This is a genomic window from Flavobacterium sp. AC267, from assembly GCF_979258715.1.
The window spans coordinates 4,725,339-4,783,009 of the sequence record NZ_OZ409875.1 but is presented as its reverse complement, the minus strand read 5'-3'; the positions used below and the strand labels follow the sequence as shown (position 1 = coordinate 4,783,009).

60 protein-coding genes, 3 tRNA genes, 3 rRNA genes and 4 pseudogenes (2 of these 70 cut by a window edge) are annotated in these 57,671 nt (G+C 33.7%); 54 read left to right on the top strand and 16 right to left on the bottom strand.

The genetic code is table 11. From position 1 onward, the window contains the following. From ACZZ95_RS25390 to rrf, 13 genes are all read left to right on the top strand, one after another. On the top strand, positions 1-71 hold the 3' portion of the coding sequence (locus ACZZ95_RS25390; protein ID WP_463471208.1) for a nucleoside hydrolase. 532 nt of this gene lie to the left of the window's left edge; the window shows 71 of its 603 coding nt (coding positions 533-603); the start codon falls outside the window, past its left edge; it ends in the stop codon at positions 69-71. 52 nt (positions 72-123) lie between these two features. Then, complete coding sequence (locus ACZZ95_RS25385) at positions 124-507, top strand: hypothetical protein (RefSeq protein ID WP_463471207.1); 384 nt, start codon at positions 124-126, stop codon at positions 505-507. 13 nt (positions 508-520) lie between these two features. Next, on the top strand, positions 521-1,123 hold the full coding sequence (locus ACZZ95_RS25380; protein WP_463471206.1) for an alpha/beta hydrolase: 603 nt from the start codon (positions 521-523) through the stop codon (positions 1,121-1,123). 4 nt (positions 1,124-1,127) lie between these two features. Further along, positions 1,128-1,409: a hypothetical protein gene (locus tag ACZZ95_RS25375; RefSeq protein WP_463471205.1), complete on the top strand. Its 282-nt coding sequence runs from the start codon at positions 1,128-1,130 to the stop codon at positions 1,407-1,409. Positions 1,410-1,436: 27 nt separating this feature from the next. Then, positions 1,437-2,099 carry a glycoside hydrolase family 3 N-terminal domain-containing protein gene (locus ACZZ95_RS25370; protein ID WP_463471204.1) on the top strand — a complete coding sequence of 221 codons (663 nt, stop codon included), beginning with the start codon at positions 1,437-1,439 and terminating at the stop codon, positions 2,097-2,099. Next, the gene (locus ACZZ95_RS25365; RefSeq protein WP_463471776.1) at positions 2,071-2,679 is read left to right on the top strand and encodes a glycoside hydrolase family 3 N-terminal domain-containing protein; all 609 of its coding nucleotides are present in this window, start codon (positions 2,071-2,073) and stop codon (positions 2,677-2,679) included. Before ACZZ95_RS25370 ends, ACZZ95_RS25365 begins: the two co-directional genes overlap by 29 nt. Further along, positions 2,648-3,082, top strand: a complete 435-nt coding sequence (locus ACZZ95_RS25360; RefSeq protein WP_463471203.1) for a glycoside hydrolase family 3 C-terminal domain-containing protein — start codon at positions 2,648-2,650, stop codon at positions 3,080-3,082. The genes ACZZ95_RS25365 and ACZZ95_RS25360 overlap by 32 nt, the downstream gene beginning before the upstream one ends. Continuing rightward, on the top strand, positions 2,964-3,890 hold the full coding sequence (locus ACZZ95_RS25355) for a glycoside hydrolase family 3 C-terminal domain-containing protein (RefSeq protein ID WP_463471202.1): 927 nt from the start codon (positions 2,964-2,966) through the stop codon (positions 3,888-3,890). Before ACZZ95_RS25360 ends, ACZZ95_RS25355 begins: the two co-directional genes overlap by 119 nt. A gap of 1,181 nt (positions 3,891-5,071) precedes the next feature. After that, positions 5,072-6,585 (top strand): 16S ribosomal RNA (locus ACZZ95_RS25350). Between the two features lie 126 nt (positions 6,586-6,711). Continuing rightward, a tRNA-Ile gene (locus ACZZ95_RS25345) sits at positions 6,712-6,785 on the top strand. 107 nt (positions 6,786-6,892) lie between these two features. Next, positions 6,893-6,966: transfer RNA gene (locus ACZZ95_RS25340), tRNA-Ala, on the top strand. Between the two features lie 200 nt (positions 6,967-7,166). Beyond that, positions 7,167-10,051, top strand: a 23S ribosomal RNA gene (locus ACZZ95_RS25335). A 196-nt stretch (positions 10,052-10,247) separates the two neighbouring features. Continuing rightward, positions 10,248-10,357 (top strand): 5S ribosomal RNA (gene rrf, locus ACZZ95_RS25330). Together the 16S, 23S and 5S rRNA genes with 2 tRNA genes alongside form the textbook arrangement of a ribosomal RNA operon. A gap of 124 nt (positions 10,358-10,481) precedes the next feature. Here the strand turns inward: rrf and ACZZ95_RS25325 are convergent. The 10 genes and pseudogenes from ACZZ95_RS25325 to ACZZ95_RS25280 all read right to left on the bottom strand — a co-directional run. Then, positions 10,482-11,435: an ISAon1 family transposase gene (locus tag ACZZ95_RS25325; RefSeq protein ID WP_463471723.1), complete on the bottom strand. Its 954-nt coding sequence runs from the start codon at positions 11,433-11,435 to the stop codon at positions 10,482-10,484. Between the two features lie 10 nt (positions 11,436-11,445). Continuing rightward, entirely contained in the window at positions 11,446-11,811 is a 366-nt protein-coding gene (locus ACZZ95_RS25320; protein ID WP_463470450.1) for an ISAon1 family transposase N-terminal region protein, read from the bottom strand. A gap of 125 nt (positions 11,812-11,936) precedes the next feature. Continuing rightward, complete coding sequence (locus ACZZ95_RS25315; protein ID WP_463471201.1) at positions 11,937-12,365, bottom strand: 4'-phosphopantetheinyl transferase family protein; 429 nt, start codon at positions 12,363-12,365, stop codon at positions 11,937-11,939. A 101-nt stretch (positions 12,366-12,466) separates the two neighbouring features. After that, the gene (locus ACZZ95_RS25310) at positions 12,467-12,730 is read right to left on the bottom strand and encodes a hypothetical protein (protein ID WP_463471200.1); all 264 of its coding nucleotides are present in this window, start codon (positions 12,728-12,730) and stop codon (positions 12,467-12,469) included. Continuing rightward, entirely contained in the window at positions 12,717-12,965 is a 249-nt protein-coding gene (locus tag ACZZ95_RS25305) for a thioesterase domain-containing protein (protein WP_463471199.1), read from the bottom strand. Before ACZZ95_RS25305 ends, ACZZ95_RS25310 begins: the two co-directional genes overlap by 14 nt. Before the next feature lie 10 nt (positions 12,966-12,975). Then, positions 12,976-16,593 carry a non-ribosomal peptide synthetase gene (locus tag ACZZ95_RS25300; RefSeq protein WP_463471198.1) on the bottom strand — a complete coding sequence of 1,206 codons (3,618 nt, stop codon included), beginning with the start codon at positions 16,591-16,593 and terminating at the stop codon, positions 12,976-12,978. A gap of 213 nt (positions 16,594-16,806) precedes the next feature. After that, positions 16,807-17,952, bottom strand: a complete 1,146-nt coding sequence (locus ACZZ95_RS25295) for an acyl carrier protein (protein ID WP_463471197.1) — start codon at positions 17,950-17,952, stop codon at positions 16,807-16,809. A gap of 16 nt (positions 17,953-17,968) precedes the next feature. Further along, positions 17,969-20,023, bottom strand: coding sequence for a type I polyketide synthase (locus tag ACZZ95_RS25290; protein ID WP_463471196.1), 2,055 nt, complete (start codon positions 20,021-20,023; stop codon positions 17,969-17,971). Next, entirely contained in the window at positions 19,953-20,669 is a 717-nt protein-coding gene (locus tag ACZZ95_RS25285) for a beta-ketoacyl synthase N-terminal-like domain-containing protein (RefSeq protein WP_463471775.1), read from the bottom strand. The genes ACZZ95_RS25290 and ACZZ95_RS25285 overlap by 71 nt, the downstream gene beginning before the upstream one ends. A gap of 402 nt (positions 20,670-21,071) precedes the next feature. After that, positions 21,072-22,072: pseudogene (locus tag ACZZ95_RS25280) on the bottom strand (AMP-binding protein); the annotation flags it as partial. A gap of 1,046 nt (positions 22,073-23,118) precedes the next feature. Here ACZZ95_RS25280 and ACZZ95_RS25275 point away from each other — a divergent pair. The 6 genes from ACZZ95_RS25275 (at position 23,119) to ACZZ95_RS25250 (ending at position 27,483) form a co-directional block, all read left to right on the top strand. After that, positions 23,119-23,544 carry a T9SS type A sorting domain-containing protein gene (locus ACZZ95_RS25275; protein ID WP_463471195.1) on the top strand — a complete coding sequence of 142 codons (426 nt, stop codon included), beginning with the start codon at positions 23,119-23,121 and terminating at the stop codon, positions 23,542-23,544. A gap of 13 nt (positions 23,545-23,557) precedes the next feature. Then, on the top strand, positions 23,558-24,286 hold the full coding sequence (locus tag ACZZ95_RS25270) for a hypothetical protein (RefSeq protein WP_463471194.1): 729 nt from the start codon (positions 23,558-23,560) through the stop codon (positions 24,284-24,286). Next, positions 24,283-25,428: a hypothetical protein gene (locus ACZZ95_RS25265; RefSeq protein WP_463471193.1), complete on the top strand. Its 1,146-nt coding sequence runs from the start codon at positions 24,283-24,285 to the stop codon at positions 25,426-25,428. The genes ACZZ95_RS25270 and ACZZ95_RS25265 overlap by 4 nt, the downstream gene beginning before the upstream one ends. 172 nt (positions 25,429-25,600) lie before the next feature. Continuing rightward, the gene (locus tag ACZZ95_RS25260) at positions 25,601-26,431 is read left to right on the top strand and encodes a hypothetical protein (RefSeq protein ID WP_463471192.1); all 831 of its coding nucleotides are present in this window, start codon (positions 25,601-25,603) and stop codon (positions 26,429-26,431) included. 542 nt (positions 26,432-26,973) lie between these two features. Further along, complete coding sequence (locus ACZZ95_RS25255) at positions 26,974-27,204, top strand: helix-turn-helix transcriptional regulator (protein ID WP_463471191.1); 231 nt, start codon at positions 26,974-26,976, stop codon at positions 27,202-27,204. Between the two features lie 75 nt (positions 27,205-27,279). Continuing rightward, on the top strand, positions 27,280-27,483 hold the full coding sequence (locus ACZZ95_RS25250) for a helix-turn-helix domain-containing protein (protein ID WP_463471190.1): 204 nt from the start codon (positions 27,280-27,282) through the stop codon (positions 27,481-27,483). A gap of 89 nt (positions 27,484-27,572) precedes the next feature. On the opposite strand, the gene ACZZ95_RS25245 is transcribed toward ACZZ95_RS25250, so the two are convergent. Continuing rightward, positions 27,573-27,905 carry a UpxY family transcription antiterminator gene (locus ACZZ95_RS25245; protein WP_463471189.1) on the bottom strand — a complete coding sequence of 111 codons (333 nt, stop codon included), beginning with the start codon at positions 27,903-27,905 and terminating at the stop codon, positions 27,573-27,575. 728 nt (positions 27,906-28,633) lie between these two features. On the opposite strand from ACZZ95_RS25245, the gene ACZZ95_RS25240 reads away from it, so the two are divergent. From ACZZ95_RS25240 to ACZZ95_RS25085, 32 genes and pseudogenes are all read left to right on the top strand, one after another. After that, complete coding sequence (locus ACZZ95_RS25240) at positions 28,634-29,068, top strand: adenylyltransferase/cytidyltransferase family protein (protein ID WP_463471188.1); 435 nt, start codon at positions 28,634-28,636, stop codon at positions 29,066-29,068. Between the two features lie 35 nt (positions 29,069-29,103). Further along, positions 29,104-30,038 (top strand): annotated as a pseudogene (locus ACZZ95_RS25235) (mannose-1-phosphate guanylyltransferase). Between the two features lie 43 nt (positions 30,039-30,081). After that, positions 30,082-31,055, top strand: a pseudogene (locus ACZZ95_RS25230) (GDP-L-fucose synthase family protein). A 90-nt stretch (positions 31,056-31,145) separates the two neighbouring features. Next, positions 31,146-32,270 carry a GDP-mannose 4,6-dehydratase gene (gmd, locus tag ACZZ95_RS25225; protein WP_463471187.1) on the top strand — a complete coding sequence of 375 codons (1,125 nt, stop codon included), beginning with the start codon at positions 31,146-31,148 and terminating at the stop codon, positions 32,268-32,270. 153 nt (positions 32,271-32,423) lie between these two features. After that, a complete protein-coding gene (locus tag ACZZ95_RS25220) occupies positions 32,424-32,882 on the top strand; it encodes a glycosyltransferase family 2 protein (RefSeq protein WP_463471186.1) in 459 nt (152 codons plus the stop codon). A 143-nt stretch (positions 32,883-33,025) separates the two neighbouring features. Beyond that, the gene (locus ACZZ95_RS25215; RefSeq protein ID WP_463471185.1) at positions 33,026-33,304 is read left to right on the top strand and encodes a hypothetical protein; all 279 of its coding nucleotides are present in this window, start codon (positions 33,026-33,028) and stop codon (positions 33,302-33,304) included. Between the two features lie 182 nt (positions 33,305-33,486). Next, complete coding sequence (locus tag ACZZ95_RS25210) at positions 33,487-34,062, top strand: hypothetical protein (RefSeq protein ID WP_463471184.1); 576 nt, start codon at positions 33,487-33,489, stop codon at positions 34,060-34,062. A gap of 383 nt (positions 34,063-34,445) precedes the next feature. Next, a complete protein-coding gene (locus tag ACZZ95_RS25205) occupies positions 34,446-34,778 on the top strand; it encodes a hypothetical protein (RefSeq protein ID WP_463471183.1) in 333 nt (110 codons plus the stop codon). 37 nt (positions 34,779-34,815) lie between these two features. Continuing rightward, positions 34,816-35,559: a CatB-related O-acetyltransferase gene (locus ACZZ95_RS25200; RefSeq protein ID WP_463471182.1), complete on the top strand. Its 744-nt coding sequence runs from the start codon at positions 34,816-34,818 to the stop codon at positions 35,557-35,559. Positions 35,560-35,565: 6 nt separating this feature from the next. Continuing rightward, positions 35,566-36,681, top strand: a complete 1,116-nt coding sequence (locus ACZZ95_RS25195; RefSeq protein WP_463471181.1) for a glycosyltransferase — start codon at positions 35,566-35,568, stop codon at positions 36,679-36,681. Further along, complete coding sequence (locus tag ACZZ95_RS25190) at positions 36,678-37,211, top strand: acyltransferase (protein ID WP_463471180.1); 534 nt, start codon at positions 36,678-36,680, stop codon at positions 37,209-37,211. The genes ACZZ95_RS25195 and ACZZ95_RS25190 overlap by 4 nt, the downstream gene beginning before the upstream one ends. Before the next feature lie 161 nt (positions 37,212-37,372). Then, positions 37,373-37,732 (top strand): hypothetical protein, encoded by a 360-nt coding sequence (locus ACZZ95_RS25185; protein WP_463471179.1) that lies wholly within the window; start codon positions 37,373-37,375, stop codon positions 37,730-37,732. Between the two features lie 10 nt (positions 37,733-37,742). Next, complete coding sequence (locus ACZZ95_RS25180; protein ID WP_463471178.1) at positions 37,743-38,456, top strand: hypothetical protein; 714 nt, start codon at positions 37,743-37,745, stop codon at positions 38,454-38,456. After that, positions 38,453-38,875 (top strand): hypothetical protein, encoded by a 423-nt coding sequence (locus tag ACZZ95_RS25175; RefSeq protein ID WP_463471177.1) that lies wholly within the window; start codon positions 38,453-38,455, stop codon positions 38,873-38,875. The genes ACZZ95_RS25180 and ACZZ95_RS25175 overlap by 4 nt, the downstream gene beginning before the upstream one ends. Next, the gene (locus ACZZ95_RS25170) at positions 38,812-39,624 is read left to right on the top strand and encodes a glycosyltransferase family 4 protein (protein WP_463471176.1); all 813 of its coding nucleotides are present in this window, start codon (positions 38,812-38,814) and stop codon (positions 39,622-39,624) included. Before ACZZ95_RS25175 ends, ACZZ95_RS25170 begins: the two co-directional genes overlap by 64 nt. A gap of 85 nt (positions 39,625-39,709) precedes the next feature. After that, complete coding sequence (locus tag ACZZ95_RS25165) at positions 39,710-41,008, top strand: hypothetical protein (protein WP_463471175.1); 1,299 nt, start codon at positions 39,710-39,712, stop codon at positions 41,006-41,008. After that, a complete protein-coding gene (locus ACZZ95_RS25160) occupies positions 41,009-42,037 on the top strand; it encodes a glycosyltransferase (protein WP_463471174.1) in 1,029 nt (342 codons plus the stop codon). Further along, a complete protein-coding gene (locus tag ACZZ95_RS25155) occupies positions 42,027-42,182 on the top strand; it encodes a hypothetical protein (RefSeq protein WP_463471173.1) in 156 nt (51 codons plus the stop codon). Before ACZZ95_RS25160 ends, ACZZ95_RS25155 begins: the two co-directional genes overlap by 11 nt. Continuing rightward, on the top strand, positions 42,179-42,400 hold the full coding sequence (locus ACZZ95_RS25150) for a hypothetical protein (RefSeq protein WP_463471172.1): 222 nt from the start codon (positions 42,179-42,181) through the stop codon (positions 42,398-42,400). The genes ACZZ95_RS25155 and ACZZ95_RS25150 overlap by 4 nt, the downstream gene beginning before the upstream one ends. After that, positions 42,373-42,738: a glycosyltransferase gene (locus tag ACZZ95_RS25145; protein ID WP_463471774.1), complete on the top strand. Its 366-nt coding sequence runs from the start codon at positions 42,373-42,375 to the stop codon at positions 42,736-42,738. Before ACZZ95_RS25150 ends, ACZZ95_RS25145 begins: the two co-directional genes overlap by 28 nt. Continuing rightward, complete coding sequence (locus ACZZ95_RS25140) at positions 42,735-43,259, top strand: glycosyltransferase (RefSeq protein WP_463471773.1); 525 nt, start codon at positions 42,735-42,737, stop codon at positions 43,257-43,259. The genes ACZZ95_RS25145 and ACZZ95_RS25140 overlap by 4 nt, the downstream gene beginning before the upstream one ends. A 7-nt stretch (positions 43,260-43,266) precedes the next feature. Beyond that, a complete protein-coding gene (locus tag ACZZ95_RS25135; RefSeq protein ID WP_463471171.1) occupies positions 43,267-43,812 on the top strand; it encodes a WcaF family extracellular polysaccharide biosynthesis acetyltransferase in 546 nt (181 codons plus the stop codon). 441 nt (positions 43,813-44,253) lie between these two features. After that, positions 44,254-45,015, top strand: a complete 762-nt coding sequence (locus ACZZ95_RS25130) for a glycosyltransferase family 2 protein (protein WP_463471170.1) — start codon at positions 44,254-44,256, stop codon at positions 45,013-45,015. A 102-nt stretch (positions 45,016-45,117) separates the two neighbouring features. Next, positions 45,118-45,321: a hypothetical protein gene (locus ACZZ95_RS25125; RefSeq protein WP_463471169.1), complete on the top strand. Its 204-nt coding sequence runs from the start codon at positions 45,118-45,120 to the stop codon at positions 45,319-45,321. Positions 45,322-45,361: 40 nt separating this feature from the next. Then, complete coding sequence (locus ACZZ95_RS25120) at positions 45,362-45,886, top strand: polysaccharide biosynthesis/export family protein (RefSeq protein ID WP_463471168.1); 525 nt, start codon at positions 45,362-45,364, stop codon at positions 45,884-45,886. Positions 45,887-46,091: 205 nt separating this feature from the next. Beyond that, positions 46,092-47,378: a GumC domain-containing protein gene (locus tag ACZZ95_RS25115; protein ID WP_463471167.1), complete on the top strand. Its 1,287-nt coding sequence runs from the start codon at positions 46,092-46,094 to the stop codon at positions 47,376-47,378. Then, on the top strand, positions 47,314-48,330 hold the full coding sequence (locus ACZZ95_RS25110) for a polysaccharide biosynthesis tyrosine autokinase (protein ID WP_463471166.1): 1,017 nt from the start codon (positions 47,314-47,316) through the stop codon (positions 48,328-48,330). The genes ACZZ95_RS25115 and ACZZ95_RS25110 overlap by 65 nt, the downstream gene beginning before the upstream one ends. 38 nt (positions 48,331-48,368) lie before the next feature. Beyond that, positions 48,369-48,788 (top strand): VanZ family protein, encoded by a 420-nt coding sequence (locus ACZZ95_RS25105; protein WP_463471165.1) that lies wholly within the window; start codon positions 48,369-48,371, stop codon positions 48,786-48,788. After that, the gene (locus tag ACZZ95_RS25100; RefSeq protein ID WP_141248473.1) at positions 48,772-50,172 is read left to right on the top strand and encodes an exopolysaccharide biosynthesis polyprenyl glycosylphosphotransferase; all 1,401 of its coding nucleotides are present in this window, start codon (positions 48,772-48,774) and stop codon (positions 50,170-50,172) included. Before ACZZ95_RS25105 ends, ACZZ95_RS25100 begins: the two co-directional genes overlap by 17 nt. 56 nt (positions 50,173-50,228) lie before the next feature. Next, positions 50,229-50,432 (top strand): hypothetical protein, encoded by a 204-nt coding sequence (locus ACZZ95_RS25095; protein WP_095954323.1) that lies wholly within the window; start codon positions 50,229-50,231, stop codon positions 50,430-50,432. 542 nt (positions 50,433-50,974) lie between these two features. After that, a complete protein-coding gene (locus ACZZ95_RS25090) occupies positions 50,975-51,427 on the top strand; it encodes a hypothetical protein (protein WP_095954324.1) in 453 nt (150 codons plus the stop codon). 20 nt (positions 51,428-51,447) lie between these two features. Continuing rightward, positions 51,448-51,522, top strand: a tRNA-Lys gene (locus ACZZ95_RS25085). Between the two features lie 57 nt (positions 51,523-51,579). Here ACZZ95_RS25085 and ACZZ95_RS25080 read toward each other — a convergent pair. Both ACZZ95_RS25080 and ACZZ95_RS25075 read right to left on the bottom strand, forming a co-directional pair. After that, a pseudogene (locus ACZZ95_RS25080) lies at positions 51,580-53,701 on the bottom strand (cation:proton antiporter domain-containing protein). Beyond that, a complete protein-coding gene (locus ACZZ95_RS25075) occupies positions 53,692-54,273 on the bottom strand; it encodes a hypothetical protein (protein ID WP_463471164.1) in 582 nt (193 codons plus the stop codon). The pseudogene ACZZ95_RS25080 and the gene ACZZ95_RS25075 overlap by 10 nt, the downstream one beginning before the upstream one ends. A gap of 286 nt (positions 54,274-54,559) precedes the next feature. Here ACZZ95_RS25075 and ACZZ95_RS25070 point away from each other — a divergent pair, with 286 nt between their 5' ends. Then, positions 54,560-55,405 carry a phospholipase A gene (locus tag ACZZ95_RS25070; protein ID WP_463471163.1) on the top strand — a complete coding sequence of 282 codons (846 nt, stop codon included), beginning with the start codon at positions 54,560-54,562 and terminating at the stop codon, positions 55,403-55,405. A 23-nt stretch (positions 55,406-55,428) separates the two neighbouring features. Here ACZZ95_RS25070 and ACZZ95_RS25065 read toward each other — a convergent pair whose 3' ends face one another. Then, the gene (locus ACZZ95_RS25065) at positions 55,429-55,635 is read right to left on the bottom strand and encodes a hypothetical protein (RefSeq protein WP_463471162.1); all 207 of its coding nucleotides are present in this window, start codon (positions 55,633-55,635) and stop codon (positions 55,429-55,431) included. Between the two features lie 40 nt (positions 55,636-55,675). Continuing rightward, complete coding sequence (locus ACZZ95_RS25060; protein WP_095954329.1) at positions 55,676-55,945, bottom strand: hypothetical protein; 270 nt, start codon at positions 55,943-55,945, stop codon at positions 55,676-55,678. Between the two features lie 122 nt (positions 55,946-56,067). Between ACZZ95_RS25060 and ACZZ95_RS25055 the strand changes: the two genes are divergently transcribed. After that, complete coding sequence (locus tag ACZZ95_RS25055; protein WP_463471161.1) at positions 56,068-56,391, top strand: helix-turn-helix domain-containing protein; 324 nt, start codon at positions 56,068-56,070, stop codon at positions 56,389-56,391. Between the two features lie 512 nt (positions 56,392-56,903). Here ACZZ95_RS25055 and ACZZ95_RS25050 read toward each other — a convergent pair. Next, positions 56,904-57,281 (bottom strand): hypothetical protein, encoded by a 378-nt coding sequence (locus tag ACZZ95_RS25050; protein WP_463471160.1) that lies wholly within the window; start codon positions 57,279-57,281, stop codon positions 56,904-56,906. Positions 57,282-57,466: 185 nt separating this feature from the next. On the opposite strand from ACZZ95_RS25050, the gene ACZZ95_RS25045 reads away from it, so the two are divergent. Then, a protein-coding gene (locus ACZZ95_RS25045) for a M15 family metallopeptidase (protein WP_463471159.1) crosses the window boundary here: on the top strand, positions 57,467-57,671 show its 5' portion. Its footprint extends 443 nt past the window's final position; only the first 205 of its 648 coding nucleotides appear in the window; it begins with the start codon at positions 57,467-57,469; its stop codon lies off the right edge, out of view.

The following is a 57,671-nucleotide window of genomic DNA, read 5'->3' as shown; positions in this document are numbered from 1 at the left end:
GTCCTGAATATACTGATTTAGCACGCATGCACGCCAGGCTATACGTCATTAGAATACAATTTAGGAATTGACATTTCGGCTGGACAAGTCATTTTTAATGATTCAAAAATTCCGATCTGGCAAGTGCCGAGAAGTGCTTATCGTCAAACTTTATTGTCTTATTCTGAATTGCTTTTGAAAGTTAAGCCACAAGGAAAAACAGGACTTTATCTGGTAGAAAAAATAGAAGATTTGATGAAGCGCGTACAGCAGTTCAATCTTCATATTGGCGAAACTTACATTATGGGCGACAGTCCTCTGGTGTTACTTACGGCGCCGCAATCTTCTTTTGAAGCAGATCCAAGTTCAAGTCAATATGTTTTGAAACAATCCCCATTGATTAATCATCAGGGGCTTTACGAAGTCAATACAAAAGGGAGAAACATTAGAGTATACAATCAATTAGATACTCGATTGATGTTTGAAGATTTCTTTGCCAAACTTCAATTTTTTAAAACTACTAAATAATAATACCACAATTATGAAAAATAAAGTAATCCCATTAGTCGCATTTTTTATGATGTTTTGCAGTGCAGTACAGGCACAAGAAACTGTAAAATTGTATCAAGGAAAAGCGCCGGGATCTGAAAACTGGACACATATAGAAGCTCAAATGTATTCTGATCTTTTTAAAACAGAGGTTGTTTACAATGTCACAGATCCATCTTTATTAGTTTATCAGGTTCCAAAAGGAGTTAAAAATACAGGAACAGCAATTGTAATCGCTCCAGGCGGAGGATTTCAAAGTTTATCCATCAATAGAGAAGGAAAAGAATTAGCCGAAATTTTGAGCAAAAAAGGAATCACGGCTTTTGTTTTAAAATACCGTTTGAACAAAACGGAAACCAATGATCCCGCTAGAGAAATGATGGACAAATTAAAAGACCGAGCGACTTTTGAAAAAAACTCTTTAGCGACTATCCAACTTGCCGCACATGATGGAAAAACAGCTCTAAATTATGTTAGAAACAATGCTTCAAAATACGGAATCAATGTTAAAAAAGTCGGCATAATTGGATTTTCTGCAGGAAGTACAGTAGCAATGGAAACAGTTTTAGACAATAAAAAAGAAGCGACTTCCTGATTTTGTGGCCAATATTTACGGAGGCCCAAGACCAGAACTTTTGAGTGTTGCGACTCCAAATAAAAAGATTCCAATGTTTGTTTGCGCGACCAGTGACGATCAATTAAAACTGGCTCCAAGAAGTATTCAAATGTATAACAAATGGCTTGAGGCTGGACAAAGTGTTGGATTACATATGTACTCAAAAGGAGGTCACGGCTTTGGCACAGGAAAACAAAATCTGCCAGTTGATTCTTGGGAAACACGATTGGAAGAATGGCTGACATTACAAGGATTTCTAAATTAATAAACAGACAATTTAAATTATCTACATATGAAACATAAAATTATAAAAACAGGAAAACTAACGCTTTTAACCGCGTTGGTACTTTCTAATTTGTCTTGGAATTCTGTTCCAAATGATGAAACAAATCCACCGCTTGTTACTATTAAAGGATTTACTTTTAAGGATTTTAACAGAAACGGAAAATTAGATCCTTGGGAAGACAGCCGTCTTTCAGTTAATGAAAGAATTGATGCGATCATTAAAGAAATGACCAATGCAGAAAAAGTAGAATTATTGATTGGAACCGGAATGCCGGGAATCGAAGTTTTGACAGGTCCAGTTGGAGATTCTAAACAAGGTTTAGTTCCGGGAGTCGCGGGTGGAACTGCGGCTTTTGAAAGATTCGGAATTCCTGCAACGGTTGTAGCCGATGGTCCTGCAGGTTTAAGAATTCAGCCAACAAGAGACAATGATACCAAAACGTATTATGCAACAGCATTTCCAGTTGGAACGGCTTTAGCTTCAACCTGGAATAAAGCGCTCTTGGAAGAAGTGGGAAAAGCAATGGGGAATGAAGTAAAAGAATATGGCGTAGATGTTTTATTAGCACCAGCTTTAAACATCCATAGAAATCCTTTGAACGGAAGAAATATCGAATATTATTCAGAAGATCCATTGATTTCTGGAAAAACAGTCTGCGGCAATAGTTAACGGAATTCAGTCGCAAGGCGTTGGAACTTCAATTAAACATTTTGCTGTAAATAATGAAGAAAGTAACCGTTTAACAATCAATGCACACGTTTCTGAAAGAGCGATTAGAGAATTGTATTTAAAAGGTTTTGAAATCACAGTTAAAGAATCACAGCCTTGGACAGTAATGTCATCCTACAACAAATTAAACGGAATGTATACTTCTGACCGAAAAGATCTTTTAACTCAGGTTTTGAGAGACGAATGGGGTTTTAAAGGAATTGTAATGACCGATTGGTTTGGTGGTTTTCCAGGTTTTGAATCGATTTCAAAAGGTTCAAACTCTGATGTAGTGCGACAAATGATAGCTGGAAACGATTTATTGATGCCAGGAATTCCAGTTCAGAAAAAGGCATTATTAGAAGCTTTAAATTCAGGTAAATTATCTCAGGAAGTTGCCAATACAAATGCGAAAAGGATTTTAGAATATATTTTCCGTACACCAACCTTCGCAAAATACAAATACAGCGACAAACCAAATTTGACTAAAAATGCTGCCGTAACAAGAAATGCGGTACGCAGAAGGAATGGTTTTGCTTAAAAATTTAAACAATGCATTGCCTTTTGCAAACAAACAAAAAGAGGTTTCGGTATTTGGAGTTACGTCTTACGCTTGGATCACAGGCGGAACAGGAAGTGGAAGCGTAAACAATAAACACACCGTTTCTCTTTTAGAAGGATTGACCGCAACAGGTTACAAATTAGACAAAGAATTGGTTGACTTATACAAACCCCATGCTGAAAAAGAAGTAGCGACTGAAATAGAAAATAGAAAAGCCAGAGGAATTTTGGCCTTACCAGAAAGACTTCCTGAACTTAAAATGGATGATGCTTTTATCGCTAAGAAAGCGAGCAAGTTCAGAAATTGCCTTTGTAACTTTGGGAAGAAACTCAGGAGAAGGCGGAGACAGAGTTGTGAACAACGACTTCAACATGGCCGATGAAGAGATCCAAATGCTGGATAAGATTTCAAAAGCTTTTCATGCCAAAGGGAAAAAAGTTGTAGTTATTTTAAATATTGGCGGTGTAATTGAAACAGCTTCATGGAAAGATAAAGTAGACGCTATTTTATTAGCGTGGCGACCAGGTCAGGAAGGCGGACATTCCGTTGCCGATGTGGTTTCAGGAAAAATAAATCCATCTGGAAAACTGACGATGACTTTCCCTGCTAAATATTCTGATACGCCTTCGGCAAAAAACTTCCCTGGATTTCCTGTAGACAATCCAAAAGAAGTTACTTATGAAGAAGGGGTGTATGTTGGATACCGTTATTTCAATACTTTCAACATTAAACCATCTTACGAATTCGGATTTGGAACTTCATACACAACGTTTGATTATTCTGGTATAAAATTAAGTTCTCCATCTTTCAAAGATAAATTGACAGTTTCTGTTACAGTAAAAAATACAGGAAAAGTATCTGGAAAAGAAGTAGTACAACTTTATCTTTCTGCTCCATCAAAATCAATTGATAAACCTAAAGAAGAATTAAAAGCTTTTGGAAAAACGAAAGAATTAAAACCAGGTGAAAGCCAAACATTGACTTTGACTTTATCTCCAAAAGATTTGGCTTCCTTTTTAGAAAATAAAAGCGAATGGATTGCTGAAGCGGGAGAATACAAAGTACTTGTAGGAGCATCTTCTTTAAATATTAAACAAACAGCATCATTTTCTGTGGAAAAAGAAATTACTGTGGAAAAAGTAAAGAAAGCTTTTGAATTAGACTCAAAGTTTACTGAACTTAAACCTTAGTTTTAGTTAGTTATTTGTTGGTAAAACCGTCTCAACCCTGAGGCGGTTTTTTTTATTCTTCAAGTCCTAATATATATAGTATACATTCGCTTTAATAAAAACCATAGAGATACTGTATATAGGAGTAGATTTCATCCTCAGAACCCGACAGGTTTTAAAACCTGTCGGGTTTGCTTTTTTATATACCTATTATATATGTATAAAATTAATTAAAATCCAATTTTCCGTAGAGATGCACAGCAGTGCGTCTTATGCGTAACGCAGGTGTTATTTAAAATCTGATTGGTCAATCAAAATCAAATCATAATTACAGTCATGTCAGGCTGAACAAAGTCGAAGCCTATTTAATGACAAAGGAAGTTTTAGAATTCAAATACCGATTGTCAGGCTGAGCGAAGTCGAAGCCCGCGTCCCATATCCCGCAATCCAAGAAAATTGGAATTTGGATTTTAAAAAATTAGAATTTATTTTTAATTCGGGGTTAGGGCAGTAGTTTTTAAAAGAAGGAAAGGGGGAAATGAGGAGATAAATATCAAAAAAGTGCCTTCAAGAATATAAATTTGACAAAATTGGTATTGCAAACAGTATTAAAAATGCAGGAAAGATAGTATAACTAAGAAAAAACCTACGATATAATGAAAAAATTAATTTTGTAAATGAGCAGTTATCAGAGTGTTAAGAAAAAGGTGTAAAAAAGAACAAAAAAACTCAGTAAAAAAGCTTGCGCAACAGAATAAAGGTGGTACTTTTGCACCCGCAACAACGACAAACGTTCACTGAAACACTGACAGGCATTGAATTTTAAACTGAAAAGTTTTTTCAAAAAAAGATTCAAAAAAGCTTGTGGGATTTGAAAACGGATGTTACATTTGCACCCCGCAAAACACGGAAAGTTCATTGAAAGATTGGTAAGGTTTAGAAGGAAAAAAGGAAAAGAAATTTTCTAAAAAAAACTTCAAAAAACATTTGCCGGTTTAAAATAAGTTTTCTACTTTTGCACCCGCTTTGCAACACAAGCGAAACAAAAAAAGAAACACGTTCGTAGACATATTGAATTGACAGCCGTCTCGTCGCAGGATGAGACAAAAGAATAAGAGTAATAGAATCGAGAGATTCGATAGGAACCGATAGAGAAAACATCGCATAATAATTAGTCTTGATTTATTTAAGACACACAATATACGATGAAGAGTTTGATCCTGGCTCAGGATGAACGCTAGCGGCAGGCTTAACACATGCAAGTCGAGGGGTATATTTCTTCGGAGATAGAGACCGGCGCACGGGTGCGTAACGCGTATGCAATCTGCCTTTCACAGAGGGATAGCCCAGAGAAATTTGGATTAATACCTCATAGCATTATAGGATGGCATCATTTTATAATTAAAGTCACAACGGTGAAAGATGAGCATGCGTCCCATTAGCTTGTTGGTAAGGTAACGGCTTACCAAGGCAACGATGGGTAGGGGTCCTGAGAGGGAGATCCCCCACACTGGTACTGAGACACGGACCAGACTCCTACGGGAGGCGACAGTGAGGAATATTGGACAATGGGCGCAAGCCTGATCCAGCCATGCTGCGTGCAGGATGACGGTCCTATGGATTGTAAACTGCTTTTGTACGAGAAGAAACACTGATTCGTGAATCAGCTTGACGGTATCGTAAGAATAAGGATCGGCTAACTCCGTGCCAGCGTACGCGGTAATACGGAGGATCCAAGCGTTATCCGGAATCATTGGGTTTAAAGGGTCCGTAGGCGGTTTAGTAAGTCAGTGGTGAAAGCCCATCGCTCAACGGTGGAACGGCCATTGATACTGCTGAACTTGAATTATTAGGAAGTAACTAGAATATGTAGTGTAGCGGTGAAATGCTTAGAGATTACATGGAATACCAATTGCGAAGGCAGGTTACTACTAATTGATTGACGCTGATGGACGAAAGCGTGGGTAGCGAACAGGATTAGATACCCTGGTAGTCCACGCCGTAAACGATGGATACTAGCTGTTGGAAGCAATTTCAGTGGCTAAGCGAAAGTGATAAGTATCCCACCTGGGGAGTACGTTCGCAAGAATGAAACTCAAAGGAATTGACGGGGGCCCGCACAAGCGGTGGAGCATGTGGTTTAATTCGATGATACGCGAGGAACCTTACCAAGGCTTAAATGTAGATTGACCGGTTTGGAAACAGACTTTTCGCAAGACAATTTACAAGGTCTTGCATGGTTGTCGTCAGCTCGTGCCGTGAGGTGTCAGGTTAAGTCCTATAACGAGCGCAACCCCTGTTGTTAGTTGCCAGCGAGTCAAGTCGGGAACTCTAACAAGACTGCCAGTGCAAACTGTGAGGAAGGTGGGGATGACGTCAAATCATCACGGCCCTTACGCCTTGGGCTACACACGTGCTACAATGGCCGGTACAGAGAGCGACCACTGGGCGACCAGGAGCGAATCTATAAAACCGGTCACAGTTCGGATCGGAGTCTGCAACTCGACTCCGTGAAGCTGGAATCGCTAGTAATCGGATATCAGCCATGATCCGGTGAATACGTTCCCGGGCCTTGTACACACCGCCCGTCAAGCCATGGAAGCTGGGGGTGCCTGAAGTCGGTGACCGCAAGGAGTCGCCTAGGGTAAAACTGGTAACTAGGGCTAAGTCGTAACAAGGTAGCCGTACCGGAAGGTGCGGCTGGAACACCTCCTTTCTAGAGCCCCATTTGTTAGCATTATTGCACGATGGGGAAAAAAGATGTCTATCTAAAGGAACTGAATCACAAGATTCAATTACTCTTGCTGTTAATTTAAAAAAAAATGAAAATTAAGTAAAACAGAGTCTCGTAGCTCAGCTGGTTAGAGTACTACACTGATAATGTAGGGGTCGGCAGTTCGAGTCTGCCCGGGACTACTATTTAACTTAAAAAAGGAAATTCTGGAAGTTGGGATTCGCCAAAAGAAATTAGAGAAGAATTAAGAAATCTAAAATCTGAATTCTACAATCTAAGATTGAAAAATGGGGGATTAGCTCAGCTGGCTAGAGCGCCTGCCTTGCACGCAGGAGGTCAACGGTTCGACTCCGTTATTCTCCACTATTCAAGTGAATAGTAAAGAGTAAAAAGTAATTAGTCAAAAGCTGATCACTAATTACTAAGGACTAATCACTAGAAAAAAGTTCATTGACATATTGAGATAAGAAAATAATAAAAAGTAGAAAGCGTTTTTTGTTATAGTAGCAATACAACTAACAAAAGACAAAAAAAAACGGTCTTGATTAATTTTAAGGCTGGTACAATAAGCAAAATAAGGGCGTATGGGGGATGCCTAGGCTCTCAGAGGCGAAGAAAGGCGTGATAAGTCGCGAAAAGTCGCGGGGACGGGCACACACCGATTGATCCGCAGATACCTGAATGGGGCAACCCACTATGTTGAAGACATAGTACACCGATAGGTGGGCAAACCCGCTGAACTGAAACATCTAAGTAGGCGGAGGAGAAGAAAACAAAAGTGATTCCGTAAGTAGTGGCGAGCGAACGCGGATTAGCCCAAACCAGTGCTGTTACGGCAGTGCTGGGGTTGTAGGACCACGACATTTTATGCATGCAGAACCGGAAGTTACTGGAAAGTGACGCCATAGAGGGTGACAGCCCCGTACGGGTAATAAATGTAATAGATAGTGGTATCCTGAGTAGGGCGGGGCACGTGAAACCCTGTCTGAATTTGGCGGGACCATCCGCTAAGGCTAAATACTCCTGAGAGACCGATAGTGAACCAGTACCGTGAGGGAAAGGTGAAAAGAACCGTGAATAACGGAGTGAAATAGATCCTGAAACCATACGCTTACAAGCGGTCGGAGCCCTTTTGTGGGGTGACGGCGTGCCTTTTGCATAATGAGCCTACGAGTTAACGTTGCTGGCAAGGTTAAGTGGTTAAGCCACGGATCCGCGGCGAAAGCGAGTCTGAATAGGGCGCTTTAGTCAGTAGTGTTAGACGCGAAACCGTGTGATCTACCCATGGGCAGGTTGAAGCTGTGGTAACACACAGTGGAGGACCGAACCGGTTGACGTTGAAAAGTCTTCGGATGACCTGTGGGTAGGGGTGAAAGGCCAATCAAACTCGGAAATAGCTCGTACTCCCCGAAATGCATTTAGGTGCGGCGTTAGTTATAAAGTTATACAGAGGTAGAGCTACTGATTGGATGCGGGGGCTTCACCGCCTACCAATTCCTGACAAACTCCGAATGCTGTATAATGTTCACTAACAGTGAGGGCTTGGGTGCTAAGGTCCAAGTCCGAGAGGGAAAGAACCCAGACCATCAGCTAAGGTCCCCAAATATATGCTAAGTTGAAAGAACGAGGTTTGTCTGCCCAGACAGCTAGGATGTTGGCTTGGAAGCGACCATTCATTTAAAGAGTGCGTAACAGCTCACTAGTCGAGCGGACGAGCATGGATAATAATCGGGCATAAGCATATTACCGAAGCTATGGATTTAGAGATTACTCTAAGTGGTAGGGGAGCATTCTAACAGGGCAGAAGGTGTATCGTAAGGTATGCTGGACCGGTTAGAAAAGAAAATGTAGGCATAAGTAACGATAATGCGGGCGAGAAACCCGCACACCGAAAAACTAAGGTTTCCACAGCTATGCTAATCAGCTGTGGGTTAGTCTGGTCCTAAGGCGAACCCGAAAGGGACAGTCGATGGCTAACGGGTTAATATTCCCGTACTACTAATTACTGTGATGGGGTGACGGAGTGATGAAAGCGCCGCTGAACTGACGGAATAGTTCGTTGAAGTACCTACCTATAAGATCTGCAGGCAAATCCACAGATTTTGGGGAAATACGATAGTACTCGGAGTCTTCGGACAAAGAGATAGTGCGCCTAAGGGCTTCCAAGAAAAACCTCTAAACTTCAGGTAATTAGTACCAGTACCGTAAACCGACACAGGTAGTTGAGGAGAGAATCCTAAGGTGCTCGAGAGATTCATGGCTAAGGAATTAGGCAAAATAGACCTGTAACTTCGGGAGAAAGGTCGCCCACAGTAATGTGGGACGCAGTGAAGAGGTCCAGGCGACTGTTTATCAAAAACACAGGGCTCTGCAAAATCGTAAGATGAAGTATAGGGCCTGACACCTGCCCGGTGCTGGAAGGTTAAGAGGAGATGTTATCTTCGGAGAAGCATTGAATTGAAGCCCCAGTAAACGGCGGCCGTAACTATAACGGTCCTAAGGTAGCGAAATTCCTTGTCGGGTAAGTTCCGACCTGCACGAATGGTGTAACGATCTGGACACTGTCTCAGCCATGAGCTCGGTGAAATTGTAGTAACGGTGAAGATGCCGTTTACCCGCAGTGGGACGAAAAGACCCTGTGCACCTTTACTATAGCTTAGTATTGACTTTGGATAAATGATGTGTAGGATAGGTTGGAGACTATGAAGCGGCGTCGCCAGGCGTTGTGGAGTCATTGTTGAAATACAACCCTTTGTTTATCTGAAGCCTAACCCCGTTTAGCGGGGGACATTGCTTGGTGGGTAGTTTGACTGGGGTGGTCGCCTCCAAAAGAGTAACGGAGGCTTCTAAAGGTTCCCTCAGTACGCTTGGTAACCGTGCGTAGAGTGCAATGGCATAAGGGAGCTTGACTGAGAGACATACAGGTCGATCAGGTACGAAAGTAGAGCATAGTGATCCGGTGGTTCCGCATGGAAGGGCCATCGCTCAAAGGATAAAAGGTACGCCGGGGATAACAGGCTGATCTCCCCCAAGAGCTCATATCGACGGGGGGGTTTGGCACCTCGATGTCGGCTCGTCACATCCTGGGGCTGGAGAAGGTCCCAAGGGTTGGGCTGTTCGCCCATTAAAGTGGCACGCGAGCTGGGTTCAGAACGTCGTGAGACAGTTCGGTCTCTATCTACTGCGGGCGTTAGAAATTTGAGTGGATCTGATTCTAGTACGAGAGGACCGAATTGGACAAACCTCTAGTGTATCTGTTGTCCCGCCAGGGGCACCGCAGAGTAGCTACGTTTGGAAGGGATAAGCGCTGAAAGCATATAAGCGCGAAACCCACCACAAGATGAGATTTCTTTTAAGGATCGTGGAAGATGACCACGTTGATAGGCTATAGATGTAAAGGCAGTAATGTCATAGTCGAGTAGTACTAATAATCCGTAAGCTTATGTACACCCTTTTCCAGCCCCCTAACCCCCGAAGGGGGAACAAAGGGGGCTGGGAGAAACTTTTCTAAAACTAAAATACTTTTCTTTATCTCAGTATGTTAAGATATTTGCCTGTCGCGGGCAGTCTTTAAGTCGAAAGATTAAAGTCAAAAGTCGAAAGACTTTACAACTTTAAGACTTGTGGCTTTAGACTAAAAACCTTAAGGTGGTTATTGCGGCGGGGCTCACCTCTTCCCATCCCGAACAGAGTAGTTAAGCCCGCCTGCGCAGATGGTACTGCAGTTATGTGGGAGAGTATGTCGTCGCCTTTCTTTGAAAAACCCTATCCAAACCGGATAGGGTTTTTTGCTTTTATATGGGTTTTGTGAATAAACGAAATTTGCTTAAATTATGGATAATTTCGGATCAACACGAAAATCTGTGGAGCGACAAAAATTAAGCATAAATATTGGTTAGTCTAAAGAGGAAGAATTCTACATTTCTAACACCTCTGAATTTGGATCTAAAAGCTTTTATTTTAGCATTGAAAGATTCTGCAGACGCATTGGTACTTCTGTTGTCAAAATAATTCAATATCGTTTGATAGTGATTTATAATTGTACGAGAGATTGTACCGAAAGACTTAAACCCAGATTGATTTACTTTTTCGTGCCATTTGGCTAGTTTGGCAAAGCCTATGATTTTATCTTTTGTATTCTCGAAGATTGCGCGAAGCTGTTGAGTTAGATTGTATCCTTTTTGAATATCAGGATACAATTCAAATAATAATATAGCACGTTCTAATTGGTTTTTAGTCCATTTTGACTTGGTTTTATATAAGAAGTAACGGCTTCTTGCTAGTAACTGTTTAAGGGTGTCTCCGTTAGAGAGTATTTTAGGTTTAAAATTCACATTTGACTTTTTGGCTTTTTCCATTGCCTCATTTTCCAGATCTATAGCTTGCCATCGGTATTTGATTCTGATTTCCTGTAGTGCTTCTGTCGCTAACTTTTGAACATGAAAGCGATCTGTAACACGGGTTGCATTAGTAAAACATTTCTTTGCAATTAATCCCATATTACCGGCCATATCCAAAGTAATTTCTTTAACTAGATTTCGTTCTTTAAGCGGGATTTTTTCAATAACCGAAATAACATCTTCTGCTTTAGTTCCTGCAACCATTGCTACTATAGTTCCTTTTCTGCCTTTTCCAGATTTGTTGGTTAAAATAGTATAGAGCTCACCATTAGAAAGAGAAGTTTCGTCTATTGATAAGCATTTTCCAATATTTTTTGGAAAAAGAAGCCATTTTTTCGCATGTGAGATTTGATCCCAAACTTTAAAATCACTTAAGAAATCTTTGTATTGGCATTGCAGATTCCTGCCGGAGACTCCGTAAAAAGAAGCAATGGCAGAACAATCACTTGGACTGGAATCTATTGATCTCTTTTAAAAAAGACGCAAACTCCTGAGTTACACGAGTTCCGTCTGCTACTAAATTCCAATCTCTAAAAACTATTTTTCCCGTATCTTCATTTAGCCATCTTCTGCGAGTGATGTGAAGATATACCTGATGTCCACGAATAGGAAAATCCTGAACGGTTATCTCTTCAAAGAATCCTTTTGAACTTAATTTAGATTCTCTGTGTTCTTTTGGTATCGAATTAATTTCTTTTAGATAAAGATGAAGTGTTTCATCTTCCTTTTTATAAGTGGTAAGTTCAAAATAATCTACTATTATTTCAGGAAGTAATAACTTTAGGATCTCGGTAAAAGAATCTTGCATTAGGGAATAATTTGGAAATGCAAATATCTAGATTTTAATATTTCCCCACAACAATATGTATTGATCCCGTATTCTTGGATCATTTACAAAAAGTATTTTAGTACTTTCTTCGAACTGCTTTTTAATTACTTTTTTACCTTAATCATATCTAGTAAATTTTCCATATTATTTGGTACAGTGTACAATAATATTTTTCTAGGAATTGTTGATAAAGCCTCTGCGGCTACTGCACCTAAGTAATGATCGGTAAGATTAAAACTATATACCTGCCAGTTTTTTGAGTTTTTTGTGAGGTGAAAATCGATACTGTGCTGTCCATCTAAGCTGGGAATATATTTAAAATCTTCGTCAATGCCTTTTCCTAAGGCTTTTACAAAGGCTTCTTTACGTGTCCATGAAGTGTAAAAAGCATGTTTTTTATCAACTGCATTTTGAATCTCTAATACTTGGTTATCATCAAAAACATCAGGAAGAAGACTTGTAAAGTTGAAATCTTTAGACATATATTCAATATCCAATCCAACATTTCTTCGCGAAACTGCAATCGCAGACAAAGTCTTCTGAATGTGAGATATTGAAATAAAGCCAAGGGTGCGAGGCTAAATAGGGTTTTTTATTAAAATGATAATCAAGATAAATATTTTTTACATTCAATTTAGTATGTGCTTGCTAAAATAAATTTTAAGATCGACCTGTATATAATAAATCGGTTTCTGTCTAATTCTTTAAAAAAACGCTCTGCTTTTTTAAGTTCCTTTGAGGTTAGGAATTGAGATAAATCAGATTTTAAGTCAATGAAATCGGGCAGATGAATCGTGTAAATGATTATTTCATCACTATCTAAAGAATTTTTTCTACTAGGAATCAATTTTAGATCCTGTATGGTTAAGTACTCAATTATAGATTTAGATGTTTTCATGTTTCTCATCTAAAATGTCCTGCGGCAATCTCGCTAAAGCTTTATCGTTTGGTGGTTCTACAATTTCTAAATGATTACCAGAAATATTATGAATTGTAACGCCGCCTAGTGTCGCTTTTTTCCAACCTAAGTGTGTTGGATCTAATTTATGGTTATCATCATCTTTTGATCGAAATAAATCTACTCCAAATCGTTGTGGCTTAAGATGATAACGATCAACAATTTTTTTAACCATAGCATCAGCTTCAATAAATTGCTTGCAGTGCCAGTTCTTCCTGTTCGGTCATGATTGTTTTCTTACCAAAATGTCGTTGTAATATGTATTCTTTTTTTCCATTAATACGCATTTTGAAAGCTTTCCAGCTCAATAACATTTCTTTTAAGAAATCTAATCTCCTATATGTAATATCGAAGTATCTTACTATTTGTTTTCTTCGATAATTTCCATAATAGTAAGAAGAGTCCAAATAAGAGTCAAGCAATGCAGTAAGGCTCACCGTTTTTCCTTGTTCTCTTAATTGACGTGTCATTTCAAAAGCCACAATACCGCCAAAAGAAAAACCTGCTAAGGCATAAGGCCCTTTTGGATTTACTTTTGTGATTGCATCTATATAATGAGCGACCATTGCTTCAATTGATTCATACCATCCTTCAAACCCTTTCGGTTTAGTACCTTGAATACCATAAATTGGCTGATCATCATCAAAATGTTTACTTAAATTGATGAAGTTTAAAACATTTAGTCCTGCTCCGTGTACGATAAATAAAGGTGCTTTGTTTCCATGAGGCTTTATTGGAACCAAGCAATCAGAATATATTTCGGTTCCCGTATTTAGCAATTTTGCAAATTTCTCAATTGTTGAATATTTAAACAGTGCAGATAAAGGGATTCGTTTACCGGTATGTTTCTCTATTTCAATCATAACCTTAACTCCTTTGATTGAGTGGTCACCCATTTCAAAGAAATCACTAAAAATATCGATGATATCAAGACCTAGGCTTTCTTTCCAAATTGAAGCAACTATATTTTCTTCTTCTGTTCGAGGGGCCGTATAAGTGAGTTTTTTATTTGCTTTATATTCTGATAATGCTTTACGATCTATCTTCCCATTGAGCGTTGTTGGAATTTTTTCTAATAAATTAAAATCATGAGGTATTAATTGTGCTGGTAATTTTGTAGCCAAGGCTTCGCGCCATAAGGGTATTTGATTTTCTGTACTTTCTAAATCTGAATCTGGAACAACGTGAGCTACAAGAAAGTTCTCGTTTGCTAGTACTACTGCAGATTTTATTCCATCAAGTAATAACAAAGCTTGTTCTACCTCGCCAGGTTCAATACGATGGCCTCTAATTTTAACTTGCTGGTCTACACGTCCTAAACATTCTATTTCGTTGTTTGGAAGTATTTTTCCCAAATCACCTGTACGATAAATTATATCATCTTTGGTAGAGAATTGATTTTCAATAAATTTCTCGGCCGTAAGTTCTGGTCTGTTCCAGTAACCTTTTGCAACACCATCACCCGCAATTACAATTTCGCCAATGTTTCCTGGTGCCACAAGCTGGCCTTGCTCATCTATTATATAAATTTGTGTATTTCCAATTGGTTTTCCTATCGTAATTAGTTTATCATCAGATTTTATTTGTTTTACAGATGACCATATTGTAGTTTCTGTTGGACCATAGACATTCCAGAGCGTAGCACATTTAGCAAGAAGTTCTTTTGCAAGATCTGGCGGCATTGCTTCACCGCCGCATAATGCTTTGATCGGTAATTTTTCAGACCATCCAGAATCTAAAAGCATAGACCAAGTTGTGGGTGTAGCTTGAAGAAAATTAATTTTTTCGCTTTTTACTAATTCTAGCGACAGACGTCCATCTCTTGCTGTTTCATGATCAGCTAATATTAATGTTGCGCCTTTTATAAGTGGCAAGTATAATTCTAAGCCCGCAATATCGAATGAAATAGTAGTTATAGAAAGCAGTCTATCATTTTCGCTGATGCTTGGTTCTAAAGCCATGCTAAAAAGGAAGTTGACTAAATTTTTATGAGTAATAGGCACTCCCTTTGGATTACCTGTTGAGCCTGATGTATATAATATATATGCAGTGTTTTCGGAACTAAGCGAAAAAGGAAGAGGCAAAGGTGAATATTGATTTAACGCTTCAATTGAATCTTCTATAAATAATGTTTGAGGCCAAGATGGTAAAGATGCAAATAGTGTTTTGCTGGTAATTAATACTTTAGCGCCAGAATCATTCAGCATAAATTCTAAACGTTCTTTTGGATATTCAGGATCCAATGGCAGGTATCTTGCTCCACATTGCATAATAGCTAGTAATGTATAAAGTAATTCTGGACTTCTAGGAAAAGAAACGGCAATAAAATCACCAGATTGTACACCTTGAGCTTTTAAATAATGTGCTAGTTGATTTACTTTTTTATGTAATTCAAGGTAGGTAGTTTTAGAATCGTAAAACTCTAATGCTACATTATAAGGTGTAATTTCTGCTTGCTTTCTAAGCAATTCAGTTAAAGTTACATCTGGATATTGCATTTCAGTATCATTTAAAGCAGTGTAATCTGCTAAATAATTGCCTCCAACAAAATCTGATAAAGGATTGCTTGTATCTGCTATTATTTTATTGATGATGTCTTCAAATGAAAACATCATTTCCTTTATAGTTTCTGGTTTGAATAATGTAGTATTGTAAGTCCACTGAAATATTGGACCTTCTTTTGCTCTAAAAATGTGAAGCTGAATTTCAAAAGTTCCATATTGTCTAGGATTGACATTAAAACTATGAGAAAGACCTGTGAACGAAAACTCATTTTCTATAGTTCTTGCTAGATCAACTGTTAGTATAACAGGAACTAAAGGAATTCTTGACGGATCTCTGGCAATGGCAAAACTTTTTAAAAGATGGCCAAAACTAACTTGCTGATGCTCATAAGCATCAAATAATTCAGAGTTTCTTTGTTTTAAATACGAGATAAAGTTAATATTCGGATTGATTTTACTGCGTAAGGGAAGCAGGTTAACGCAATCACCAATTAATTGTCTCATGTCGTATAAAGTATTTCCTGAAGAAGGAAATCCGACAACTAAATCATTTTGCTTTGTAGTTTTAGCTAAGAAGATCTCGAAAGTCGCAAGCAAAGTGGTTACTAAACTGCAACCTGCACTTATTCCGATATTTTTTAACTCGGTTATAATAGTATCGTTGAAAGGAAAATCTATACGATCACTATTATACGTTCGTAATATAGGGCGTAAATGATCCAATGGTAATTCAATTGCAGGAACTGATTCTTTATAAATATTAATCCAAAAATCTTCTAAGGTTTTATAATCAGTGCTTTCTGTGAATGAATTTATTCTTTCGGCAAATTCACTGAAAAGTTCTGGAGTTGGAAGCTTAGGTTCTTTATTTTCTACATATGCAGAATAAATTGCACCAAGTTCTTCCAGTATAATATCGATACTTAACCCGTCACCAACGATGTGATGGATTGTTAAAGTTGCTGTATATTCAAAATCATCAATTTTTACTAAATTAATTCTAAATAGAGGACCATTAACGAGGTCAAAAAGAGCATTTACTTCTTCTCTTATTAACGCATCTTTTGATAGTGCTCTTTCTTTCGCTGGCAGAATAGAAAAATCATTATGGGAAATTTCGAAATTAACATTTTTGTAAATGCACATAAATCGTCCGTCTGGACTAAAGACGGCTCTCAAACCTTCGTGACGCTGAACTAAAGTATTTACTGCTTTCTCAAATGTATCTAGTATTAAATTACCTTTAAATTCAATAGATACAGATAGGTTGTAAGCCCTGTTAGCATCAGTCGCCTCCAAAAATACAATCTGTCCAAATTTCCTCGTTGCGAATTTGTGGTATGAATTACACGTTCAATTTCAGGTGAAAATGGATTAAATTGAATTTCAGTTTCAGTTTCCATTTCTGTTTGTATTTGAGGTTGATTTTTCATTATTACTTTATTTTAAATGTAATTGCACAGTTTTTAAATGGACAATTTAAAATATTAATTATCTCTTATTGTTTGATCCTTATAGCTTTATCTTTACAAAATCCCCGTTTTGATTGGGGTCTTTGATAAACCATGCCGGATTTCCATTTTCATCTCTTCCAAGTTTACTTCCTTGTACAGGAGGCTCATTTGCCATTATTGTATACTTTTTATCAGCAGTACTGGTCGCGACTGACTTTTGAGTATTAAGTTTTGAAGTATCAATTGACTTTTCTTTTTTATGCACGCCATTTGCCCCGTTTGTCTCAACTCCATTTTTAGGACTAAATTTAATCGACTCAAAATGTTCTATTTTTAGATTCGCAAATGAAGTATTTCCGTTTGCTGAAGAGCTTTGATAATTTTGTAATTGATCTACTTTCTGACTCAAAAGCTGAATTTGCTGTACAATTTGTTCTAGCGAAATTTGATTTTGATTTAGTGATAATTGTTGATCCTTAACTAAAGTATTTGATTCAATAATGTGATTAGTTGTTATTTCTACTTCCTTGCTCGCATTAATAAAATGCTCTTCAGGCAGATTAAGTTCTATATAATCTGCTAATAGTGATGGAGTTGAAAAACCTTCGTTAAGTTGTCTAAAAGTGATAGGCAAATCAAATTCCTTTTTTAATTTTCCTGATAATTGAGTAAGTGATAAAGAGTCTAAACCAAGCTCTAAGAAAGTATTAGAAGCTGAATCAGAATCAAAAGTTATCCCTGATGCATTTTCTATAATTTCTGAGATCTTAAAAAGAATTGAATCTTTTTTGGAATCTTTAATATGCACATTATTACTTTCAGTTTCTATTGAAATTACTGGGCTTTCTGCTACTGATGCTTTTTGAATTATTCCTGTTTCTATTGTTTCTAAAGGCTCAATCCAGCAATGTTTACGATCAAATACATAACTAGGTAATTCAATTTTTTGTCTTTGCTGTTCACTGTAAAAAGATTTCCAATCAGGATTTACACCGCGCATCCACAAATCGCCTAAAGCATTTAGTACTGTAAAATATTCATTTTCTTGCTCATCTTTTGGAAAAGTTAAACTAGGAAATGCTGAGATAATTTTACCAGCGACTTGTTGACGAGCTAAAGTTGTGAGCGTTTGACCAGGACCTACTTCTAGTAAAATAAAATCTTCTAATTCAAATGCAGTATCCATTGCGTCTGCAAATCTCACTGTGTTTTTCAAATGGTTAACCCAGTACATTGGATCGGTAGCATCGGTGTCTGTGAGCCAAGTTCCTGTAACTGTTGAAATAATTGGTAATCGAGGAATGTTCAGCGTTATTTTTTTCTAACTCATTTTTGAAGGTATCTAAAATTGGATCCATCATAAAAGAGTGAAATGCATGGCTTGTATTAAGTAATTTATTTGGAATATCTTGAGCGTCAAGTTTCTCATTAAAAGCTGTAATGTCTTCTTTAGTTCCAGAAACAACACAGAACTGATTTGCATTTATAGCGGCAACAGAAAGTGTATTAGGAAGTAATTCTTTTAGTCTATCTATAGATACTCGAACAATTAACATAGATCCGCCAGGAAGTTCGCTTATTAATTTTCCTCTTATAGAGACAATATGTAATGCATCTTTTAGACTTAGGATTCCAGCTAAATGTGCAGTGACAAATTCACCAATACTGTGACCACAAAGAAAAGTTGGTTTTATTCCCCAGTTCAGCCATAATTGCGATAGTGCATATTCGGTAACAAATAAAGCAGGTTGTGTTAATCTAGTATCTTTTAGGAGTTCTTCGGCTTCAGTAGAATTATTTTTCGGATAAATTATATCTCGGATATCCATTTTTAGATCTTCCATCAATAAATCGGCACATTTATCTATGGACTCGCGATATACTTTTTCGTTATAGTAAAGTGTTTTACCCATTTGTAAATATTGGGCTCCTTGTCCAGGGAAAAGAAATCCTATTTCACTTGGTACACTTTTTAATATTGAGCTTTTAGAACTTTTAGTTTTTAAACAAAGTAATTTTTCAGCGACACTTTTAGTAGAATCTGCGATTAAAAAACTTCTGTGATTAAAATCATCTCTTGTCATATTCAAAGAATAAGATATGTCTGCTAATGCAATATCTTTTGATTTATCAATAAAATGACCGAGTGCATTTTCGTAACCCAGTAAACTATTTTGACTTTTTGCGGACCACATTAGTATTTCAAGTGGTCGACCGCTGGAAGATTGTTTTGGCTTTGCTTCATATTCCTCGACAATAGCGTGAACGTTTGTGCTTCCTATACCAAAAGAACTTATACCGGCTCTTCTTATACCATCTGCTTTCCAATCAATTAATGTATTATTGATATAGAAAGGGCTGTTGTCAAAATCTATATTTGGATTTGGTTTTGTAAAATTAACCATTGGCGGTATTTGCTTGTATCGCATTGCCAGCATTACTTTAATCAAACCTGCAACACCAGTTCTTGCTGTGGTATGGCCCATATTGCTTTTAATGGTGCCTAATGCGCAATAATTGTTTTTTTCTTGTTTCCCGTAAGCTATTTTAAGTCCTTCAATTTCTATTGGATCACCAATTGGCGTTGCGGTACCATGAGCCTCCATATAACTGATTGTTGAAGGTGATATTTGAGCATCATTAAATGCATTAATAATTGCTCCAGCTTGACCTTTAGGACTCGGAGCCATAAAACTTCCTTTATCTCCTCCGTCATTATTGACCCCAACACCTTTAATTACACCGTATATTAGATCACCATCTTTTTCTGCTTCTTCTAATTTTTTAAGTAAAACTACTCCAGCTCCGTCACTGAAAACGGTTCCTTTACCAGAAGCGTCAAAAGACCTTGTAGAGCCATCAGGACTTTTAATAAATCCATCGTCGTAAAGATGACCGCTGTTTATAGGAGCTGTCACGCTTGAACCTCCTGCAAGAGCAATATCACACATTCCAGTTCTAATTGCTTTTACCGCTTCTGCAACTGCCAATAGTGAGGTAGAGCAGGCAGAATGTACGCTGACAGATGGACCTTTTAGATTTAAATGATATGAAGTACGAGGAGCAATAAAATCTTTTCCGTTTACGGTATAAATTTGTAAGTCGCCTATTGAGCTTTTCAATTCTTTATTGGAAAAAATATTGTTTTCGTAATACGAATTGATTTCACTTCCAGAATATACTCCGATGCTTCCTTTATAATGTTTAGGAAGATGACCAGCTTGTTCCAAAGCTTCGAATGAAATTTCTAGAAATATTCGTATTTGCGGATCCATTCTTTGCGACCAGCTGTGGATTTAATCCAAAGAAATTAGCATCAAATGTTTTGGCAGAAGGCAATATTCCTCTAGCGCCTATATAGAGTGGATCTTTACGAAGACTTTCGGGTAAACTGCTGTCTAATTCTTCTTTTGTGAAAAGGGAAATTGTTTCTTTACCATCTCTTAGATTTTCCCATAATTCATCAATTGTGTCGGAACCAGGAAATCTTCCTGCCATTCCAATTATAGCGATATCTGTAGAAGTTGTTTTGTGGTCACTCGTTTCTTTAAAAGCAAACAAATCTTCTTCATTATTGTTATCTTCTAAAGTCGTGACAAGTTCTCTAATTGTAGGATGAATATATATTTTAGAAACAGGTATATCTTTAGATAAATTCTGTCTCATTAATGTAGTAACTTTTTGAGCTAGTACAGAACTGCCTCCCATATCAAAAAAGTCATCATCAATACCTATACTTGATATTTTTAACTCTTCGCTCCAGATTTTCGCAATATTTTTTTCTAATTGCGTATTAGGTTTTTTGAAAAGAGGAGCAGAATCAGGTCTGTTATATTCTGGAACTGGTAAATTCTTTTTATCAATTTTTCCATTTGGTGTTATCGGAAAATCATCGACCCAAATATACTTTGAAGGAATCAATATTTCAGGCAGTATTTTAGAAAGAGCCAGCTGAATTAATTTTTCATCTTTTGATTCTTCTTTAGATTTTAAATAAGCTACGAGTTTGTCTTCATTACCAAAAAGATTGCTGACAATAACTGCAGATTGTTTTATTCCATGCAAAGTATTTAAGGCGACTTCTATTTCACCTAACTCAATACGATGACCTCTAATTTTTACCTGATGATCTATACGTCCTAAGCATTGAAACTCTCCATTTGGCAATAATTTTCCTAGGTCTCCAGTTCGATAAAGAATAGAATTGGGTTCAGTTGAGAAGGGATCTGGAATAAATTTTTCAGATGTAAGTTCGGGGCGTTTCCAGTAACCTTCTGCGACTCCATCCCCGCCAATTACTATTTCTCCAATTGCTTCTGGAGCAACAACTTTACCTTGTTCATCTAATAAATAAATTTGTGTATTTGCAATAGGATGTCCAATTGTTATTAATTCATCATCAGCAAGAATTTGTTTTACGGCAGACCATACAGTAGTTTCAGTTGGTCCATACATATTCCAAAGCGAATCGCATCTGGAAATTAGCTGGCGTGCAAGGTTCAATGGCATCGCTTCACCACCGCAAAGTGCTTTTAAAGACAGTGGTGTTTCCCATCCAGAATCAAGTAACAATTGCCATGTGGTTGGTGTAGCCTGCATTATTGTTATTTCTTTTTTCTTCAAAAGATTTAATAATAACTGACCGTCTCGGGTAGTTTCGTAATCTGCAAAAACTACTGCGCACCTTTTATTAATGGTAGAAATAATTCTAATCCAGCAATATCAAAGGAGATTGTAGTAATTGATAGTAATTTATCTCTTTGCTTTTATACCTGGCTCAATTGCCATGCTGTAAAGAAAGTTTACTAAGTTTTTATGATTGACAGTTACTCCTTTAGGTTTTCCTGTAGATCCAGAAGTGTACATCATATAAGCGATGACTTTATTAGCAACAATATTTGGAAGGGGTAAAACAGGATATTGATCAAGTGAAGATATTACATCTTCTATTATTATTTTTTTGGAAGAGTTTGGTAATGAGTCTGAAAGGGATTTTGTGGTTAATAAAAAACTTGCTTCAGAATCTGTAAGCATAAATTCCAAACGTTCAGCAGGAAATTTAGGGTCTAATGGCAGATATGCGGCACCGCATTGTAAAATTGCAAAAGAGAAGCAATTAAATTTGGGCTTCTTTCCATTGAAACAGCAACAATTTGTCCAGAAGATAAACCTTGTATCGAAAAGTAATTAGCCATTCTATTTGCAAGTGTATCCAATTCTGCATAAGTGACTTTTTGGCTCTCAAATTCAAGAGCTGTTGAGTTAGGAGATGCTTTAGCCTGCTCTGTAAAAAGCTCATGCAGTGGACTTGTTGGATAATCCATTTTTTGTCCAGTTTAATTTGTTTTCCAGATTATTGTTGTTAGGTCTTTTCATTTTAAAATGTATTAAAATTAAAGTTGAGCAAAATAATATGATAATATTAGCGTTTAGCTAAAAAGAAAAGAGTTTAAGGTGTTGGCTTATAGTTTGTTAGTAGGGTATTTTACATTTTTTATCTATGGATCTTCTTAAGAAATAAATAGATGTAAGAATTTTGATTGGTTTTAGCCTTTACTTTGTCTTTATATTAAAATAGTATTTACAGCTTATTATTCAATAAGTTGATCAAAAAAAGGAAAAATTTTTCAGTAATACTTGCATATTCTATATAAAGCTATTATTATCGATGAAAAGCAGATTTTGAATTGAATTAGACAAATTTTTGTTTAAGATTAATGATAGCCTTTAAAAGTTAATATCCTCTAATTAACATCTTTTTGCTCCATTTTACGATTTAAATGTACTTCATTTTAGATCAATTTAATTTCCTGATTTTCAAAAAGCGATGATTTTATATTTTGCAGATTAATAATCAAAGCTTTTTTGTTTAATTCGCTTAAAGTCAATAAGATAAAAGTTTGTTTAAATAGCAGATTTCTTGTTTTAATGCCTTGCAATTATGAAATAGAAATATTATAGGCAACTGCATTGAAGATTAGATAAAAAGCAAGTATGGATATAATTTATGAAATATATAAGCGTTATTTTATAGATAACCATTGTTTAGATTGCAAAACCAAAAACATTTCATCTTTTATTGTCACTTATTATCCAAAAATTTAGATTTCTTAAATAATATGTTAAACAATAAAAAAATTAACTTTTTCAATGTAAGTAAAAAGTCATTAAAATACTACATTTGATGTGTTTTATCGGATATAAATTATATTATATCGATTATTTTTTGAAATTAAATATTTTTGCAGTATAACAAATATAGAGAAAATAAACTGTGAAGTATCTAAGATTAAAATACATTTACCTACTTATAATTACAATGTTATTTTTTCCTTTTTTAGGGAATAGTCAGACGCAATCCGGCGAAATTATGGAAACCATAATTACATCTGGAAGTAATGCAACTGGCAGTTCTGGAACAGTTACCTATTCAATTGGGCAAGTATTTTATACTTACATTGGAGTAGAATCAATTTATAATGTAGCTCAAGGAATACAGCATCAGGAAACAGATGGAAATTTAGGAACCCCTGAAGTTGAAACACCTACAACAGAAATATTTGCTTTCCCAAATCCAACAATAGATTTTGTTACCATAAGTATGACTGGCGTAGAATTGGAAAGCGGTCAAAGATCTTATAAGCTTTATGATATTCAAGGAAGGCTTTTAAAACAAAATATAATTGATCAAACAGAAGCTCAAGTGAGCTTTAATTATCTAAGTCCATCCATTTATATACTTGTAGTATATAATGACAATAAAATTTTGAAATCATTTAAAATAATAAAAAATTAAAAAAATAGATCTAATGAAACTTGCACATACCCTTTTATTATTATTTGTGACTGTTACGTTTAAGGTATTTGCACAAGCACCTGAAAAAATGAGTTATCAAGCCATTATTCGAGCTCAAGATAATAGCTTAGTTGTTAACTCTAGGATAAGCCTTAAAGTTGTTGTTCATCAAGGCACGTCAACGGGTACAAACGTTTATCAAGAAACGCATTCTGTTACGACAAATGTTAATGGTTTGGTTTCTCTTGAACTTGGTACGGGAACAGTTGTTACTGGAGATTTTAGTAAAATTGCTTGGGATAAAGGACCATATTTTATAGAAACACAGGTAGATGTTAAAGGAGGAACCAATTATAACATTACAGGTGTTACGCGACTTTTGAGTGTGCCTTATGCTTTGTATGCAAAAACAGCAGGAGGAACATCATCTGCGCCATTCAGGTCTGCAGTCCTTTCATTTACTTCGTCAAGAAACATTGGAGCAGGAGATATAAACAATACAATTGAATGTACTTCATCAGCCACGCTAACACTAACTTCTGATTTTGGTAATATGGTGGCGGGTGAAACTATTAATTTAGAAGCTCATAATGGAGCTGTATTAACAGTACAAGCTGCTTCTGGCGTAACAATTAATTATAATGCAGGCGGAAGCGCAAAGTTTACCAGTACTGCCGGAAATGTAAGGTTTGGATTTCTTAGAAAAACAGGCGCTAATTCTTATATTATTTCGGGACAATGAAACATCTAATTTACTTTTTACTTTTTACGACAGCAGTTTTTTCGCAAAACTATCAATACTCAATTGATGAAGCTCCTGTTAAAACTCCAGAAACACCAGGGGTAAATAACCAATTGGAGGAAATCGAATATTTTAAAGCTTATTTACTGCCAATTACACAAAAAGCAACTATTCAAGCGGCTTTAGATCAATATGGTTCTATACGGTTAGAAAAAGGAGACTACTCAGGAGTGAACATTGTCATGAAAAGTAATCAAAAACTTTACGGACATCCAACTTTAAATACTATCACAGGAATAAAAATTGCGGCAGGAAGCAGTAATGTCGTAGTCCAAAATATTACTACAAATACAGCAGGAAGTATCACTTTTGAAGCTGGAGGTGCAATTACAAATTCTGAATTTAAAAATATTGAATCTACCCCTATTAATTCAGTAGGAGGTATGATTGAAAACAACACCTTTATTAATTTATCGAGATGTGTTTTAAAATGGGATATGAGCGGCTCAGGATATTTTAGAAATAATAAAATAATTAAACATAGAATTCATGCTTTTTATCCACAGATAGTAATGAAAGGCAATAATGTGACGCCTAGTTATGGGAATGTACAATTATGGATAAATATGTTAACCCCTGGAGGGAACGGCGCTGAAATTGATAATGTTAAAACATTAACTTGGGTTGGTGTAGATTCTGAAAGCTGGAATTGGAGTAACTACAGTAGTAAAGCACTGGTAGAAATGAAAAATATGGGAGATGTTAGGATTGCATCTTTTTCTGGAGGAAATAATATATCTACTCCAACTCCTGTATTTGATATTGCGGCAAACAATCTCTTAATGTCTAGGAAATTTATAAATGCAGGTAAAGCAGGAAATAGTACTTTGAGAGGAAATACTAATATGTTTTTACTGGATAGTAATTCTGAAGGTTATAATATTGATCCAGCAAGTACAGGATTTGATTTTAAAGGACGTTTTAATGGTTCAAATGTTACTTTGGGAGTGGCAAATTTGACCAGTGCGATTACAGACGCTTCAACGATAACGAAACTAAAAAATACTATTTTAGGAACTAAAAAGACACCTTGGACAAAAACTGTTTTCGAACCAATTCCTAATCCTTCCGGAGATAATTGAGGCGACAAACAGAGCAGGAAAAGCAGATCAGACCAGCTATGTACAAGGCTTAATAAATAAAAATGGAATTGCAGAGTTAGACGAGGGTACATATTATATAAACTCTACACTAATTATTAAAAATAATCAGGGTATTATTGGAAAAGGTACAGGGAAAACGACTATTATAGGCTTGAAAGATGATTTTCCGTTAATCACAGCTGTAGACGTGGGACCATCTGAAGTAAAATGTTATTTATCAAACATGACACTACAAGGTGGAAGTACCGGGCTTAGAATGAGTTACTCTGGTGGAGGAACCGTTCAATGGAGTGCCTGTATTTTTAAATACTTAGTTTTTAGAAATCAGAAATATGGAATTCACTTTGATAAAGGCTACGGTTTTGATAATAACTTTATTGAACATATAAGCTTTGTAAACACAAACACTGGTGTTTATCAAGAAGTGGATCCTTCATACACTGGGGGAGAAACTGCTACTATGATGTATATTGATAAAGTAGTTTTTTATAAGTGTCAATGGATTAATAATAGTAAAGCACTGAGTTTAGTATCTGGCAGAGCATCAAATTTAAATGGCTGGATAGATTGTAATTTTGATAATAATGATATAGTAGCTGAAATTAAAAATTATAATTCGCCATTTTTTGCTAATTGTACCTTTACAAATACTAAAGGAGAATATGTTGTAGGCGGAGAAGCGACCGTTGAATTTTATTCGTGCTTATTTGATAAAAATACTACTAGTTCAACATTCAAATTATATGGGGCTTATTTAGAAGGATGTACAGTGTTAGACAATGTAAGTTTGTTTAAAAATCACACACCGGTTGGCTTTATAACCAATTCAACTATAACAGGAAATGTTGGCAGTTTGACTTACGGAATGATTGTAAACAGTACACTGCCTGCCAGCCCTGCGTTTAATAAGTTTTTAGTTAATATCAATGCTTGCAAAACCAACTATTATAATAGATGCGGCTTCAGATCCTTATCCGCATGACTTTTAGTAAGAGAATAAAAAGTATTAAAATATAAGTATGAATTAAAATTTAATAGAGACGTATATACCAAAAAGAGGTATAGATTAATTAATCTATACCTCTTTTTTTATTCTAAAATGATAGGTGAATCGTGTCCAGAATTTAAATCTCTCCAAATTCTTTTTTTACCTGTTAGTAAACTATAATTACATTTTAGATCACGTAGAAATACGTGATTATTATCTTATAAAATAGGGATTTCTTGTCTTTATCATACGGTTCTCAAGGTCGTAAAATGCAACTTGTTGTATTTTATCGGATTTTAAAATCCGTTGAACAGATTTATTATTAATTAGTCGAAACATTATATATTTTTGATCAGAATTTAAAATGAATGATAAAGAAAAATCGTCATTTGGCTTTAAACCTTATTAATAATTGAATAGTTGCCCCTAAAAGGTAGTTTTTTTATAAATAAGATAATATAGCCCTAATTTATAAATTTTTTATAAATGCATTACAATAACTTCAAAATAAGAATTATTTATATTTTTTACTTTTTATGAAATATAGTGTATACGAAAATATTAGAAAGATAAGAGAATTAAAAAATTTTACGAGGGAATACGTAGTTGCTGAATTAAAAATGAGCACTAGCGGTTATGGTAAAATTGAAAGAGGCGATGTAGATTTAACTGTTTCGAAATTAATTGAAATCTCAAAAGTATTAGAAGTCTCAATTGAGTTCATATTTAAATTTGATGTTTCAATTTTCTTTAGTGAAACCAGATAAAAAACTAGAAGCAGGTAATTAATATTAATATTAGTGAAACTTAAATAAATTAGAATTAGTAATAAAAATTTAGTTATGGAAAATTACTATTTAAAAATTAGAGAGTATCGATTGCAAAATAATCACAGCCCTGAATATGTTGCTATTCAAATGGAAATTAGTGTCAAAAAATATGAAAAGATTGAACAAGGAATGATAGATCTTAAATTGTCTAAACTAGACCAGTTAGTTAAGATTTTAGGGATCAAAAAAAGTCAAATTTTTCAATTAGATAACTAGTAGTATTTTGCAAGTATCATATTGCAATTTTTAAGAAAGAGTTCTTAATGAGATTTGTAAATCTTTTAAAAAAAAACTCTTTTTTTCGTTTAAGACTTATGTTTTACTTTTAAAACATATCCTAAAGATTCTAAAATTAAAACATAATGTGTTTTAGTAATATCTTTTACCACCGCATTCTGATCGCAAAACGGACCAGAATTTAAATGTATTTTATCTCCAATTTGATATTGCATTACTGATATTTCTGAAGAAGTATCTCCAGCGTTAAGCCATTCTTTGATGGTTTCTATTTCTTGATCTTTTACAACGGCATGTCTTCCTAGCCAAAATAAAAAGCGTACCACTCCAGGAGAATGAAATACAAGATTTCGATCCTTTTCTGCCAATTGTACAAATATGTAATGATTAAACAATGGCACCTCTACCTTTATTTTCCTATCTGATCTTTGCTGGACTTTTTTTAATCACAGGACAATAACAGTTGATATTAAACTTAGTTAATTGTTCTCGTTGCTCTTTTTTCCCATTTAGGTTTTGTGTATACTACATACCATTTCATAATGCTTTATTTATCGTATTTGTAAATTATTTTTTTTTAAAATAGTGAAACTCGTTATTCTTCTTTCAAAAAAACATTCCTTCCTAAGGGATAATTCTGACACTTCATTCTATTAAGAAGAGTATTTTTTTCGGGTAATTATCTTAGTAAGTTTCTAAAAAACCACATTAAAAGTAGTAGATGGTTTCATGCATAAACTAAGAAGTAAATTTAATTCTGAGCATTTACAAATAGTGTTGAGTTTTATCCTAAAATTTCCTTATTAAGGACATTTAGCAACAAAATTGAGATTTCTCATCTTCCTTATTATCATAATTTTATCTTAAATTATTGGTAGAGAAAGATCATATAATTGACCAAAATTTATTGCTCATATTTAATGCATTTTTGGTCTTTTTAAGCATTCAATAACCATATTTTTTTTAAAATAAATTTTCCTTTTTTGAGTAGTTAAAGTGTAACTATTCACGGGGAACCCTTTATCTAATTTTAAAAAAAACCGTCGAAACCCCAATAAAATGGTTTTTTAATTTACACGCAGACAATTCTACATTAACAAGCATATTTTTAATTTAAAACATTAAGCAGATGAGAACAGGAATAACCTTTAGTGCTTTTGATTTGTTACATGCAGGGCACGTTAAAATGCTGGAAGAAGCAAAACAACATTGTGATTATCTAATTGTTGGTTTACAAACAGATCCTACGTTAGATCGCCCAACAAAAAATAAACCGACACAAACTGTAGTTGAACGTTATATACAGTTAAAGGCGTGTAAGTTTGTTGATGAAATTGTTCCTTATGCTACAGAACAAGACTTAGAAGATATTTTGAAATCTTTTACAATTAATGTACGTATAGTAGGAGATGAATATAAGGACAGAGATTTTACGGGTAGAACATACTGTGAAGAAAAAGGAATTGAATTGTATTTTAATACAAGAGACCATCGTTTTTCGAGCAGTAACCTGAGAAACGAAGTATATCAAAAAGAAATCTTAATTCATTCTAATGGCAATTAGTACTACTGTTACTCATGTTATTTTAACTGGCGGAATTGGCAAGCAGATTGTGGCCTCTTTCGAGAAAAACGCTTCCGAAACAATACTTGGGGCTATTTGAAGGTCAGTCACTTTTTGAAAAAACAGTGGCTCGTAATGAAAATGTTGCTAACAAAACTATAGTAGTTGGAAATATTGAAAATTACAAGATGAGCGACGAAATTATGTCGAAATTTAATAAACCATTTACTCATATAGTAGAAGCTGTTCCTAGAAATACAGCGTACTGCCATCGCATTTGCTTGCATTTGCTTCAGAACCAGAAGATATTCTTTTAATTACACCATCAGATCATATTATTGATGGCAGTTATTCGTATATACTTGCTTTACAACAAGCTATAACATTAGCAAATAATGACTATTTGGTGACTTTTGGTATAAAACCCACTAAACCAGAAACGGGCTACGGCTATATAGAGTTTGAAAATGAAAATGTCATTGCATTTCATGAAAAACCCAATTTAAAAAAAGCACAAACTTATCTGGAAAACGGAAATTATTTTTGGAACAGCGGTCTTTTTTGTTTTAAAGCTGGAAAGTTTTTAGAAGAACTAGAAAAGCAGGAACCAGAAGTTTATTGGGCATCAAAAGCAGTTTGGGAGACAAATAAAGATGGTTTTCTGGATTATGAAATGTCATTGAATATTCCTTCCATAAGTATTGATTATGCTGTAATGGAAAGGAGTAAAGATATTAAAGTGGTTCCCGCTCACTTCGAATGGTCCGATTTAGGTTCTTTTGAATCGGTATATGATTATTTAGTGCTGAAAGGTCATCCAATTGACACCAACAGAAATATTGTAATAGGAACTTCAATGCATACCACTTTTATAGGTGTCAAAAATTGTATTCTAATATATACAGCCGATGCATTAATGGTATTGCAAAAGAAAATTCTCAAGAGGTTAAACAAGTATATCAGCAATTAGAATCTATTGCTTCGCCTTTACTATAAAATTTAAAACTCAGAATATGATTGATAAAAATTCTACAATATACATTGCTGGTCACAAAGGGATGGTAGGAAGTGCCATTTGGAGAACTTTGAAAGCAAAAGGTTATAATAATCTTATAGGAGTTTCAAGTAAAGAGTTAGATTTAAAAGAACAAGATGCAGTTCGCGACTTTCTTAAAGAAGTACAGCCAGACGTTATTATAGATCTTTGCTGACAAAAGTGGGAGGCATCTTAGCTAACAATGATTTTCCGTATCAGTTTTTAATGGAAAATATGCAGATTCAAAATAATCTCATTAGTGAAGCCCATAGATTGGGTGTACAGAAGTTTATTTTTTTAGGAAGTTCCTGCATTTATCCAAAACTAGCAATCCAGCCTTTAAAAGAAGAGTATTTGCTAACGGCCTCTTTAGAAAGTACCAACGAATGGTACGCTCTAGCTAAAATTACCGGCGTAAAATTGTGTCAGGCAATACGTAAGCAATTTAAAAAAGATTTTGTGAGTTTAATGCCGACAAACTTATATGGCATTCATGACAATTTTGACTTGAATAGTTCTCATGTTCTGCCAGCAATGATTCGCAAATTTCATGAAGCCAAAGAAAACAATAATGCTTCGGTAATACTTTGGGGAACTGGTAAACCTATGAGAGAATTTCTCTTTGTTGATGATATGGCAGAAGCAGTAGTTTTTGCTTTAGAAAATCAACTTCCTGGATATTTATATAATGTAGGAACTGGAGAAGATCTAACGATTAAGGATCTGGCTGGAATAATACAAAAAATCGTAGGACATACAGGAGATATTATTTGGGATGACAGTAAACCTGATGGAACACCGCGAAAATTAATGGATGTTTCTAAGATGCATCATATTGGATGGAAACATCAAGTCAATTTAGAGCAGGGAATACAAAAAACCTACAATTGGTTTCTAGAAAATGTTGAAAATTTAAAAGAAAAAGAGCTTCTAAACAGCTTACTCTTTTAATCTGGAAATCTCCAAAAAAACAATCACAGTTAAGAATTTATAAACTTTTGCAATTGGCAGAACAATGCCGTTGCACCTTATAATTACATTATGACTACAGCAAGAAAAACAGCGTTCATTACAGGAGTAACGGGACAAGATGGAGCCTATTTAAGTGAATTTTTACTAGAAAAAGGCTATATAGTACACGGATTAAAAAGACGTACATCATTATTTAATACCGATCGAATTGATCATTTATACCAAGATCCACATATCGAAAATAGAAATTTCATTCTGCATTACGGAGATATGACAGATAGTACGAATTTAATTCGTCTTATTCAAGAAATCCAGCCTGATGAAATTTATAACCTAGTCGCAATGAGTCATGTCGCAGTTTCATTTGAAACACCAGAATATACTGGAAATGCAGATGGACTTGGAACTTTAAGACTTTTAGATGCAATTCGTTTGCTGGGATTAGAAAAGAAGACTCGAATCTATCAAGCATCAACTTCAGAATTGTACGGTAAAGTACAGGAAGTTCCTCAAACTGAAAAAACACCTTTTTATCCACGCTCTCCTTATGCAGTGGCAAAAATGTACGCATTTTGGATTACCGTAAATTACAGAGAAGCTTATGGTATGTATGCTTGTAATGGTATTTTATTTAATCATGAATCACCTATTCGCGGGGAAACTTTTGTAACTCGTAAAATTACAAGAGCAACTTCAAGGATAGCTTTAGGATTGCAAGATAAATTGTACTTAGGAAATCTAGATGCAAAACGTGACTGGGGACATGCTAAAGATTATGTACGAATGATGTGGATGATTCTGCAGGCAGATGAACCTGAAGACTGGGTAATAGCAACAGGAACAACTACACCAGTTCGTGAATTTGTTCGTTTAAGCTTTGCCGAAGTAGGTATTGAAATAGAATTTACAGGTAAAGGTGTAGACGAGAAAGGATTCGTGAAATACTGCAGTCATCCTGATTATCAGATTCCCATTGGTAAAGAAGTTTTGGCAGTTGATCCAAAATATTTTAGACCTACAGAAGTAGATTTGTTAATTGGTGATCCTACAAAAGCAAGAACAAAATTAGGATGGGAATGTCAATATGATCTTGCTGATCTGGTAAAAGAAATGATGCAGTCTGATGTAAAACTGATGAGAAAAGATCAATATTTAAAAGAATCAGGCTATGCAATTTTGAATTACTTCGAGTAATATTATGTATCTAAAAAAGCATTCTTTATTTCTCAGGTTTAGGAAATTGTTAAGTAGCAAATTCTATTATTAGAATGTAATACATTGAAGTATTTTAAGAGAACTCTTTAAATACTATTTATAAAAAAATAAAATCTTAATAGATCAATTTCAATGAAAATATCAATTATTATACCGACCTATAACCGACCTGACTTATTGAAGGAGTGTATAAATGCGTCTTTGTCTCAAACGCTTGCACCTTACGAAATAATTATAGGTGATGACTCTTCAAATAATGACTCAAAAGATTTAGTTGAGCAAATAATAAAAGAGAATAAGACTATCAAAATTAGTTACTTTAAAAATAGTCCGCCAAAAAAGCAAATTGGTAATGTGAATTTTTTGATAGATAAGGCCGAGGGGGATTATGTTACATTGATTCATGATGATGATTATTTGTTAGAAAACTGTCTTTCAGATCTGGCTAGACCTATACTTGATGATCCTTCTGTTGATGCGAGTTTTGGGAAACAATATATAATTGATATGAAGGGACATATTGATAAACAGTTAAGTGAAAATGTCAATAAAGACTATTACCGAACTTCTGCTTATGAAGGCGCGTACTGAGCAGTTATCAGTCGGCTATTTTACAGCAATTTCCTAACAACGCTTATTTAATTAAAGCAGATCTTATAAAAAAGTATAATTACTCTACAGATTCTGATTATGTAGGAGATGCATGCGATTTTTTCTTTTCTTTTAATTTAGGTTTGAAAAATCTTAAGTTTTATTTTGTTAATACCTACACAGCTGTTTATCGTTTGGGTAACGAGAAAATATCAAATAATTCAAAATGTGATACGGCTATAAAAAGTTACTTATTCATTTCTGATGCTGTTGTTCCAAAAGGAGAATCTTATGAAAGCCAACATAAACAGCTTAAAAGATTTGCTCCACTTGCATTAGTTCAAGCGATCAATATTAAGGATAAAAAAAATGCACATAAAATTTTTTTAGCAAATATCATTTTCCTTCTCTCTTTTCATTAGGTGGAGTAAAACGTAGTTTATTGATGGCTAAATTAATGATTGATAAATAATTATTGGTTTAGATAGACAAATTAAAAATTTAACTTCTAATCTGAAAAAAAATCTAAAACCTATAACATTTATTATTGAAAATCTGGTTTTAGCTAAATTAGTAAGTCAAGTTTGTAAAATCCACTATTATTTTGATAAAACTCAAACAGCATCCAAAATACGATACGATCGTTAGTTGGGGAAAATTAATTTCCATTACAGGAAGTGCTCAAATTTTAGTACAAGCTGTAAGTTTTGCTTCTGGCATTTTAATTATACGTTTGCTTTCAGTTCAAGAATATGCCCTTTATACTTTGTGTAATACAATGCTAGGAACGATGGTTCTTTTATCTGATAGTGGTATTTCGACAGGAGTGATGTCTTTGGGAGGTGAATCTTGGCAGGATAAAGAAAAGCTGGGAAAAGTTTTGGCAACGGGTCTGGACTTAAGGCGCAAGTTTGCTTTATTGAGTCTGCTTGGATCTATTCCAATTTTATTTTATTTGTTAATTCATAATGGTGCCAGTTGGCTTATAGCTTCACTTATAATACTTGCATTAATTCCTACTTTTTACGCATCATTATCTGATTCATTACTAGAAATTGTTCCCAAATTACACCAAAAAATTTATCCCCTGCGACGAAATCAAGTTGAGGTTGGAGTAGGCAGATTAGTACTATCAGCTCTTACTATATTTTTTTTCCTTTGGCTTTTGTCGCAATTTTAGCTGGCGGAATACCGCGAATTTTAGGGAATATAAGATTACGTAAAATTGTTTATACAATAGTTGGAGAAGAAAAAGAAACAGACTTAGAGGTAAGAAAAAAAATAGTAGACATTGTAAAACGAAGTTTACCATCTGTTATTTATTATTGTTTTTCTGGACAAATAAACATCTGGATAATATCATATTTTGGTAATTCGGTTTCACTAGCGTGACTCGGGGCAATAGGAAGATTTGTGATGTTACTAAGTTTAATATCTGTAATTTTTAACGTATTGATTGTACCAAGATTTGCACGCCTGCAAAATCAGTATTCGATTTTGATGGTTTTTTATTCAAAAATGATAGTGTTGGTATTTTTTATTTCCATCTTGATTGTTATTGCAATGTGTTTCTTGTCTAAATATTTCCTATTTATTTTAGGAGAAAAATACATCGGACTCGATGCAGAGCTGGTCTTGGTCATGATAGGAGGATGTATGAATATGATCATGGCATCAGGTTTATCACTTTACCTAAGTAAAGGATGGGTAATGAAGCACTATGTTTCTATAAGTTTAAGCATCTTACCATTAATTATTGGCGGTTTCATTTTTGATCTATCAAATTTATTAGGGGTACTGCATTATAATATTTTTGTTGCTGTAATTGAAATGTTTGTTCACGTAGGTTATGGATTTTATATGATTAGGAGTTTGAAGAAAAATGAATCACTGTAACTTCATCATAAAGTAACAGCATAAAAACATAAAAGCAATGAAAAATATTATTCTAATTATTTACTCTTATGTAGTAAATTATAAAGCAATAAAGGGCTGGGATGTTGTAATCAGAAAAACAGATGTTTCAAATATAAACTGTTTTATTTATGGTAAAGTGACAGTAGTTAATTCCATTATAAAATCTCATGTAAAAATTTTTTCAAATTCAAATCTGTCCGAAACTACACTCATGGGAAATAATAAAATAGGAATCAATTGTAATATTTCTGGATCACAAATCGGATCATTCACATATATAGCAGGTGATTCATTTATCAATAATGTTAGTATTGGTAAATATTGTTCTATTGGTCTTGGTTTAAAAGTGGGTCTTGGAATTCATCCAACAGATTTTATTAGTACCTCACCTTTTTTTTACAGCCCAAATTTTTTTTCTATGAATAAAATTGCTGATAAAGATTATTTTGAGGAATACAAAGAAACTAAAATAGGAAACGATGTTTGGGTAGGAGCAAATGTCTTTATCAACGAAGGAGTTAATATTGGCAACGGAGCTGTAATTGGTGCGGGTGCAGTAGTGACAAAAGATGTCCCAGATTATGCTGTAGTAGGAGGTGTTCCTGCAAAAATTATAAAATATAGACATTCACAAGAAATAATAAATGTTCTTAGTGATGTTCAATGGTGGGAGAAAGATTTTCAGTGGTCGCAAAATAATAGAGAAATATTCCAAAAGCCACTTACAAACATTATTAATTTAAAAAAAATAAACGAATAAATAAATATGAAAGTACTCTCTTTTCAGCCAGGTTCTCTGTACCAAAATGGAGGTATGGGGCGCTTATTACGCCGCTTATATCAAGGACATGAATTGGATATTACTAGTTTATATATAAACGATTATAACGCATCACAAATACCAGGACCAATTAGGGAAATTGAAATCACTTCATTTCCAGTACAAAGATCATGGATGAGATGGAAATTAAGACCTTTATTTAGATGGATTAGAGAATCACTGCTTTACCCTGTTACTAAATATAGAATTGAAAAGGTATCAAAAAAACTATCATTTGATGTATTACATGTTATAAATCATGGAACTTTTTCAGCTATTTTATGTAATGATAATTTTTTAGCCAACAAACAGCTATGGACTTCCTTTCATGATCATTATTTATTGTGCAGTTCATTTGAAGACACTCAAAAATTATGGAATCGTTCTGACAGAAGACTAATGATCTCTACTGAATTAGGAGAAGAGTATCAAAAAGTTTTTGGTTATAAAGATTTTGAGCTTATAACTGATGGTGTTTATGCGAAAGAAATTTCGCGACCCAAATCTAGAAAAAATGACAGCACCACTATATATTTTGCGGGATTAATGCATTATGAATATTATCCTCTATTAGAAATATTAGCAGATTCAATGGATGATTTAGTTAATCAAGACTATTCATTTAAACTCGTTTTAAGAGGAACGCAAGAAATAAATATTTTAAAAAACAGAAATTTTAAAATCGAATATAAATCTGATTTTATATCAGATGAGGAAATTAAAAAAGAACTTGATATGGCAGATATTCTGTACTTGCCTATTAAGTTTTCAGAACCAAATTTCTACTTATATAGCCTATCTACTAAAATGATTAGTTATATCGGGGCTTCTGGAAATATTTTATATCACGGACCTTCAGATAGTGCTGCTTGTAACTTATTAAGAAGAAATAATGCGGCTTTTTGTTGCGTAAGTTTAGTTAAAGAAGAAATGACAGAGTCGCTTAAAGAAATGTCGGCAGATGGTAAAAATGTTTGTATCAATTCAAAGAAATTAGCTAAATCTGAATTTGATTTAAATGAAATTCAAAATAGTTTTTGGAAAATAAACAATAATATATGAGAGCTTTTTTATCTGAATTGCGGCTTTACTTATGCAATCATTTAGTCGCAAACATACCAAGTCATACTTTTCGTTTATGGTACTACAGAAAGATAATGAAGTTTAAAATAGGAAAAGGAAGTTCTATTCTAATGAATTGCAAATTTGATTGTGCTGAGGGATTAATAATTGGACAAAACAGTGTAATTAATGCCAATTGCAGATTGGATTCTAGAGGAGAATTAGAAATTGGCAATAGTGTATCTATTTCAGAAGATGTGATTTTTTTAACTGCTGATCACAATGAAGATTTTATCGGAATATACGGAAGGGAAAAAAAGGTAGTAGTAGAAGATTATGTCTGGATTGGCACACGAGCAATGGTTTTACCTGGAGTAACAATAGAAAAAGGAGCAGTAGTTGCGGCTGGTGCAGTTGTAACTAGAAGTGTTAGTTATTTAAATATAGTTGCGGGCGTGCCTGCAAAAAAAATAAACGTAAGAGAAGAAAAATTTGATTACTCATCAAGATATAGAAGATTGTTTCAATAAAACGATACTTTAAATCTAATAATTATTCCATTACAGATGATGTTTGGCCAGGTTTTAATTTTGACATTTAAAACGTTTTACGGTAGCTAAAGAAAGATCAATACCCCATTTGAAATTTTGGGAAATACTACAGCTAAAAAATAGAGGAAAGGAAATAGAAAATGAAAATACTATTTATTTGTGGCTCTGCAGAACCAGGAAAAGACGGGGTTGGTGATTACACTCGCCGATTGAGCGGAGAATTAGTAAGAATAGGCCACGAAGTTCAGATTTTATCTTTATGCGATCATCAGGCCACTTTACAAACTAGTGAAAAACAAATAATAGAAAGTACTATAACTTTAGTAAATCGTATTCCTATTTCTGTTTCTAATGATAAGCGTTTTACTTTTACAAAAGAAGTTTTAAATAAATTTCAGGCAGATTGGATTTCTTTACAATTTGTGCCTTATAGTTTTAATCCAAAAGGATTACCTTTTTTGGTCACCGTCTTTCTTAAAAGGATTAAAAGGAAATCATAAATGGCATATAATGTTTCATGAATTATGGCTGGGAATAGATACTGAATCCTCGTTTAAGCATAAGTGTATTGGTAAATTACAACAGTTAATCATAAAACAAATAATTACTAATACTCATACAAATTCGATTAATACACAAAATAAATTGTATCAGTTCTTTTTGCAGTATCATGAAATAAACTCTGAAGTTTTACCAATTTGCGGGAATATACCTTTAAGGGCCGTAAAAAAAGAAGTTTCAGAATTTACTCAATTTGTACTGTTTGGTACTATTCATCATGGCGCTCCTTTTAGTGATTTTATTGAAGATTTGTTAAAGATTTCAAGTAAGTTGAGCAAACCAGTAAAGTTTGTTTTTATTGGTAAAAATGGTCCGGAACTTAAAAATTACACTACAATTCTTGAAGCATTTAAAATCCATTATGAAATTTTGGGCATACAATCTGAGATAGTAATATCACAAGTGCTTATAAATAGTGATTATGGTATTTCTACAACACCATATTTCCAAACCGAAAAAAGCGGTGTTTATGCGGCATACAAAGAACATCAAATAAATACCATTTGTGTATCAAGAAATTGGACACCAACAAAAGGACAATATACAATTCCGCAAATTATTAAATATGAAAAAGATAATTTAAAAATAATTCCAACCACCGTTAAAGGAATAAATGTAAATAGTATAGCAATGCAGTTTATTAATTCAATTTCCATATCATGAAGTTAATAGTGTCTCATCCAACCTTAAATGCTAATTCAAAAAATTTGGTAAGCGGGCTGTTAAACAATAAACAGCTTTTTAAATTATTTACAGCAATTGCAATATTTCCAGGGCAATTATTATATAAACTAAGCAGTAATCCAAAATTAAAAGATTTAAAAAGAAGAAGTTTAAATAGCTCATGGCGACCATATACACGATCCAAATCATTTTTTGAATTTGGACGTTTGTTATCTTCAAAATTTAAATTGGATAATTTAATAACACATGAAAATGGTATTTTTTGTATTGACAATGTATATCAAAAACATGACAATTGGGTCGCGAATAATTTAGCTAAAGCAAAAAAAATGGATTGTCGGCAGTTTATGCTTACGAAGATGGAGTCGCCGAAACTTTTAAAAAAGCAAAACAATTAGGACTTTATTGCATTTACGATTTGCCAATTGGTTATTGGAAAAGTGCTCGTTTATTAATGCAGAAAGAATTTGAGATTAATCCAAATTGGTCAAGTACATTGACAGGGTTTAATGATTCAGAAGATAAGCTTAGCAAAAAGGATGAAGAATTAGCGCTAGCAGATCTTATTTTTGTAGCCAGCGACTTTACTAAAAAAACGCTCGAAGAATATTCTGGAAAATTACCCGAAGTAAAAGTTATTCCTTATGGTTTTCCAGATGTCAAAACTCAAAAAAAATATCAAAAACTGGAAAATCGTAAACTTAAAATTTTATTTATTGGAAGTTTATCTCAAAGAAAAGGACTTTCATATTTGTTTGAAGCAGTAGAAGAATTTCAAGGCAAGATAGAATTGACAGTTGTAGGACATAAATCGGTCAGCAATTGCAAAGAGTTGAACTTAGCATTAGAAAAACATACATGGATTCCGTCACTTTCTCATGATCAAGTATTGGCTTGTATGCAAGAGCACGACGTGTTTGTTTTTCCTTCTCTATTTGAAGGTTTTGGATTGGTAATTACTGAAGCAATGTCACAAGGAGTTCCAGTTATTACAACAGATCGAACAGCGGGACCAGATTTAATTGAAAATGGTGCTGATGGATGGATTGTTCCGGCGGGATCCTCAACGGCAATAAAAGAAGTATTAAATAAAATACTTGAAACACCCGAAATTTTAGAACAATTTGGACTTCTTCGCCCAAAATAAAGCACGTACAAGACCATGGTCGGTCTACGGACAGGAAATGGCCGATGCACTTTCTTCTTTTAAGGTTTAAAACAAATATTAGTTAATGAACACAATACAAGAACAAGAAGTAGTTCCGAATTACAATTCAATAAAAACAGCCATCTGGCTTTACTTTTTACTTTGGATTTTTGAAGGAGCTTTGCGTAAATGGATTCTGCCTAGTTTAGCAACACCTTTATTAATAGTAAGAGATCCTATTGCGATCTATATTATATACATGTCATTTAAACTACGGCTGAAATTTATAAATGCCTATGTTGTGATGGGTCTTATTATAACCATTTTGTCATTTATTGTCACACTTACCTTTGGTCATGGAAATATATTTGTAGGCCTATACGGCGCTAGAATTATCTTGCTTCATTTTCCATTAATTTTTATAATTGGTTCTGTTTTTAATAAAGAGGATATTCTCAAAATAGGAAAAGCTTTTTTGTGGATTAATCTCTTGATGACGGCAATTGTATATTTACAATTTGTTAGTCCGCAGAGTACTTTTATTAACGTAGGACTTGGAGGTGAAGGAAGCGCGGGTTTTTCTGGGGCAATGGGCTACAGTAGGCCATCAGGAACTTTTTCATTTATAACTGGTTTGACTTTCTTTTATGTATCAGTATCTGTTTTCATTTTTTATTTCTGGTTATCAAAAGAAAAATGCTCTAAAATTTTATTAATTGCAAGCACAGCGGCTTTAATTTTTGGACTGCCGCTTACTATTAGTCGAGGTACTGTTATGGGGGTTTTGGTTGTTGGTTTGTTTGCGATAATTGGTGCAAGTACTGGTATAAAACAAATACTAAAAATTCTTCTTATTGTTTCCGTTTTTGTTGGTCTAATTTTAATTCTCAACGCTACAACACCTATTTTCAGTTTAGGAACAGAAGTTTTTTTAACTCGTGTAGAAAATGCTAATGAGGGAGGAAGTATTAAGGAGTCAATATTTATGAGGATGTACGAGAATTTTAAAGATCCCATTGTTGACTTATTACAAAAGCCTTTTTTCTTAGGCAATTTAGGAATGGGAACAAATGCTGGGGCTCAAATGTTATCAGGTACTAGAGGCTTTTTGATTTCAGAGGGAGAACTAGGCCGTTTGGCTGGCGAACAAGGTTTGATTTTAGGAGGACTTCTTATTGGGTTACGAATCTTATTATCTTTTAAATTACTTTTTACGTCTTTAAAACTACCTAAAGAAGACAAACTCCTTCCGGTAATTTTTTGCGGTACAGCCTTATTGGCTATTTCTCAAGGGCAATGGGCCCAGCCAAGTGTTTTGGGTTCTTCCGTAATTGTGGCGGGACTTTTAATTGCAAGTATAAATTTAAACAGGAAAACCGAATAAATGAAAATTGTACTTTTCACTCACCCTTCTTTTCTAAGCCATCAAAGCATGCCTCGTTTTGCCAAAATGATTAAAGATGGAATGTTAGACAAAGGACACGAATTGAAAATATGGAGCCCAAAACCTTTTTTTTTCAAACTTTCTTTCAATAAAACATTTCTTCAAAAATGGATGGGATACCTAGATCAATATCTAGTTTTTCCAGCCGTAACTAAATTAAAACTGTTGAGTTGTGATGAGAATACTTTATTTGTTTTCGCAGACAATGCTTTAGGGCCCTGGGTGCCTTTGGTAAAAAAAAGATTTCATGTAGTGCATTGTCATGATTTTTTAGCACAACAATCAGCTTTTGGTTTATTGTCAGAAAATAAAGTAAGCGTAACTGGAAAATATTATCAGAAATATATTCGATGGGGCTATAACAAAGCGCAGAATTTTATCAGTATTTCTAATAAAACAAAAACAGATTTACATTCTTTTTTAAACAATACGCCAAAACTTTCAGAAGTTGTTTACAATGGTTTAAATCAGAACTTTGAAACTGTAAAAAGTAAAATTGCAGTACGTAAATTACTTACGGAAAAGTATAATGTCGATTTATCAAACGGATATATTTTACATGTAGGAGGGAATGCTTTTTATAAAAATAAATTGGGTGTACTTGAAATTTATGATCAATGGGCGACAGATTTTAAAACAAATGTCCCGCTAATTTTAGTTGGGGAACTGCCTTCTGATGAATTAATTGCCTTCAAAGAAAAATCAAAAGCTTCAAAATCCATTTATTTTATAACAAATGCCGACGATTTGCAGTTACAGCAGTTTTATCAAGGAGCATCTGTTATGTTGTTTCCGTCTTTATACGAAGGTTTCGGATGGCCGATAGTCGAAGCAATGGCTTCGGGAAGTTTAGTAATTACAACCCAAGAAGATCCAATGAAAGAAGTGGCGGGAGATGCAGGTTTCTACATTCCAAAAAAAGCTTTTAATACTGAGGAATTAAAGAAATGGAAAAGCATTGTCTGCTAGAGAATTAGAAAATGTACTGCGACTAACTCCAGAACAAAATATGAAGGCTGTGCAAAAATCGATTTCAAGATCAAAAGAATTTTCTGCTCAAAGCTTTGTCAATTCTATTGAAAAAGTATACCAACAAATATTAGTAAACAAATGAAAGTCATTCATTACATAGAAAGTATAGATAAAACAGCTGGAGGAACAACTGAATATATGCGCTTGTTGAGTAATGAACTTAAATCTAATGTTGAACTATTAGTTGCAACCGGACTTTCTCAATCTCCTATAGTTCTGGAAGGTGTAAAAATTCAGTTTTTTGATACTAAAGTTTTGCGATGGTTTAATCTATTAAAAGAATTTCGTTTTTTTTATTAAAAGAAAACCCTTCCATTGTACATATTAATGGTATTTGGAGCCCGCAAAACTGGGGGTTTCAAAAAGTTGCTCAAGAGTTGGGCATTCCAGTAGTTTTATCACCGCACGGAATGTTAGAACCTTGGATTTTAGCACACAACCCTTGGAAAAAGAAAATTGGTCTTTTTTTATATCAAAATAAAGCGATTCACAGTGCAGAACATTTACATGCTACGGCAATAATGGAAAAGGAAAGCATTAGGAATTTAGGTTATAAAAACAATCTTACGATTATACCTAACGGGATAGATATAAGTGAAGTAAAAAAGAAAAAGAATTTTACGGTAGCAAAAAAATAATATTCTTATCCCGTATTCATCCTAAAAAAGGAATAGAACTATTGTTAGAAGCTTGGCGCATCACAAATACGCAGGGCTGGACATTGGAAATAGCTGGAAATGGTGATGCTAATTATATAAAAAATCTAAACGAAAGTGCTGGAGATATTAGCAACGTTCATTTTGTTGGTGCAAAATACGGTGAAGAGAAATGGAATTTTTTAAGATCTGCAGATGTAATGGTTTTACCCACTCACAGCGAAAACTTTGGAATTGTAATCGCAGAAGCTTTGGCAGTTGGTCTGCCAGTAATTACAACTACAGGAACTCCTTGGGAAGATTTAAACACACATGAATGTGGATGGTGGATAGATTTATCTGTAGAAAATTTGAGTCATACTTTGACTTCTGTATTCTTGAAAAACTCTCATGAATTAAAAGAATTGGGAGAAAATGGAATAAAATTAATAGAAAGTAAATACAATATAAAACAGATGGGTATTGATATTAAAGATTTATACCTAAAAATTTTAAACAATTAAGACTACGATGGCAGTATCACTTAAAACATTTAAGACCCATAATTATGATAAAGGAAAAGGAAAACTACTTCAATTTATCTGGATTTTTTTTAATGCTTTTTTTTTGAAAAATTCGTGGTTTGTTTTTATGGGTTTCAAGATTTTTCTGTTACGGTCTTTTGGTGCCAAAATAGGGCAGGGAACAGTAATTAAGACCAATGTTAATATCAAATTTCCGTGGAAATTAGTTTTGGGTAATGATGTCTGGATTGGCGAAGGGGTTTGGATCGATAATTTAGATAAAGTAATCATTGGCAATGATGTTTGTATATCGCAGGGAGCTTTACTTCTCACAGGAAATCATGATTACAAATCTACTTCTTTTGATTATAGAAACGAACCCATTCATATTGAAAATGGGGTTTGGATTGGAGCAAAATCTGTGGTTTGTCCAGGAGTAATCTGCGAAAGTGAATCAATTTTAACCGTCGGGTCGGTTGCTACAAAAAATTTAAAAAACCTAGGGATCTATCAAGGTAATCCAGCTGTTCTAATAAGACAAAGAGAATATTAACAAAGCAAGATACTCGAAAAGTGTTTTTAGCTTATTTAGATATCATAAATATAATAATAGGTTGAGGTTTACGAAATATAAAATCTCGCTTTTTAGTTCTCCGGTTCATTACTAATTTAATAATTGGGAACCAAAAATACAATTACAAGAAGGTCTGGTTTCGACAATTAATTATTTTGACAAGCTTTTGTTAAATCACTAGCAGACTTCTTTTTACAAAACACAACATTTATTTAGACTGTTTTTTTCTCTCAATTTCCTTATTAAGGAAACAGATTTTTGCACACTACATTTTCAAGCCTTCGTTTTTGTGCTTTTAACGAGTATTGTGGTGCTTCATCGAGAACATTTTTTAGTAAAACACCTTTGGTTTAATTTTAACTTGAAATTGTGAAAAACAGTAGACTATGAAAAATACTTATCATTTAAAAAATAATTATTATGAGAGTTACTATAATCACAGTTTGTTACAATCGTAAGAATACTATTGAACAAGCAATCAAAAGTGTACTAGAACAAAATTATAATGATATCGAGTATATTATTATTGATGGAAATTCTACAGACGGAACCAAAGAAATTATTGAGTCTTATAAAGATAAATTAAGCCAATATATTTCTGAACCCGATAAAGGGATGTACGATGCCATAAATAAGGGATTCAAATTGGCAACTGGAGATGTGATTGGTCTAATGCATTCTGATGATGAGTTTTATGATAAAAACGCCATCTCAAAAATCGTGACCCGTTTTAATTTTGACCCCAATATTGACGGAGTTTACGGTGATGGAGTTTATGTTTCAAATGATAAAGACGAACGCTTGATTCGAGATAGAATAGGCGGCGTTTTTAGCCTCAAAAAAATTAAAGAAGGCTGGTCGCCATTACATCCTACAGTGTACTTGAAGAAAAGTATAATTGATAGAAATGGTCTTTATAATCTTGATTTTAAAATTGCTTCTGATACTGAGTTTCTGATTCGTTATTTATATAAATACCAAATCAGAATGAGTTACATCAATTCCTATATTGTTAAAATGAGAATGGGAGGAATGAGTACCAGTTTTAAGCGTGCTTTTGAGGTTTTAAAAGAAGACTATAGAATTTACAAATTTCACGGTTTAGTACGCAATTGGAACTGTCTTTTTAAAGAAAACAATTGCTTTAAAACAATATATAGTTCATTAATAAATAATGACTAATTCGTTTTAATTATTGTTGTTTAGAAGTATAAAAGCGTCGGTGAAATTTGGATTCGCGGAATAAAAAAGTAAGTAAAGAATACTAATATATACCACATTAACATGAAGAAAATTTTCCTTTTGATAATTTTATTGCCTTTATTGATGCTTGAGTCTTGCACTACCAAAAAACAAATGTTGTATTTACAAGATTTGGATGGTTATGCAAACTCGACAATCAACTATACTTCTCCAAAAATACAGCCTAACGACATCTTAAAAGTTGATGTAGGAGATCTTAATCCATTGGTGGTACGCACCATTTAATATTACAAGCTCATCTACTAATGCACAAAACTCAGTAGAAATGATGAGGTTATCAGGTTATCTTGTTAACCCTCAAGGAACTATTATGATGCCTGTTTTAAATGAAGTAAAAGTAGGAGGATTAACACCTGCTAATGCAGAAATCAAAATAAAAGAACGGCTGATCAATGAAAATTATCTAGTAAACCCGACAGTACAGGTTCGCGTCCTTAATAATAAGTTTACCATTTTGGGAGAAGTAAATGCCCCTGGGGTAATAGCTTTTAGCGAAGAGTCGATAAGTTTACTAGATGCAATAGGACTTGCAAGAGATTTGACTTACTCGGCCATTCGAAAAGATATAAGACTAATTAGAGAAGTAGACGGGAAACGTTTGGTTTATCATGTTGATTTGACTACTGCTTCTTGGATGTCAAATCCAAATTTTCGAATCAGGCAAAATGATGTTATTGTTGTAACACCAAATAAACTAAAAGTAAATAGTGGAGGAGTAATAAAAGATCCATTACAATTGCTGGGAATAGTAGCTTCTCTCGCGGCGCTGATTATAGTGATTACAAATTAGGGGAACTAACAACGTGTAAAATTAGAGTAAAATAAAGTTTTCAATGTTTGACCTAAATACATGTATTGTTAATAATGAAACGGTATTTAATTAATTAAATAGTTATGGATTTAAAGAAAGAATTTTTAAAGTATTTTCAGTATTGGCCTTGGTTTTTACTCAGCTTGATTGTATTTGTTGGTGCACTTTCGTTTTCATCAAAGTAGTGCCTTCAACATACGAAACTTCGGCAACAATCTTTCTTGATAAAAAACAAGAAGACCAAAATAAAATAATTACGATTAGTACAGATAAAAAAAGTAATGAAGATAAATTGGAAGATGAAATTCGACTAATGACATCCAATGAATTTTTGATGGATGTGGTGAAGAATTTGAATTTGAATTTTACCTATTATGAGAAATTATATACGGTACAGAATAATTATATAAACGAAGTACCTTTTGTCTTAACACCAACAGTTTCCAAAGATTCTTTACCGCAGATTTCTTATGAAATTAAAATAGACAAAGCAGGATTTATTATAACCAACCCAGATACAGAAAAAATTTATAATGTAAAAGGCTATGACGGAAAAGAAGTTGCTTATGGCCTGCCATTTAAAATTCAATTATCTGCAAAAGCAAAAAAAAATCCGACTTATTATTTTGAAAATGAATACAAAGTAAGTGTCGAACCAAATTCAGAAGCTTTACAAAAATTGAAAGCATCACTTGTAGTTTTATCTGATGAAAAGGCAAAAGGTGTAATCGAATTGAGTCATATTGGATCAAGTCCAGATCGTTCAAGAAAAATTTTAAACGAAATTATTGTACTTCTTGATAAAAACATTGTTGTCAACAAACAAAAGGTTTACAGCAATACTGTTTCTTACCTAAACCAAAGGATAAAAAGTTTTACAAAAGAGAAAGATTCTATTGAAAGTGTAAAAGAAAAATACCTGCAAAACAATGACATCGCAGTAATGGACAATTACATTGTCGAAAAAACAGCCGATAGAAGTATAAAGAAAGAAAGCTCTTTAGTAAATGAAAAACAAATATCGCTTACAAGGTTTGCTATTAATGATATTAGACAATCTGGGCCAGCTCAAACTGTAGGTACAGATTACAACTTAGAATCTTCCACAGTAAACCAAATGCTGGTAAATTACAATACAAAGCTTATGGACAGCCAATTGATATTGCAAAGAGCACAAAGTAACAATCCAGCCTATATTTCTTTAATGACACAGTTAAAAGTGCAAAAACAGGAAATACTTAACAGTCTCGAAGGATATTTGAATTTTTTAAATCAAACCAGCAGAGCAAACAGATCTGAGCAAAGTATTGCTGATGCCAACGTAAAAAGTATTCCAACAAAAGATAAAGTACTGGGTAACATCAATAGTAACTTAAACACAAAAGAAGAAACCTATGTAGCGTTGCTTGCAAAAGAAAGAAGAAGCTGTTTTAAATGGTGCAATTTTAGAATCAAATTTAAAAACCCTTAATGCGCCCGAAACCAATTATTCTGCGATTTTTCCTCAGCCTAGAGCGTTCATGCTTGGTGCTTTTATGTTTGGTTTCTTGCTTCCTTTCGGGATCACATATCTTCGATTATATCTAGATACCAAAATACATAATGAGGAAGATATTCAAAAGGTAATTACAGATATACCTATTTTGGGACACATTCCTAAAATAAATATCAATGAAAAGTTAGATAACACAGCTACATCACGCTCTCTTATAGCAGAAGCATCTCGTGCCTTAGTCTCGAATATATCCTATTTACTCCCTCGAAATAAAGAGAGTAAGGGTAATGTAATACTATTTACGTCTTCTATTCAAGGTGAAGGAAAATCATTTTGTGCTTTTCATAATGCTATAACGGTTAGTAACCTTAATAAAAAAGTATTGTTAATTGGTGTTGATCTAAGAAATCCTCAATTACACGATTATTTTAATGTAAAAAGAAACATACCAGGCCTTTCTAATTTTTTAGCAGGTAAAGGTGATGATTGGAAAGTATTCTTGCAAAAAGAAAATGTTTTTTCTAAAAATCTCGATGTTCTATTTGCGGGAGACACGCCTCCTAATCCGTCTCAATTGATAACCAATTCTAATTTCGAATCATTGATAGAAGAGGCAAAAGAAATTTATGATTTTATAATACTTGACACAGCCCCTGTACAAATAGTCTCTGATACACTGAATTTTAGCTATCTGGCAGATGTAACAGTATTCGTAGTAAAATATGATTTTACAGATAAAAGCAATCTAGTACAGGCAGGTAATTTTATTAAAAAAGACCAGTTAAAAAATGTTGGAATTGTTATAAACGGAGTCAATTTGAAAACAGCATACGGATATGGCTACGGTGTAAGTTATGGTTATCAATACCAAGAAGCAAAAGTAAAAAGACCTTGGTATAAAAGAGGTCTTGCGGTAAAAGAAGCCTAAGCACAACAAAGCATATTTACTAAATTAAATAATATAAAATGTTTCAAAAAATAGTTCTGTTATTATTGTTCATAGTCATTGGCGCTGTTTTTTATTTTTCGTGGTTATCAGATCCTAGTTTTACGGGAGAGAGTTATCTGCCGGCTTGGCTTTTAAACTGGAGTAATCAAAATTACAATTTGCGAACGGCTGTTCCTTTCTTAGCTCTAGGTTTTTTATTAGAGGTTTATACGGAACAAAATGGTTTAAATGAATTAAATAATGAGAATAAAAAATTAAATTTTATACAAAATATAGTCTTTGCAGTAATAATCGTTTGTGTGGCTGAAGGAGGTCAATTTGTAATTCAAAGTAGAAATCCGGATTTAGCAGATGTGTTTTTTGGAATTGCAGGAAGTATAATAGGAGCAGTAAGTTACAATCTATTGAAAAAATTAAAAAATGCGAAACAGACATAAATTTACTTTCATAATGTGTTGTGCTATAGTAGACATGATCGCGATGGTCTTTGGTACTGTACTATTTTTGAATTTTGCAACAGAAGAGAATATGGGCTGGAATGGTTTATTTCTCAATAAGATGATTCCGATCACCATTTTAAGCTGGCTGTTTTCAGTTACTTATTTTCAACTGTATCGAGTAGACGTTCTTTTTAGTTTAGATGAATTTTTCCGCAACAGCTGGCGTGCTTTCTTTACACAAAGAGTTCTATGGCATAGTTACATTTTCATTTTTCAGGATGATGTTTTGTATTTTTTTGGCAGTAAAGCCAATTTAATTCAGCTGAGTTTTTTACTGTCGTATTTTTTGTTATCCAGAATCTTGTTTACTGTAGTCATAGGAAAAATAAAAGGCTGGGTTTTTAAACAATATACTGTTGCAATTTGGGGCTTTAACAAAACAAGTATAGAATTGGCTTCTCATTTAGAAAACAATTCCTTCTTTATCAATTTTGTTGGAATCCTTAATGAAAATTCATCGATAGAATATACAACTAATGAGGAATTTACTTTTGCACTTTTCGATGCAATCGAGAATGCCTCAGAAAACAATATAAATGAATTATACATTGTTACAAAACCTGATTTTATTTCAGATTTGAATTATTTCTTTGAGCTTGGTGATAAGCATTGTATGCGTTTGAAATTTGTTCCAGATTTCTCATCCATTTCAAAAAAGCATTTTAACTCAACTCATTTAAATAATTTTCATGTAATTAAGCCCCGTTTTGAGCCCTTACAAAATGCTTATAATAGATTGGCAAAAAGAGTATTTGACCTTGCTTTCAGCATTTTTGTGATAGTTTTCATCTTATCATGGCTGTATCCTTTATTGGCTTTAATAATTAAAAAACAAAGTAAAGGACCGGTATTATTCAAACAAATGCGAACAGGCAAAAAGAATCAGCACTTTTGGTGTTATAAATTTCGAAGCATGTATACAAATGTTGGAGACGAAACCCAACAGGCTCAAAAAGGAGACAGCCGAATTACACCAATAGGAAAATTTATACGCCGAACCAGTTTAGATGAAATGCCTCAATTTTTTAATGTTTTGATAGGGAATATGAGTGTCGTAGGACCACGTCCGCACATGATTAAACATACGTCAGACTACAATGACCATATTAATAATTTTATGGTACGTCATTTCGTTAAACCCGGAATTACAGGTCTGGCTCAAGTTTCGGGTCTTCGAGGGGAAACAAAAAAAGTATCAGACATGAAACGCCGTGTTACTACAGACATCGAATATGTACAGCGCTGGAGCTTAATAAAAGATGTTAAAATTTGTTTCTTAACAGTGATAGTTACCTTAAAAGGAGATAAAAATGCTTTTTAAATAATAGAAAAATAAACCAAAAATAAATTTAAAAATAAACTAATAAACAGATAATCATGGATATTACTAATTACCTTATAGGTTTACTCACAGGAGTTTCTGTGACAACCTTTTTCATTGGAAAAGAATGGTATAAATATTATACAAAATATACTATTCAGCAAAAACAATTAGATCGTGTTCTAAAATTGAACGATAAAATTAAAAAACTGAAAAGTTATAGTCCTTCAGGAACTACCAACGTTAATGTTGGAGTTTAAGACTGATTTTTTAAGTTGAATTTCCTAGAAAGCTTTTTAATTTGTAAAAATTAATAAGTCAGATATTTCAATGGAATAAGCTCGATATACATCGAGCTTATTCCATTTACCTTGATTACATGCCTGTTTTGAAAATTCCGTAAAATTTTCAAAATTAAAAATCATCATTCCAGTTTGATGATTAATTATAAAATTTCTTTTTTGTTTAAATAATCCCTTTATCTAAGGATCTTATCTCTTTATTTTATTTTTTAATAAATAGATATATCCAATTTTATTCCTACACTTTTTTACAGCCCCAATCTTATTTGGCTTAACAATTTGAGCCGTTTTATTACAAATTCTTCTTACCTGAATTGCTTTTTTATTAGTCATTTAATTGATTAAATCGACTAATAGAAAGATGCCAATACAAAGAAGAGATTGTATTATTTCTAATAAAAGAACCAGATAAAGCTATCTGAGTTTTCTTTTATTACTAAGAATGTTTCGATGTTATCAAAGTGTAATCCATTAAAAAGATAAATGCAAACTCTTAAGAGATGATTAAAAAAGAAAAAGTATTGGTTCGTGATAATAAAGGTATTTTTCTAAAAATGTTTAAACGAAAGTTCAAAGCTGACTTTGATTTTTCTGAAGATTCCTTTTTACTTAAAAATGAGAATAAATCAACTAGTTTTGATCATTCTGTATTTGTAGTATATGAGTATTCAGAGTTAATAGATTTTTTTCAATTAGAAGGTATCAATACAAATTTTATGGTTTGTTTATTTAGTAAACATCTCTATAACAGCTTAACAAGAATAGAAGAAATAAAGGATTTAATTTTGATAGATGCTTCAAAAAGCAAAAACGAAATTTTTGAAGATTTAAAGGTGTGTTTCGAAAAATCATCTAATTTAATCCCGAAACTGCCCCAGAAGAAATTCGTAAAATCAAGAATGCAAAAAAAACAGCTGGAAGTTCTTCAAAGAGCTTTATATTTTATGATGTAATGAAACCGATATAAGAAAACGAATGCATAACTCAGCTGGATAGAGTCCCCGGTTTTTAATCGGGACGGTCGGAGGTTCGAATCCTTCTGCGTTCGCAAAAAGCCGCCCTATTGAGCGGCTTTTTTATTTTAGGTTCTTCAAAAAAGTATATCTTATTTAAAAAGTTTTCCGATAATGTTTCCAATATCTGCAAAATCATCTAGATTACTTACCGCTCTTTTTTCCATAACAGTTTTATCAATTTTTGTAAAAGGGTAAATCAGAATATAATTGTGATCTTTCATGTTCTTATTTAAAAGTTCAGGTATGTTCTGCATCTGCGAAAAATAAGAATGCATGTTTCTGTCTGCCATTAAAAGTATCAAACCTTCATCTGTTTCTAAATTATGGGCGACTTCCTGCGCTTCATTCCATGAAGTTACACTATTAAAAACAGCTTCAATATTTGCTTTTTTAATAATGCTTTTTAAAACCTCAATTGTTTTATTGTTGGCATAAAAGCTCATTTTTGCTCCAGAGTTTTTTCCGATATTCCATACTCTTAATAAAGAATGAAAAAAACCAGGTTCCCGTTCTGCATTAAACGGAATAAGAACGGTATATTTTTTTATGGTAGCGATAGGCTGAACAGCATGATATATAATCACATTTATTTCCTTGTTGCGCAAGTATCCATTATAAAGATTATAAATAAAGGAGGATGAAAAACCTTTGTCTTCTTCTAAACCAATAATTAGATCTGTAATATTCTGTTCCTTAACAACATTGTTTATCCCAGACACGACATCATTATCATGTCGGGTAATTGGATTCACTTTGACATCTGCTCCTGCCGCCATATTTACAGCCGATCCAAGTAGTTTTTCTGCATTTTTTGACGAAGATTCACTTTTCTCTTCATTAATAATATTCAATGCAAAAACGCCGTCTTTATTCGTTTTTGTTTTTATGAGAAGACCAAGATTAACTATTTTTTCAACAGTATCTTCATGGTTTAATGCCATAAGAATATTCTCTTTCTCGTGACTTGTACCCGCAACAGTTTCTTCTTTATCAGAATCTGCTATTCTTTGTGCACTCGCCATAGAAACGAATGATGAAATAGTACATGAAACCAATATCAGCAAAATACTTCCGTTAAGGACATGTTCATTTAAAAGACGAATAGGTTCTCCTGCATCTGTTTCAGATAAAATAATATTATAACCCACCATTACCGAAGCCAGTGTTGCGGTACAGAAGGCTGCGCTCATTCCAAAAATAAGTGTTCCTTCATCATTAGTAAGACGAAATGTTTTTTTAGTCAAAATAGGCTGCGCATATTTCCCTCCAATAGAAGCTATAAGCATAATAGAAGCCACGCCCAAAGTTTCCCAGCTCTGAATAAAAGCATTAAAATCTATAAGCATCCCGACACTGATAAGAAAGAAGGGAATAAAAATAGCATTTCCAACAAATTCAACACGGTTCATCAATGATGAAGTATGCGGAATAAGTCTGTTTAAAGCAAGACCGGCAAAAAAGGCTCCAATAATAGCTTCAATTCCCGCTAATTCTGCCAGTAAAGCGGCAAGATAGATCATGACAATAACAAAAATGTATTGCGAAATTTTATCTTCGACATTCTTAAAAAACCATCGTGCTATAATAGGAAACACCAATAAAACGATCAAGGCAAATACCAGCATAGAAAGCGATAATTTGATCCAAAACGAAGTTCCAACTTCTCCCTGTGACATTCCTACAACAACCGCCAGTACAACAAGTGAGAGTACATCTGTAATCATCGTTCCGCCGACAGTAATATTAACGGCCAGTTTTTTGGCAATTCCTAATTTACTTATCATAGGATATACGATAAGTGTATGCGAAGAAAATAAACTGGCAAACAATACCGAAGTTAAAATCGAAAAATGTAAAATATAATAACCGCCGATAAGTCCAAGTACAAACGGCACTATAAAAGTGTAGATTGAAAAAGTAATACTCTTCCATTTGTTCTTTTTTAAAATCGCCCATGTCAATCTCAAGACCGGCCAGAAACATAATGTAAAGTAATCCTGTAGTACCAGTTACTACAACACTGCTGTCTCGGGCAAGCACATTAAATCCGTTTGGACCAATTACAGCTCCAGCTATAATAAGCCCCAAAAGATGAGGTACTTTTATCTTATTTAATAATAGCGGAATGCATAAGATTATAATAAGTTCGATAAGAAATTTTAACAGCGGATCTTCTAAAGGCAGGCTGAGGTGTTGTATACTTAATAACATATTTTATTTTTTTGAGGAAGAGTAAGTTCTACAGAAAATCTGGCCGAACAATTATCCTGTCCCGTTATAGTCTGAGTTCCTTTAATGACATTAGCTTTGATATCATCAAGAACCACATTCATCTTTACATTATTTTTAGAAATACTGTCACCTTTAAATTCGAGCATAATTTTATCTTCAATATATTTTGCTGTAAAAACGCGGGTCAGTTTTTTATTGTTTAAGACATTCGTGTAAATCCCTGTAGAATCAGATAAAAATTGCCAAGATTCATTGCGCTGATCGCCTATTACGTATTGGTCGCAATTGGATTCACGGCAAAGCATTTTACTGTTCCAAATACCTTTAATAGCATCAGGCCATTCTTTTACTACTAATGATGGATTATTGGTAACGGTATCCTTTAAAGCATAAATGCTGTCGCGAAAAGAAAGCAGTAATTGATAATCTGACTCTTTTCCGGCTATTTTTTCTTCTCTTAAATTTAAAGCCTTTTCTCTCTTTTGGAGTTCAAGTTCTTTTTTGTTTTCACATGAAATAAGTAAGCATGCAAGAAATAATAATAGAGGCATTTTTTTCATAAAAACAGTTTTGTGGATTTACATTTTTTGGACAAGTAAAAAGAATTACACCGCTGAAAGTGTAAAAAAGATATTCCAAGGTACTAAATTAATTGCTAAAAGCCCAGTTTTTGGTCTATTAAGTCTGTTTTAAGTTTGATTTTTTAGCTCCGAAGAATTATTATACAACACAGTTAAAAAAATATTTTTTTGAGCTAATAATCGATTTCCAAGGTGATTGAAAATAGCGTACATTAGTATTGAAGCTTTCGATTGAGCTTTAACTTAAATTATAAAAATGCATTTTAAATACCTACTTACTTGTTTTGTTTTATTTTCAATTACAGCGAATGCACAAATTGTAGAAGAGAAAAAGAATTTCCGCGCGACAGATTCGCTTTTAAAAGAACATAGCTTCTCTGTTCACAGAGATAATTATTTTTTAACCGGTGTACCGTTGAGTGATCCCATTACCCGAAATTCTGCCGATGTAAAATACCAAGTAAGTTTTAAACTTCGTCTAAATTCAAAACCTTTGTGGGGCGGATTTTTCCCTTATCTAATGTATACTCAAAAAGCCTTTTGGGATATTTACGCCAGTTCAAAACCATTTTCCGAAATTAATTTTAATCCTGGTGTTGCCATCGTCCGTCCGTTTTATTTGAAAGGAGGAAGATTAACCTATGGAACAATTTCATTTGAACACGAATCAAACGGAAGAGATTCCATTTATTCAAGAACTTGGAATATGCTTGCTTTCTCCTTAAAATCGCAAGTTTCACCAAGATGGAGAGTAGGGATAAGAGGATGGATTCCTTTAGTGGATAAAGAAGACAATCCAGGACTTACCAAATATGTCGGATATGGCGAAGCAAGTGCAACTTATCAGATCCAGCCGGGAAGATGGAGCGCAGACGTTCTTTTCAGGAAAGGAAGCGGCCTTATCAATTATGGATCTTTGCAGACACAAGTAAACTGGAAACCTTATAAAGAGGAGAATTATTACATCACACTGCAATGGTTTGTGGGTTATACAGAAAGTTTAATCGATTATCAGGAGCATAAAAGTATGATTCGTCTGGGATTTACAATCAAACCAGACGGCATGGGAATTTTTAAAAGCGACAGAAAAAAGGTTTTTTAACCAGTCGCCCATTTGATTTTGGTTTAATTATTTGATGCGGCACTTATTGTTTTTAGCTGATCAAAACATCTGGAATGAATTTCGGCTCCTTCTATATATTGTTCGAGAGTCATTCCGTATAAGTTGGGAAGGTTTTTAAAAGTTTCTCGATTCGAAGATTTGATTTCAAATTGATCTTGGCTGAAATTGGTTTGAATTTTCTCTGCCGTATTTTTATTTTGGTCTGTCATAGTCGTTAAATTTTTATGTAAGGATTTTAAAATCCTTATTTTAAGAAGTCAAAAGTTTAATTCTTTCAACCATTTCTTTATTTTCAGTCGACACTTCTACTAACGCTAATAAAATATCATTTCGTACTATCGTTTTGTTCCTTACATTTCGAATTAAAGCTTTACTTGGCGGCGTTTGACCCTTTTTTATCATACAGTCAATCGTTAGATCGACATACGTAGCCGGTAAATACTTGTCTATAAATTCATAAGCTTTTATGTTGTGAGAATTATCTTCTTTAAAAGTGCTATTTTTGATTAATTTTGACATATATTTGCTATTTATAACTTGTAATTTCTATAAAAAAGTAAATGTAGGAATAATATTATATTTTTCATTCTTTTTAATGTTAAAAAATATATTTTGACTACATTTTGTTTTGACTTTAAATAATGATGTATCACGAAAAATTAAGCAAATTCTTTAAGGATAAAGGATTAAAGCAAAAAGAGGTAGGACAGATTTTAGGATTTAGTCCAGCAATGATTGGGAGATATTTACACGGTACAGCTAATATTGGTTCTGAATTTATTATTAGTTTGAGTAAAAATTTTCCTGACGTAGATTTAAATGACCTTTTCGCTCAAGAAAATGAGCAGAATATGGTTAATGAGGCGGGAGCCATTTATGAAAAACATGATATTCTAAACGATTTAGAAGATATAGAAGATCGTATTCATGATATCGAAGTCGCGCTTGGCAGAGAAAAAGTTTGAGGAATAATTTAAAAATTTTTCCAAAAAATATCTAACAACCACAAAGATTAATAAAATTAAGCCGTTCCAAAAGAGCGGCTTTTTATTTTAATGAGATTGATTCTAAATTTGATAGACAATTTCTAGCAAGCGAACACATGGAAAAATTAACACGACCGGTTACGCAGAAGAATATAATCTTCCCTATACTTCATATCCTTTTTATCACGCCGTACGTTCGCATTTCAGAATGCTGAAGAATAAAGGTGTAATAGAAAATATTTTAAGGACGGGAGAGATTTAGGTTGAAATTAAAAATTAAAAATTAAAAATTAAAAATTAAAAATTAAAAATAACCATAAACCACGAACTACAAACCATCAACCATCAACCATCAGCCACCAACGTTTTGCCTTTTAACATCCAGATCTTTTAGAAACGCATCCTTAATTTCGATTTCAAAATCATCTTCTTTAAAAACAGTTAATTTAGATTTTTCAAATTTGTAAACATTAATCTTATTGTTTTTTACATCAATAAAAAGATCGTACGAATATGTGCTTGCAGTCGTGTTGTTTACAGCCCCAGGCATGAAGTATATTTTCCTGTTTTTCAAAAGGAGTTTCTGTATTCCAGTATTCAATCATCTGATCGTAATCTGGGCCTAATAATTTTTTTAATCTTGGCGCAAGACTGCTTTTTGTTAAAAACTGAGTGCCAATAACACTTTTGTCAACCAAATCATTTAGAGTATCTGTCGGATTAATTATGGCTGAATCTGATTTTAAGGCGTGTGTAATTATAGAGGTTGAATCTGTTGTAGGAACACTTTTAACTATCTCTTTTTTGCAGGAAATCAAAACGAAAATACTCAATATTACTAGAGAAATAGATTTGGTACGGCAATTCATAGTAATTGATTTTAGAATTAATAATTGAATTTATGATGTCGTAATTGTCTAATTTACATAAAGATATTAAAATAATGTTTGTTTTGAAAAGAATTAGAGGCGTTTGTATAACTCTATCATTTTAAGAGAAGAAGCATTATTAAGTTTTTTTTGTTTAACTTCATTTTTTAAAAAATTAGCTAACAATGAATTGTTTTTCAAAAATTTTATTCGGTTTTCTTTTTTGTACAGCATTAGTACAAGCGCAAAATGAAGCATATATAACCCCTGCAGAAACACAGATTGCAGACACTGCATTTGTAAAACTAAGAGATTACAGCAATGATTTTATATATGATATGAAATATGCAACGGAAGACAATTTTTTGAAAGCTAAAGTATACGATTGTG

Excerpts from the sequence above, each read along its gene's own strand:
- ACZZ95_RS25220 (WP_463471186.1), top strand. The coding sequence starts at position 32,424 with ATGAAAATATCAATTATTATACCGACCTATAACCGACCTGACTTATTG.
- ACZZ95_RS25270 (WP_463471194.1), top strand. The coding sequence starts at position 23,558 with ATGAAACTTGCACATACCCTTTTATTATTATTTGTGACTGTTACGTTT.
- ACZZ95_RS25370 (WP_463471204.1), top strand. The coding sequence starts at position 1,437 with ATGAAACATAAAATTATAAAAACAGGAAAACTAACGCTTTTAACCGCG.
- ACZZ95_RS25075 (WP_463471164.1), bottom strand. The coding sequence starts at position 54,273 with ATGCCTCTATTATTATTTCTTGCATGCTTACTTATTTCATGTGAAAAC.
- ACZZ95_RS25055 (WP_463471161.1), top strand. The coding sequence starts at position 56,068 with ATGATGTATCACGAAAAATTAAGCAAATTCTTTAAGGATAAAGGATTA.
- ACZZ95_RS25095 (WP_095954323.1), top strand. The coding sequence starts at position 50,229 with ATGGATATTACTAATTACCTTATAGGTTTACTCACAGGAGTTTCTGTG.
- ACZZ95_RS25135 (WP_463471171.1), top strand. The coding sequence starts at position 43,267 with ATGGCAGTATCACTTAAAACATTTAAGACCCATAATTATGATAAAGGA.
- ACZZ95_RS25380 (WP_463471206.1), top strand. The coding sequence starts at position 521 with ATGAAAAATAAAGTAATCCCATTAGTCGCATTTTTTATGATGTTTTGC.
- ACZZ95_RS25205 (WP_463471183.1), top strand. The coding sequence starts at position 34,446 with ATGTGTTTCTTGTCTAAATATTTCCTATTTATTTTAGGAGAAAAATAC.
- ACZZ95_RS25185 (WP_463471179.1), top strand. The coding sequence starts at position 37,373 with ATGAAAATACTATTTATTTGTGGCTCTGCAGAACCAGGAAAAGACGGG.
- ACZZ95_RS25360 (WP_463471203.1), top strand. The coding sequence starts at position 2,648 with ATGCGGTACGCAGAAGGAATGGTTTTGCTTAAAAATTTAAACAATGCA.
- ACZZ95_RS25050 (WP_463471160.1), bottom strand. The coding sequence starts at position 57,281 with ATGAATTGCCGTACCAAATCTATTTCTCTAGTAATATTGAGTATTTTC.
- ACZZ95_RS25310 (WP_463471200.1), bottom strand. The coding sequence starts at position 12,730 with ATGAAAACATCTAAATCTATAATTGAGTACTTAACCATACAGGATCTA.
- ACZZ95_RS25150 (WP_463471172.1), top strand. The coding sequence starts at position 42,179 with ATGAAAGTCATTCATTACATAGAAAGTATAGATAAAACAGCTGGAGGA.
- ACZZ95_RS25240 (WP_463471188.1), top strand. The coding sequence starts at position 28,634 with ATGAGAACAGGAATAACCTTTAGTGCTTTTGATTTGTTACATGCAGGG.
- ACZZ95_RS25105 (WP_463471165.1), top strand. The coding sequence starts at position 48,369 with ATGTTTCAAAAAATAGTTCTGTTATTATTGTTCATAGTCATTGGCGCT.
- ACZZ95_RS25305 (WP_463471199.1), bottom strand. The coding sequence starts at position 12,965 with ATGGTTAAAAAAATTGTTGATCGTTATCATCTTAAGCCACAACGATTT.
- ACZZ95_RS25195 (WP_463471181.1), top strand. The coding sequence starts at position 35,566 with ATGAAAGTACTCTCTTTTCAGCCAGGTTCTCTGTACCAAAATGGAGGT.
- ACZZ95_RS25255 (WP_463471191.1), top strand. The coding sequence starts at position 26,974 with ATGAAATATAGTGTATACGAAAATATTAGAAAGATAAGAGAATTAAAA.
- ACZZ95_RS25275 (WP_463471195.1), top strand. The coding sequence starts at position 23,119 with ATGGAAACCATAATTACATCTGGAAGTAATGCAACTGGCAGTTCTGGA.
- ACZZ95_RS25265 (WP_463471193.1), top strand. The coding sequence starts at position 24,283 with ATGAAACATCTAATTTACTTTTTACTTTTTACGACAGCAGTTTTTTCG.
- ACZZ95_RS25070 (WP_463471163.1), top strand. The coding sequence starts at position 54,560 with ATGCATTTTAAATACCTACTTACTTGTTTTGTTTTATTTTCAATTACA.
- ACZZ95_RS25060 (WP_095954329.1), bottom strand. The coding sequence starts at position 55,945 with ATGTCAAAATTAATCAAAAATAGCACTTTTAAAGAAGATAATTCTCAC.
- gmd (WP_463471187.1), top strand. The coding sequence starts at position 31,146 with ATGACTACAGCAAGAAAAACAGCGTTCATTACAGGAGTAACGGGACAA.
- ACZZ95_RS25065 (WP_463471162.1), bottom strand. The coding sequence starts at position 55,635 with ATGACAGACCAAAATAAAAATACGGCAGAGAAAATTCAAACCAATTTC.
- ACZZ95_RS25100 (WP_141248473.1), top strand. The coding sequence starts at position 48,772 with ATGCGAAACAGACATAAATTTACTTTCATAATGTGTTGTGCTATAGTA.
- ACZZ95_RS25125 (WP_463471169.1), top strand. The coding sequence starts at position 45,118 with ATGAAGAAAATTTTCCTTTTGATAATTTTATTGCCTTTATTGATGCTT.
- ACZZ95_RS25160 (WP_463471174.1), top strand. The coding sequence starts at position 41,009 with ATGAAAATTGTACTTTTCACTCACCCTTCTTTTCTAAGCCATCAAAGC.
- ACZZ95_RS25130 (WP_463471170.1), top strand. The coding sequence starts at position 44,254 with ATGAGAGTTACTATAATCACAGTTTGTTACAATCGTAAGAATACTATT.
- ACZZ95_RS25250 (WP_463471190.1), top strand. The coding sequence starts at position 27,280 with ATGGAAAATTACTATTTAAAAATTAGAGAGTATCGATTGCAAAATAAT.
- ACZZ95_RS25175 (WP_463471177.1), top strand. The coding sequence starts at position 38,453 with ATGAAGTTAATAGTGTCTCATCCAACCTTAAATGCTAATTCAAAAAAT.
- ACZZ95_RS25165 (WP_463471175.1), top strand. The coding sequence starts at position 39,710 with ATGAACACAATACAAGAACAAGAAGTAGTTCCGAATTACAATTCAATA.
- ACZZ95_RS25200 (WP_463471182.1), top strand. The coding sequence starts at position 34,816 with ATGAAAAATATTATTCTAATTATTTACTCTTATGTAGTAAATTATAAA.
- ACZZ95_RS25190 (WP_463471180.1), top strand. The coding sequence starts at position 36,678 with ATGAGAGCTTTTTTATCTGAATTGCGGCTTTACTTATGCAATCATTTA.
- ACZZ95_RS25180 (WP_463471178.1), top strand. The coding sequence starts at position 37,743 with ATGTTTCATGAATTATGGCTGGGAATAGATACTGAATCCTCGTTTAAG.
- ACZZ95_RS25355 (WP_463471202.1), top strand. The coding sequence starts at position 2,964 with ATGATGCTTTTATCGCTAAGAAAGCGAGCAAGTTCAGAAATTGCCTTT.
- ACZZ95_RS25120 (WP_463471168.1), top strand. The coding sequence starts at position 45,362 with ATGATGAGGTTATCAGGTTATCTTGTTAACCCTCAAGGAACTATTATG.
- ACZZ95_RS25090 (WP_095954324.1), top strand. The coding sequence starts at position 50,975 with ATGATTAAAAAAGAAAAAGTATTGGTTCGTGATAATAAAGGTATTTTT.
- ACZZ95_RS25320 (WP_463470450.1), bottom strand. The coding sequence starts at position 11,811 with ATGCAAGATTCTTTTACCGAGATCCTAAAGTTATTACTTCCTGAAATA.
- ACZZ95_RS25290 (WP_463471196.1), bottom strand. The coding sequence starts at position 20,023 with ATGGATCCGCAAATACGAATATTTCTAGAAATTTCATTCGAAGCTTTG.